Here is a 57,671-nt window from a genome sequence, read left to right on the forward strand (position 1 = left end):
CCGTGCCCGGCGCCCGTGCCCGTCGGCCCCGCGTCCGGCGTCCCGTGCCCGGGGCCGACGGCCGGTGCCGGCCCGGCCGGTGCCGCGGGCTCAGCCGTGCCAGGACCGCCACAGCGCCGCGTACGCCCCGTCCGCCGCGACCAGCTCGTCGTGCGAGCCGAGTTCGCTGATCCGGCCGCCCTCGACCACCGCGATCACGTCGGCGTCGTGGGCCGTGTGCAGCCGGTGGGCGATGGCGATGACCGTACGGCCGTCCAGCACCCGGGCCAGCGAGCGCTCCAGGTGCCGTGCCGCCCGCGGGTCCAGCAGCGACGTGGCCTCGTCCAGCACCAGGGTGTGCGGATCCGCCAGTACCAGCCGGGCCAGCGCCACCTGCTGGGCCTGCGCCGGGGTGAGCGCCGTACCGCCGGAACCCACCTCGGTGTCCAGGCCGTCCTTCAGGGCCCGCGCCCAGCCGTCCGCGTCCACCGCGCCCAGCGCCGCCCACAGCTCGGCGTCCTCGGCACCCGTCCGCGCGAGACGCAGGTTGTCGCGCAGCGATCCCACGAAGACGTGGTGCTCCTGGTTGACCAGGGCCACGTGCTCGCGGACCCGCTCCGCGGGCATCCGCGACAGCCGGGCCCCGCCGAGGGTGACCGCGCCGGCGCGGGGCTCGTAGATGCCTGCGAGCAGCCGTCCCAGGGTGGACTTGCCCGCGCCCGAGGGGCCGACCAGCGCCATCCGGGTGCCCGGCGGCACCGCCATCGACACCTGGTGCAGGACGTCCACACCCTCCCGGTAGCCGAAGCGGACGTCCTGGGCCCGCACGTCCCGGCCGTCGGGCGCCACCTTTGCGTCCCCCGCGTCCGGTTCGATCTCCCGCACGCCCACCAGACGGCCCAGCGACACCTGGGCGATCTGCAGCTCGTCGTACCAGCGCAGGATCAGGCCGATCGGATCGACCAGCATCTGCGCCAGCAGCGCGCCCGTGGTCAGCTGCCCCACCGACATCCAGCCCTGCATCACGCAGTAGCCGCCGATCAGCAGCACCGAGCCGAGGATCGTCACGAAGGTGACGTTGATGACGGGGAACAGGACGGTCCGCAGGAACAGCGTGTACCGCTCCCACGCCGTCCACTCCTTGATCCGGCGCTCCGACCGGGCGATCCGCTCCGGCCCCAGCCGGTGCGCCTCGACCGTGCGGCCGGCGTCGACCGTCTCGGTGAGCACGGCCGCGACCGCGGCGTAGCCCGCCGCCTCCGAGCGGTACGCCGACGGCGCGCGCCGGAAGTACCAGCGGCAGCCGATCACCAGCACCGGCAGCGCGACGAGCGCGGCCAGCGCCAGCGGCGGTGCCGTCACCGCCAGGGCGCCGAACAGCAGTCCCGCCCACACCACGCCGATGGCCAGTTGCGGCACGGCCTCCCGCATCGCGTTCGCCAGCCGGTCGATGTCGGTGGTGATCCGCGCCAGCAGATCGCCGGTACCGGCCCGCTCCAGCACGCCCGGCGGCAGCCCCACCGACCGCACCAGGAAGTCCTCGCGCAGGTCGGCGAGCATCTCCTCGCCCAGCATCGCCCCGCGCAGCCGTACCAGCCGCACGAAGCAGGTCTGTACGGCGAGCGCCAGCGCGAACAGCACCACCATCCGCTCCAGATGCAGCTCGCGCGCCCCCGCCGCGAGATCGTCCACGACCCGGCCCAGCAGGTACGGGCCGACCATGGAGGCGATCACCGCGACCGCGTTGACGCCGACCAGCAGCAGGAAGGCCCGCCGGTGGCGCCGGAACAGGTCGCGCACATAGCCCCGTACGGTCGCCGGCGTGCCCACGGGCAGGGTGGCGGCCGTCTCGGGGGCCGCCGGGTCGTACTCCGGCGGCGCCACGCCGATCATGCGGATTCCTCGATCTCTGTGAGTGCTTCTTCCAGCCCTGTCATTCCTGTCATGCCGAGCCCGGCGAGCCGCTGCTCCTCGTCCGTCTCGCGGGTGACGACCGCCCGGTAGCGCGGTTCGCGGTGCAGCAGCTCGCGGTGGGTCCCGACGGCCGAGACCGCGCCGTCGTCGATGAGCACGACCCGGTCCGCGCGGTCCAGCAGCAGCGGGGAGGACGCCAGGACGACCGTGGTCCGCCCCGTCCGCAGGGCCGCGATCCCGTCCGCGATCCGTGCCTCGGTGTGCGAGTCGACCGCGGAGGTCGGCTCGTCGAGCACGAGTACCTCCGGGTCGGTGACCAGGGACCGGGCCAGCGCCAGGCGCTGGCGCTGGCCCCCGGACAGCGACCGTCCGCGCTCGGTGATCCGGGCGTCCATCGGGTCGTCCACCCCGTCCGGCGCGGACTGCAGCAGCGCGTCCAGTACATCGGTGCACTGGGCGGCGGCCAGGGCGGCGTCCGGGCCGACCGACCCGGACGCCGGTACGTCGAACAGATCGCGCAGCGTTCCCGACAGCAGCACCGGATCCTTGTCCTGTACGAGGACCAGCCTGCGGGCGGTGTCCAGTTCGAGTTCGTCCAGCGCGACCCCGCCGAGAAGCACCGAAGGAGCGTCCTTCGCCTCCCGGCCCGCTCCGTCGTCGCCGTCCCGGTCCCCGGCCCGCTCGTCCACGGGGTGGCCGCCGAGGCGTTCCGCCAGCCGGCCCGCCAGATCCGGGTCCCCGCAGACGACGGCGGTGAACCGGCCGGAGGGCGCCAGCAGTCCGGTCCTCGGGTCGTAGAGGTCCCCGCCCGCGGCGGGCTCTCCGACCGGCTCGGCCGGTGCGGAGCGCTCCGCCGGATCCGTCCGGGTCAACGACAGCACCCGGGCGGCCCGTTGCGCGGAGGGACGCGAGAAGGAGTACGCCATCGCGATCTCCTCGAAGTGCCGCAACGGGTAGAGCAGGGTGGCCACCGCGCTGAAGGCCGCGACGAGTTCGCCCACCGCGATGCGCCCCTCCAGGGCCAGCGAAGCGCCGTACCAGACGACCGTGATCAGCAGCAGGCCCGGCAGCACCACCTGGATCGCGGAGATCAGCGCCCACATCCGGGCGCTGCGCACCGCGGCCTTGCGGACCTCCTGCGAAGCCTCGCGGTACCGGCCGAGGAACAGCTCCTCGCCGCCGATGCCGCGCAGCACACGCAGGCCGGCGACGGTGTCCGAGGCCAGCTCGGTCGCCCTGCCCGCCTTCTCCCGCTGGACGTCGGCGCGTCGGGTGGCACGTGGCAGCAGCGGCAGCGCCGCCAGGGCGATCAGCGGCACCCCGACGGCCACGACCACGCCGAGCTCGGGGGCGTAGAAGACCAGGCCGACGCAGACGAGGACGACGGCGAAGACGGCGGCGAGGAAGCGGGAGACCGCCTCGACGAACCATCCGATCTTCTCTACGTCGCCGGTGGACACCGCGACCACCTCGCCCGCGGCGACCCGGCGGGTCAGGGCGGAGCCCAGCTCGGCGGTCTTGCGGGCGAGGAGTTGCTGCACACGGGCGGCGGCGGTGATCCAGTTGGTGACGGCGGTGCGGTGGAGCATGGCGTCGCCGACCGAGATGGCGACGCCGATCAGGACGAGCAGGCCGCCGACGAGCAGAAGCCGCTTCGGCTCGCGGTCGACGACCGCGTCGACCCCCAGGCCCACGGCGTACGGCAGTCCGGCGACGCCGCCGAAGTGCAGCATGCCCCAGCACAGGCTCTTGAGCTGTCCGCCGAGCTGGCCACGCCCCAGCCACAGGAGGAAACGGGGGCCCGAACGAGCGTCTGGTACTCCCGGATCCGGATACGGAAGATCGCTGATCTGCATGACGCCCCATGACTGGTCGAGTGGTCCAAACCGTGCAAGGTTCGCCTTACGGACCGGGGGCGGGCAATTGATTTTCCGTCCGCCGGGGGCCGGGGGGAAGGGGTTTGCGCACGCCGACGCCCGCCCGCCCAGTGACGGCGTACGTCGACCAGGATGTCCTCGCCCTGTGCCTGCCCGTTGAGCGAGGTCCCGGCGGCGCGGAAGACCACCTCCCGCCGGCGGCCGCGGGCGTAGGAGAGGACCGCGGAGATGTCGTCGATGTCCTCGGCGATCACCACGACCTGGGGCACGAAGCGGTAGGGGGAGGCGTAGCGGACCAGGTCGGAGACCTTCCACAGCACCTTCTCGGCGCCCACCAGCTCCGTCAGCTCGCTCCGGAGTGGTTCCGGCGTCCCGGCCGCCCGGTGCGGGGGGACCCGGTCGGGGGAAGGGTCGCCGATGTCGCGCGGGCGCAGGGCCCCCGGCTCCGGTTCCAGCAGCGGCATGTGCGACCCCTCGCCTCGGTGCGGCCCCCGAGTGGCCCCATCAGCAGGTGCGCTCCGACGGGGCGTCCGACAGGGCGTTCAGCAGACCGCCGAGCACCTCACGCTGGTCGGCGGTCAACGGAGCCAGGATCTCCTCTGCGGCGTCGGTCCGCGCGTTGCGCAGACGGCGCAGCGTGGCGCGGCCGGTGTCGGTGAGCTCGATCCTGATGACGCGGCGGTTCGCCGGGTCGGGCACGCGCCGTACGCACTCGGCCGCCTCCAGGCCGTCGACGAGGGTGGTCACCGCGCGGGGGACGACCTCCAGCCGGGCGGCGAGGTCCGCCATCCGTGGCGGCTGCTCCCCCTCGTAATGCGAGACGAGGCGCAGCAGCCGACTCTGGGCGGGAGTGATCCCGAGCGGCACCATGTGGCGTTTCTGGATCCGGTGGAGCCTGCGCGTCAGGCGCAGGAGCTGTTCGGCGAGGAGGCGATCGGTGTCGGAGGCGGAGCTCATGCGGGAACGATATCAGGACACCGTTCATTGTGAGTATAGGTAACAATGACCTATGCTCTCATGGTGCCGGCTCGTCCGGGCCGGCACCGCGAGGAGCCCCACCGCTCCGCCGAAGCCCCGACCACCGCCCCCGACCCCCGAGAGGGTGCCCATGCCACACGACGAACCGAAGTGGACCCCATCGAAAGACCCCCTTGATCCGACCCGGCCCGCCCCGGCGGAGCAGCCCCGGGAGCTGCGCCGGATCGTCGCGCTGTTCCGGCCCTACCGCGGCCGGCTCGCCGTGGTCGGCCTGCTCGTCTGCGCCTCCTCGCTGGTCGGCGTCGCCTCGCCGTTCCTGCTCAAGGAGATCCTCGACGTCGCGATCCCCCAGGGCCGCACCGGGCTGCTCAGCCTGCTCGCGCTCGGCATGATCCTCACCGCCGTCGTCACCAGCGTCTTCGGCGTGCTGCAGACCCTGATATCCACCACCGTGGGCCAGCGCGTCATGCACGACCTGCGCACCGCCGTCTACGCGCAGCTCCAGCGGATGCCGCTGGCCTTCTTCACCCGGACCCGTACCGGAGAAGTGCAGTCCCGCATCGCCAACGACATCGGCGGCATGCAGGCCACCGTCACCTCGACCGCGACCTCGCTCGTCTCCAACCTGACGGCCGTCATCGCCACCGTGGTCGCCATGCTCGCGCTCGACTGGCGGCTCACCCTGGTCTCCCTGCTCCTGCTGCCCGTCTTCGTGTGGATCAGCCGGCGGGTCGGGCACGAGCGCAAGAGGATCACGACGAAGCGCCAGAAGCAGATGGCCGCCATGGCCGCGACGGTCACCGAGTCGCTCTCGGTCAGCGGCATCCTCCTCGGCCGCACCATGGGCCGTTCCGAGTCCCTCACCGCCGCGTTCTCCGCCGAGTCCGAGAAGCTCGTCGACCTCGAAGTGCGCTCCAGCATGGCGGGGCGCTGGCGGATGTCCACCATCGGCATCGTCATGGCCGCCATGCCCGCACTGATCTACTGGGCCGCCGGCATCGCCCTCCAGACCGGTGCCCCCTCCCTCTCCGTCGGTACCCTCGTCGCCTTCGTCACCCTCCAGCAGGGACTCTTCCGGCCCGCCGTGAGCCTGCTGTCGACCGGTGTGCAGATACAGACCTCGCTCGCGCTGTTCGCCCGCATCTTCGAGTACCTCGACCTGCCGGTGGACATCACCGAGCGCGCGGACCCGGTCCGTCTGGACCGCGCCAAGGGTGAGGTCGCCCTGGAGGACGTGTACTTCACCTACGACTCCGAGAACGGCCCGACCCTCACGGGGATCGACATCACCGTCCCGGCCGGCGGCTCGCTCGCCGTGGTCGGCCCCACGGGCTCCGGGAAGAGCACCCTGAGCTACCTCGTGCCCCGGCTCTACGACGTCACCGGTGGACGGGTCGCCATCGACGGGGTGGACGTGCGCGACCTCGACTTCGACTCGCTGGCCCGCTCCGTCGGAGTGGTGTCCCAGGAGACCTACCTCTTCCACGCCTCCGTCGCGGACAACCTGCGCTTCGCCAAGCCGGACGCCACCGACGAGGAGATCGCCGAGGCGGCCCGCGCCGCCCAGATCCACGACCACATCGCGTCCCTGCCCGACGGCTACGACACCCTGGTCGGTGAGCGCGGCTACCGCTTCTCCGGGGGCGAGAAGCAGCGGCTCGCCATCGCCCGCACCATCCTCAGGGACCCTCCGGTGCTCATCCTCGACGAGGCCACCAGCGCCCTCGACACCCGTACCGAGCACGCCGTTCAGCAGGCCATCGACCACCTGTCCGCGGGCCGCACCACCATCACCATCGCGCACCGGCTGTCCACCGTGCGCGACGCCGACCAGATCGTGGTCCTCGACGGCGGGCGCATAGCCGAGCGCGGCACCCACGAGGAGCTCCTGAAGGCGGACGGCCGGTATGCGGCCCTCGTCCGGCGGGACCGGGATGCCGCGCTCGCCCCCGAGCCGCCGGAGGATGCGCAGCTGGCACCGGTGAAGGTGTGACCGTATGACCGTATGACCGGCGCGCGAGCTGAATGTCGGGAAAGATGCGGTCTGCGGGTTAGCGTTCCGGCATGAGTCCTGCGTACCGGCCGCCCCGGCGCCGATCCCGGCTCACCCGCCGGGGCCGACTGGCGCTCTTCCTCGGCGTGCTGCTCACTCTCGGTGCAGTCGTTCTGATCCCGGTCCTGCGAGGTGGGGCGGGGCCTGAGGAGCCGCGCCGGCTGACGATCCCCGAGGGCTGGCGCGCGTCGCAGGTGTACGCAGCGGTGGACCGCGAACTGAAGCTTCCGCCGGGATCCGCGAAGTCGGCCGCGCTCGCCGTGGCCCCGGCGCTGCCCGCGGAGGCCAAGGGGAACCCGGAGGGGTACCTCTTCCCGGCGACGTACCCGGTGACCTCGAAGACCACCCCGGCCACGCTGCTCGCCCACATGGTGCGCACGGCCAACGAGAAGCTCGCCACCAAGGCGGTGGCCGACGGCGGCAAAGCGCACGGAATGACCCCGTACCAGACGGCGACGATGGCCAGCGTCATCGAGGCGGAGGCCGAGAGCCGCGCCGACATGGGCAAGGTCGCCCGGGTGGTGCACAACAGACTGGCGAAGTCGATGCCGCTCCAGATGGACTCCACCATCAACTACGCGCTGAACCGCAACACCGTCGACACCACGCTGAGCGACACACGGATCGACAGCCCCTTCAACACCTACGAACGCCAGGGCCTCCCGCCCACCCCGATCGACAACCCGGGCCTGGAGGCCATGGCGGCGGCCGTCGCCCCCACACCGGGCGACTGGCTGTACTTCGTCACCGTCAAGCCGGGGGACACCCGCTTCTCGGCGACGTACGAGGAGCACAAGAAGCACGTGGCGGAGTTCAACAGGCACCGCGCCCGCGCGGGTACGCACGGCGGGTGACGCCGGCCGCCGCGGGGGGCCGCCCGAGCGTCAGGGCGCCGGCACGGCGGCCCGTTCGCGGGACAGCAGGCGGCGGATCTCGCGGACGGCCGCCCCTCCCGCGCGGTTGGCGCCGATGGTCGATGCCGACGGGCCGTAGCCGACCAGGTGGATCCGCTCGTCCCGTACCGCCCGGGTCCCCTCGACGCGGATGCCGCCGCCCGGCTCGCGCAGGCGCATCGGCGCCAGGTGGTCGACGGCCGCGCGGAACCCGGTGGCCCACAGGATGACGTCCGCGTCCACCCGGCTGCCGTCGGCCCAGGCGGCGCCGGTGGGGGTGATCCGGTCGAACACGGGCAGGCGGTTCAGGACGCCCGAGGCCAGACCGGCCCGGACGGCCTCGTTCAGTGGGAGGCCCGTCACGCTGACCACGCTCTGCGGCGGGAGCCCCCGGCGTACCCGCTCGTCCACCAGGGCCACGGCGGCCCGCCCCTCGGCCTCGCCGAAGCCTCCGTCGCGGAAGACCGGGGGCCGCCGCGTCACCCAGACGGTCCCCGCCGCCACCTCGGAGATCTCCAGCAGGTGCTGGACCGCAGACGTGCCCCCGCCCACGACGATCACCCGCAGGCCGGAGAACTCCTGCGGCCCCGGGTAGTCCGCGGTGTGCAGTTGCCGGCCGCGAAACGTCTCCTGCCCCGGGTAGCGCGGCCAGAAGGGGCGGTCCCAGGTCCCGGTGGCATTGATCAGGGCCCGCGTCGACCACACGCCGGCCGATGTCTCCACGCGCAGCCGCCCGCCGTCCCCCTCGCGTACGGACGACACGTCCACCGGGCGCCGCACCCGCAGGCCGAAGCGGTCCTCGTAGGCGGCGAAGTACTCCGCGATCACCTCCGACGAGGGCCGCGACGGGTCGGCGCCGGTCAGCTCCATGCCGGGCAGGGCGTGCATGCCGTGGACCCTGCCGTAGGTGAGCGAGGGCCAGCGGAACTGCCAGGCCCCGCCCGGGCGGGGCGCGTGGTCGAGGACCACGTGGTCAAGCCCCGCCCGCGTCAGGTGGTACGCGCTCGACAGGCCCGCCTGCCCGGCGCCGACGACCACCACGTCCACGTCCGCCACTGTGCCCGCGTACCCGCCGCCCGTGCTCCGCATCAGATCGTTCACGGTTCTACCAACTCGCGGAGGTCGCGGGATCTTCCCGCCGCTACGCCCCCGGGGCTCCGGCGGGCCCGCGCAACGTGGCCAGGACCGGCCGGTCGGGCTGGAGTGTGAGGCCCCGGGCAGGCCCCCGGCCCGCCGGCTCCCGCCGTCCAGGTGGAACCGCTGCCCCAGGACAGCCGGCACGAGCGCGACCTCCACCAGCGTGAACCGCGCCCCGGCAGGCCCGCGGCCCGCCGCCGAAGGGGAACCAGGCGTGTCCGGGCACCCGGTGCGGGGCGTCGTCGTCCCACCGCCCGGGGCGGAAGGTCGCCGGGGCGGGGAACCACCACCGGTCGCGGTGCACCGACCAGGGGCCGGTCCACACCGAGGTCCCCGTGGGCACCGGGCGCACGCCGAGGGCCCGAAGGTCTTGTTCGATCATGCGGTGGGCCGGCTGCGCCGGCAGCCGCAGTGGGTGGCCTGGTGGCGGCGGCTCGTACACGAGACGGCAGCGACCAGGGCGTCTCCGGGACTCCGGGGGGCCGAGGACACCATCAGCGAGGCAGCGTGACGAGCCCCATCTCATAGGCGGTGATGACGAGCTGGACGCGGTCGCGGGCGCCCAGTTTGGTGAGCAGCCGTGACACGTGCGACTTGGCGGTGGCCACGGTGATGAAGAGATCCTCTGCGATCTCGGTGTTCGACCGGCCGCGTCCGACCAGGGTCAGCACTTCCCGTTCCCGTTCGGTGATGCCTGCGACCGGCTGTGGGGAGCGCTCCGGGACGGCCGCGGGGCGCCCGATGAAGTCGGCGATCAGACGGCGCGTCACACCCGGGGCGATCAGTGCCTCGCCGGCCGCGACCACGCGGACCGCCGCGAGGATGTCGTCCAGCGCCATGTCCTTGACCACGAAGCCGCTCGCGCCGGCCCGGAGCGCGCCGTAGACGTGGTCGTCCTCGTCGAAGGTGGTCAGGACGAGGACGCGTGTGGCCTCCGGGCCGGCTGTGATCAGGCGGGTGGCCTCGATGCCGTCCATGCCGGGCATCCGGATGTCCATCACCACGACATCGGGACTCACGTCCCTGACCAGTCGGACGGCCTCGGCACCGTTGGCGGCTTCACCGACGACCTCCAGGTCGGGGTGGTCGGCCATGAGTACGCGCAGCCCGGACCGAACCAGCGGCTGGTCGTCGACGAGCAGGATCCGGACGGTCATCGGGCCTCCACCGGGACTCCGGCGGGTGCGGGCAGCGGCAGCCGGGCCGCCACCCGGAAGCCGCCCTCGGGGCGCGGTCCGGCGCTGAGGCGGCCGTGCAGCAGGCCGACCCGCTCCCGCATCCCGATGATGCCGAAGCCGTGGGTCGAGCCGTTCCCGGTGGCGCCGCGCCCGTCGTCGACGACCTCCACGCACAGTTCTTCGTCTCCGTAGTCGATGGCCACTCGGCAACGCCCGCTGCCTGCATGGCGCACCACGTTGGTCAGCGCCTCCTGCACGATGCGGTAGGCGGACAGGTCGATGTCGGCCGGCAGAGGCCGCTGCTCTCCGCTGCGGCGCACGTCGACGCGTACCCCCGCGTCCGCGGTCGCTGCCGCCAGCTGTTCGACGTCCGCCAGCCCCGGCGAGGGCGCAAGCGGCGGTGACTGCTCCGAGGCGGTCGCGCCCCGGTCGGCCTGACGGAGCGAGACCAGCGTGCGCCGAAGGCCCGACAGGGTCTCTCTGCTGGTGGCCTCGATGGCGCGCAGGGCTTCGCACGCCTCCGCCGGCTGGGTCTGGATGACGCGGCTGCCCACACCGGCCTGGATGGCGATGATGCCGATGCTGTGCGCGACCATGTCGTGGAGCTCTCGTGCGATGCGCAGCCGTTCGGCGGTCACGGCCTCGGCCACCTCCTGTGCGCGTAGCGCCACGGCGTGCTCGCGGCGCTCGCGGCTGAGCAGACCGGCCATGCAGGACGCGGCCATCGCCAGGAGGGCGATCACCCCGTTGACGGTCAGGTTGTCCCCGTGCGCGAAGCCGCCGATCACCAGGAGTTGCACGACGAAGGACACGGCCACGGCCATGATCGAAACGCGCCGCGTGCAGGTGGCGACGATGAAGCCCAGTACGAGGTCCACCGCCAGGTACGACAGGAACTGGCCCTGGTACGACGCCGCCAGGCCCTCATGAACGGAGCCGGGTGTGCCCACCACCACGGCGGTGGATCCGAAGAGTGCCATGGCCAGAGCCAGCTGCGGCTTCCGTCGCACCACGCCGACGAGCAGGCTCACGGCCAGCAGTGAACCGACAGCGTGGACCGTGCCCGACGCCCGCGTCGCGACCCCCACCAGCAGACCCACCATGAGGAGGTAGGAGGCACCCCCCGCCCAGGCCACGCCCTTCATTCTCGTCATCGGTGGTGTGCCCTCTCGGGGGCGGGGCCTCGGTGTGCAACGCACGCGGGCACCGGAGTGATCGTTACGGGGTTCACGCCGCGAGACTAACCCGCCACCGTCCGCTTGGCATCGGCCTGGGGACGTACGCCCACGGGCTCATGCGCCCGCACGATTGCCACCCACGGCCCCGTGCCCGGGCGGAGTCCTCCCGGCAGTGTGGGTGTCGTGATCGAAGTCAACGAACTCACCAAGCGCTACGGCGGCAAGACGGCCGTCGACCATCTGTCCTTCACCGTGCGGCCGGGCCAGGTCACCGGGTTCCTCGGCCCCAACGGAGCCGGCAAGTCCACCACCCTGCGGATGATCCTCGGCCTGGACGCGCCCACCACCGGCAGCGCCACCGTCAGCGGCGTCCCATTCCACCACCACCCGCGCGGACTGCGGCGCGTCGGCGCCCTCCTCGACGCCGGACAGGTCCACGGCGGACGCAGCGCCGCTGCCCACCTGTCCGCCCTGGCCCGCAGCAACGGCATCCCGCGGCGCCGGGTGGACGAGGTGCTCCAGGAAGTGGGGCTGACCGAGGCGGCGACCCGCCGCATCGGCGGCTTCTCCCTCGGCATGAAACAGCGCCTCGGCATCGCCACCGCCCTGCTGGGCGACCCGCCCGTGCTCATGTTCGACGAGCCGATCAACGGCATGGACCCGGAGGGCGTGCTCTGGGTACGTCGGCTCTTCCGTCGCCTGGCCGCCGAGGGGCGCACGGTCTTTCTCTCCAGCCACCTGATGTCGGAGATGGAGAACACGGCCGACCAGCTGGTCGTCATCGGCCGGGGCCGCCTCATCGCCGCCGAGCCGCTACGGGACTTCGCGGCCCGTAGCACCCGTAGCAGCGTCGTGGTCGGGACACCGCAGGCTGCCGAGCTGACAGCCGTGCTGACCGCGGCGGGCGCCTCGGTCGAACAGGAGGGCTCGGCGGGCGCCGAGAAGCTCGCCGTGACGGGGCTCCCGGCGGACCGGATCGGAGCGCTCGCCTTCGAGAACCGCATCCGGGTGGACGAGCTGACCACGCGTACCGCCTCACTGGAGGCGGCCTTCATGGAACTCACCGCCGACAGCGTCGAATACCTGGCAGGACAGCCCCGATGACCACACTCGCCCCCGTCCCCCCGACCACCCCCGTCGCCGCGCCGACCGCCCGCTTCCGCGACCTCGTCGCCTCCGAGTGGATCAAGATGAGGTCCCTGCGCTCCACCCCGTGGACGATCGCACTCACCGTCCTGTTCGTCATCGGGTCCACCGCCGTGGCCACGCTGACGGACAAGGCCGCGCGCTCCGGCCCCACCGGTTTCCGGCCCTACGACGCCTTCCCGGCGGCCGGCTACTGGACGCTGATGCTCGTCGCCGCCAGCATGGGCGCCCTCACCGTAGTGAGCGAATACAGCAGCGGACTGATCCGCACCACCACCGTGGCCGTCCCTGCCCGCGGCTCGGTCGTGCTGGCGAAGGCAGCCGTCACCGCCGCACTGTGGACCGCGGTCGGCACGGTCGTCTCCACCGGTTCCTTCCTGGTCTCCCAGGCCATCCTGGACGGGCACCATGCCGGTGTTCCGATCACCCATCCCGGGGTGTTCCGGGCGGTGGTGGCATCCGCGTTGCTGGCTCCGGTCTGCGCCCTGGTCGGTCTGGGCCTCGGCGTTCTGCTGCGGCATGCCGCCGGGACCATGGTCACCAGCGTCTTCACCCTGCTGATGCTGCCCACCATGTTCTCGGAGAGCAACCGCTGGTCGGCGGAGATCAAACACGCCCTGGTGTCGGCCGCCTGGAATCGCCTGGTCCAAACCTGGGAGCCGGACCCCGGATCCCTGGGCTACTCCGCCACGGTCCCCGGCTCCTGGATCGTGTACACGCTCTGGCCGCTGACCACGGTCGCACTCGCGGTGCTCGTCGTGAGGCGCCGCGACGTGTGAGCGTGCCTGCAGAGAGCCCCGGAGTGATCACGTTTCCGCAGGTGGCCGTTTGCGAAAGTCCTCTCGAAGCCCGTGCGTTGTGCGCGGCGCTGTGGCGCCCGCCGGCAGCGCCTGTCGCACCAGGACGAGGGCGTTCCCGTTCCCGAGATCGCGAAGAAGCTCTCCATCGAGGTCGGGAAGAACGCGGGCAACTCACCCTCGGTCGCCTCGCCGTACCGGGCGCTCGCGGAAGCCGAGGCCGCCGCGACGGACGATGGCCTGCCGCTGCGGCCCAAGCCCGCCCGTATCCGCCGGCCCGGGGAACCTCTCACCCCCGAGGAGAACGACCTGCGCGAACGGCTTGGCGCCGGTCGCGCGCCGCGAGCAGTCCGCATACGGCGGCGGCCCGCAGGGGCCACCGGCACGGGCCGCCGCCGAGGGTGCCCGGGTGCAGGGGCGCGGGCACGCGGCAGGGTGACAGCCGCGCCCGCAGGGCGCCAGAGCCCGGGCCCGCCCGTCCGGGGCGGGCCCGCTGCGGTGCTCCGTCAGCCGGTCGCGCGCGCGGCCCGCGACGCCGCGCGTGCGCTCAGCCACGCGTACGCGGCGTCCGCGCTGAACTCCGGCTGCCCGCCCCGGAAGAGGAGCCCGGCGGAGGCGAAGGCCGGGTCGTCGGCGATGTCCGCCGCGTACGGCACCACCACGCAGCTCATGCCCGCGGCCCGGGCCGCCCGCGCCCCCGGAGCCGCGTCCTCCACGACCACGCAGTCGGCCGGCTCGGCGCCCAGCCGGCGGGCCGCCTCCAGGAACACGTCCGGGGCGGGCTTGCCCCGTGCGACCTCCTCGGCGGACACCACCGTGGTCAGCGACGCGGCCAGCCCGGTGCCCGCCAGGACGGCGTCGATCGCCTCGCGCGAGGAACCGGAGGCCACGGCCATCGGCACCCCTTCGGCGTACAGCCGCTCGACGAGCCCCCGCATCTGCGGGAAGACCTCGGTCCGGGTGCGCGCGAGTTCGAGGTAGGCGGCGTTCTGCTCGGCGAGCAGCTGTTCGACGGGGGTCGGGATCCCGTAGCGGTCCTTGAGGATCTCCAGGGTCTCCAGCGTGCCGATGCCGATGAAGCGGGAGTGCTGTTCCCACGTGAAGTCGGGGACGCCGTGCCGCTCCAGCGTGCGACGCCCGGACTCGTAGTAGTTCGGCTCGCTGTCCACGAGGGTGCCGTCGAGATCGAATATGACGGAAATCATCCGCTGTGCCCGTCCTGCCTGTCGAGTCCTGTTCCGATGATCCTGTCAGGTTCTGCGGGCATTGCGCCCCACGGATTCGACCAGCGGCAGCAGCCGGTGCGGGACCCGCTCGCGCAGGGCCACCTCCGTGCGGGTGCGGACCACGCCCGGGAGCCGGATCAGCCGCTGGATCACGTCCTCCAGGTGCTCGTTGTCCCGGGCCGCCACGCGGGTCAGCAGGTCCCCGCCGCCCGTGATCGAGAAGGCCTCGATGATCTCCGGTACGGCGGCCAGGGCATCGCCCACGTCGTCCAGATGGCCCTGGGTGACCTCGATGTGCACGAAGGCCAGCACCGGATGGCCCAGCGCGGCGGGGGAGAGCACCGGCCCGGTCCCGGTGATCACGCCTGTGCGCTCCAGCCGGTCCAGCCGGGCCTGGAGGGTGCCGCGCGCCACACCGAGGATCCGGGCGTACTCACGGACGCTGGTGCGCGGCTGCTCGATCAGCAGGCGCAGGATTCTGGTGTCGAGCTCGTCCACCGCCATGCCCGGACTTTACCAACGGCATAGTTCACGGCGATCAATCCCGGCCGCCCGCCGACCCGGTGCGCAGCGGGGGCTGCCCCCGGTAGGCCAGACCCGTGACCAGTACCACGGCGGCGGTCGGCAGCAAGAGCCAGCCCACCGGGCACCCGGCCCGGATCAGCAGGGCCCCGGCGAACCCCCCGGCGAACATGGCGAGGACCGACAGGCCGCGCAGTCGCCAGCCGGCCGACCTGTATCCGTACACGGCGTCGCGCCCCATGGCGGAACCACCGAGGAAGGCGGTCATGGACCGGGTGACCAGGGTCGTCGGCACACCGGGCACGTTGGCCCGCATGATCGTGGTGTTGCGCAGGCCCATCGCCAGCGCCAGGACCGCGGTCACCGCCAGGTGCCGCGGGGTCGGCGACCCGTACTGCGGCGCCAGCCCCCACGCCGCCACCGCGGCGGCCAGGACCAGCCCGGCCTCAAGGAGGAGGCCCATGACGAACCAGCGTCGGCCCCGGGCCTCCACCACGGCCTCCAGATGGGAGCCGCAGACCACCCCGACGACGAACGCGGCCAGCGAGATCCCGGCGGGCAGCGCCGCCAGCCTGCCCGCCTGCGCGGCGCCGAAGGCCAGGAACAGCACGTTCCCGGTCTGCATCGCCGTGAAGGCGGGCCCGAGCGCGAGCAGGCTGACCGCTTCGATCACCCCGGTCACCGCGGTCAGGGCGACCATCAGCGCCGGCATGCGCGGCGGAAGCAGCGAACCGGCCGTTCGCGCGGCCCTCCGGTCCTCGTCCATGACGCCCGACAGTGACACGCCCGCCGCGTCCTCCCGCGTCGACATGCCGGAAGGCATAAGGTCCGGAGCGTGAGTGACCTGATGCTGGTGAGGCACGGCGAGACCGCGTGGAGTGCCGACGGGCGCCACACCGGGCGCACCGACATCCCGCTGACCGCGCGCGGCGTCGAGGAGGCCATCTGCCTGGCCCCCTTCTTCCAGGACCGGCGGCCCGCCCTGGTCCTGACCAGCCCGCTGCGCCGGGCCGTGGCCACCGCCGAGCTCGCCGGGCTCCCGGGTGCCGGCATCGACTCCGACCTGTACGAGTGGGACTACGGCGGCTACGAGGGCATCACCACCGTGGAGATCCACAAGGCCACGCCCGACTGGTCCCTGTGGACCCACGGAGTCCCGCCCGGCGACGCCGAGCACCCCGGCGAGAGGGCCGCCCAGGTGGGCGCACGCGCGGACCGGGTCCTGGCCCGGGTCGCCCCCGTGCTCCGCGCGGACGACGGCGACGTCGTGCTCGTCGCCCACGGCCACTTCCTGCGCGTCCTGACGGCCCGCTACCTGAGGCTGGAGCCCGAGCACGGCCGGCTCTTCCTGCTGCGCACGGGCACCGTCAGCACGCTCTCGACGGAACACGGCCTCCCGGTGGTCGCGGGCTGGAACACCCGCCCCTGACGCCGGCCCTCTCGCCTCGCGCACCGGGGCCGCCTGCGTGAACATGCGTACATGAGCCATGAAGGTGCGGCTGAAGGCCCCGGGACGCCCACCCGGGAAGCGGGGCTCAAGGCCAACGCGATCGGATTCCTCGACGCGCTCGTCATCGGCCTGAACTCGACCTCGCCGGCCTACTCCCTGGCCGCCGTCCTCGGGCCGATCGTGGCCCTGGTCGGGATCTACGCGCCCGGCGTCATCCTGGCCTCCTTCGTGCCGATGCTGATGATCGCCGCCGCCTTCTACTACCTGAACAAGGTCGACCAGGACTGCGGGACCACGTTCTCCTGGGTGACCCGGTCCATGGGCCCGTGGGCCGGGTGGCTCGGCGGCTGGGCGATCGCCATGACCGGCGTGCTCGTCATCGGCTCGCTCGCGGACGTCGCCGTCAACTTCGGACTGCTCGCCTTCGGACTGGACGACTGGGCCGCGAACGCCTGGATCCGGCAGGGCCTGACCGTCGCCGTGATCCTGGCCATGACCGCGATCTGCGTCATCGGCACCGAGCTGTCGGCCCACCTCCAGGACATCCTCATCCTCGCCCAGGTCTTCTTCCTCCTGACGTTCGCGGTGGTCGCCATCTACCGCGTCTACGCCGGCACCAGCAGCCTGGAGGAGATCGAGCCGAGCATCAGCTGGCTCAACCCCTTCGGCGCCGGCGGCGCCGCCCTCACCGGCGGACTGCTGCTCGGCGTGTTCATGTACTGGGGCTGGGAGTCCGCGGTCAACCTCACCGAGGAGGTCGAGAACTCCGCGACGGCGCCCGGCAAGGCCGGCATCTGGTCGACGATCATCCTCCTGGTCACCTACCTGTCCGTCTGCATCGCGGTCGTCGGTTACGCGGGCACCGTCTTCCTCGCCGAGAACGCCGCCGAGGAGGAGGCCATCTTCGCCGTGCTCGCCCACGAGGTCATGGGCGGCTGGGACTGGATGGTGCTCCTCGCCGTCTGCACCTCCGCACTCGCCTCGACGCAGACCACGATCATCCCCGCCTCGCGGACCGCCCTGTCCATGGCCCGCCGGCACGCCCTGCCCCCGCACCTCGCGCACATCCACCCGAGGTTCAGGACCCCGGACGTGAGCACCTGGTGGGTGGCCGGCATCGCCATCGGCTGGTACCTGATCGTCAACCAGATCAGCGAGAACGCCCTGCTGGACTCGCTCACCGCGCTGTCCCTGCTCATCGCCTTCTACTACGCCCTCACCGGCCTGGCCTGCGCCGTCTACTACCGCCGCCACCTGCTGGAGAGCCCCCACAACCTCCTGCTCATCGGGATCGGCCCGGTGGTCGGCGCCGGCCTGCTGTTCTGGCTCCTGGTGGAGTCGATCGGCGACATGTCCGACCCGGCGAACTCGGCCAGCGGCGTCTCCTGGTTCGGCCTCGGCCCGCCGCTCGTCATCGGGCTCGCGATCGCCGTCGTCGGCGTGCTCGTCATGCTCTTCTGGCGGGTACGGGACGGCCGGTTCTGGCAGGAGCGGCGAGGAGTCGTCGACCCCGCCCTCGTCCACCCCCGGAAGCGATAGGCGGCCGGCGATGTCCGTGGTCCTCGGATACGACGAATCACCCGGCGCCGAGCGGGCCCTCCAGGTCGCGCTGGAAGTGGCCACCGCCTTCGGCGAACCCCTCGTCCTCGTCTACGGGGCGGCCGCCCCGGGGCCCACCGGCGAGGAGTCCCGCGCCCACCGCGAAGCCGTCCGCCAGGCGGGCCGCAGCGCCCTCGCGCACGCCGTCGAGGCGGCGGACGCCGCCGGCGTGCCGTCGACGGTGGAGGTGGCGGACGAGAAGCCCGCCCAGGCCCTGCTGGACGCCGCCGCGCGTTATGGCGCGAGGGTCATCATCGTCGGCAGCTGGGGCGACAGCCCCATGCGCGGCGCCCTGCTCGGCTCCACCCCGCACAAGCTCCTGCACCTCTCGCCGGTCCCCGTGCTGTGCGTACCGACCGAGAGCACGCCGCGGCGGTGAACCGGGCGCTCCGGCCCGATCGGCACGGCACGGCACGGCACGGCACGCCCTAGGATGCCCCGATGACGGAACTCCAGCGGCTCCGAGCCGAACACGCCCCGGCCCTCCTCGCGTTCGAACAGGCCAACCGCGCCTACTTCGCCGCGTCGGTGCCCGACCGCGGAGACGCCTACTTCGCCGACTTCGACGCCCGGCACGGCGAACTCCTCGCGGGGCAGGCCGCCGGCCGTGACCACCTCCACCTGATCATCGGCGGCGACGGGGAGGTACTGGGGCGGGTCAACCTGATCGACGTCGAGGACGGCTCCGCCGAGCTGGGCTTCCGCGTGGCGCAGGCGGCGGCCGGCCGGGGCCTGGCCACCAGCGCGGTCCGGCAGGTCCTGGTGCTCGCCGCGGACACCTACGGGCTGCGGACCCTGCGCGCCGCGGCGGCCGTCGACAACACCGGATCGCGTACGGTCCTGCAGCGCACCGGGTTCCTGCCGGTGGGGGAGACCGTACGGGACGGCCGTCCCGCGATCAGCTACGCGCGCGACCTGCCGCCCGGACAGCAGCGGCCGGCAGGGGCCTGAACGGACGTCAGGCACCTGCCGGCCGGGGGCGGTCGTCAGGGGCGGGCGAGCGCGTTCTCGGGTGCGGCCGGCGCCTCGTCCGCAGAGCTCGCCTCCCCGGCGCGCAACCGGGTCAGCGCCGGGCTGGTGATCGCCGTCGTCACCAGTGCCATCAGCACCAGCATGGTGAACAGCTGCGGCCCGATGACACCGAGTTCCAGTCCGACGTTGAGCACCACCAGCTCCGTCAGCCCCCGGCAGTTCATCAGGGCACCGATCGACAGGGCCTCGCGCCAGGGTCTTCCGCAGGCGCGCGCCGCGCCCGTGGCGCCACCCCACTTGCCGAGGAAGGCCACCGCCAGGACGGCGGCCGTCCAGAGCCACAGCTCGGGTGAGGCCGTCAGCCCGCCCATGTCGGTGCGCAGGCCCGTGTGCACGAAGAACAGCGGCAGCAGCACGGGCACCGTGAAGGCGCGCAGCCGGGCCGCGGCCACCTCGATGCGCCCCCCGGTGCGCGGGGTGATCACACCGAACAGGAACGCCCCGAACAGCGCGTGCACGCCGATCCGGTCGGTGGCCAGCGCGGACACGCTCAGCCCGCTGAAGAGCGCCACCAGGACCACCGGGTCCCCGGCCCGGTCGGCACGGGCCGCCCAGCGGGCCAGCAGCGGCCGTACCGCGTACAGCATGAAGAGCGTGAACGCGACGGCGAGCGCGGCCGTGGTGGCGGCCTCCATCGGGGATCCGGCGGAGGCGAGGGCCACCACCAGCGCCAGCAGGCACCACGCGACCACGTCGTCGACGGCCGCGCAGGCCATGGCGAGCGCCCCGAGGGGCGTCCCGTACAGGCCCCGGTCGACGAGGATCCGGGCCAGGACGGGGAAGGCCGTGATGCTCATGGCCACCGCCATGAACAGGATGAACGGTGTCCGGCCCACGCCGTCCGGGGCGAAGTCGCCGTACATCGCGACCGCGAGGAGCGCTCCCAGGACCAGCGGCACGAGCATCCCGGCCTGGCTCACCGCGATCGCGGCCTTGGTGTGACCGCGCAGGTTTTTCAGGTCGAGTTCCAGCCCGACCAGGAACATGAAGGCGAGCAGGCCGAGTTGTCCGAGCGCCGAGGTGTACGGCAGGACGGACGCCGGGAACAGCGCGGCTTGCGCCTGTGGCCAGATCCATCCCAGCAGCGACGGGCCCAGCAGGATGCCGGTGGCGATCTCGCCGACCACCGGGGGCTGGCCGAAGCGGCGGCAGACGGCGGCCCCCGCCTGGCAGGCGAGGATCACCGCCGGGACGGCGACCAGCAGGGCGGGCAGCGGATCAGCGGACGACACGGGCGTCTCCTTCGGGAGCGCCGGGGCGCAGAGCGGCGGACGGGTCGAGGTGGGCGGCCGGCGGCGGAGCGGCGGCGGCCTGCGACCACTGGGCGTAGCGGCGCAGGCCGTACAGCAGGGGCTGCGGATCCTCCCGCAGCGTCACCCGGTGGACTTCGGCGAACACCGCCGTGTGGTCCCCGATGCCTATGGTCCTGACCACGGCGCAGTCCGCGACGGCATGCGCGTCCGCGGTCAGGTGCGGCCCGCCGGCCCCCAGCGGCAGCCGCCACTCGACGCGCTCGAAGCGGTCGGGCGCGCCGGAGGCGAACAGGTCGGATGCGCCGCGGGCGCGTTCGTGCAGCAGGTTGAGCGCGAAGGCACCCTGGTCGAGGACCACTGCGAGCGTCGGGCTCGCCGACCGTACGCACACCACGAGGGTGGGCGGGGCCAGAGCGACGCTCGCAACGGAACTGCAGGTCAGCCCATGGGGAACGGTGTCCGCATCCAGGGTGGTGACGATGGACACCCCGGTGGGGAAGGCGGCCATGAAGGGCCGGAGGTCCGCGCGGCGGTCTCTTGCCGAGTCGTCCGGCGCGGCGGGATGGGGCGCGGAGCGGTGGGGCATGTCTGACTCCTGAGGTGGCTGGAAGCCACTGCGGCCCGGCAGCCGGCAAAGTGCCGTGCTGCCGGGCCGCAGTGGCGGAGGGCCTTACGCGCCGTGCAGTTGGCGCAGGTAGTCGTACGCGCTGGGGAGGGTCTCCAGCAGGTTCTGCTGCTGGCGCTTGACGGTGTCGAAGAGGGGCTCGGCGCCGGCCACCGACTCGGGCCGGTGCGCGAGGGTGGGCAGCGGGGCGTCCGGCTCCAGACCGAGGCCGGCGAAGATGCAGTAGTAGCTGCCGTTGGTCCAGAAGTTGCGGAACTCCGCCTCGAAGTTGCCGTAGTACGTGGACTCGTCGGTGATCGGGGAGTTGATGGGCAGACCGGCCTTGTAGGCGGAGATCTTCTGCTTGATGTTGTCGGGGAGGACCAGCTTCTTGTTGGCCTGCCAGAACGGCGTGTCGTTGCGCGGCGCGTAGAAGAAGTGCGCCTGGATGAAGTCGCGGGTGTCGTCGAACATCACCTCGATCTCGTTGTTGAAGCTGTCGATCAGACCCTTGTTGAAGGTCTTGTCCGGGAAGTGCTTGGCCAGCTGGTAGATCGCGGCCGTGATGAAGTAGATGCCGGTCGACTCCAGCGGCTCCAGGAAGCAGGACGACAGGCCGATGCTGACGACGTTCTTCACCCACGCGCGGCGGTTGCGGCCGACCCGGAAGCGGATGTGGTTGAACTTCGTCGACTCGGCGTCCAGCCCCCACATGTCGGCGAACTCGCGGGTGGCGGTGTCCTGGTCGGTGAACTTGCTGGAGTAGACGTAGCCGGTGCCGAAGCGCCCCAGCATGGGGATCTTCCAGGCCCAGCCGGAGGACATGGCGATCGCCGAGGTGTACGGCTCGACCCCGCCCGCCTCGTCGTCGTGCGGGACGGCCGTGGCCACCGCGCTGTCGCACAGCAGGTGGTCGCTCATGTCGATGAACGGTTCCTGCATCGCCTGGTTGATGAGCAGCCCGCGGAAGCCCGAGCAGTCCACGAACAGGTCTGCGTCCAGGGCCAGTCCGCCCTTGGTGTGCAGCGTCGTCACGTAGCCGCGGGAGTCCTGCTCGACCCGGACCATCTCGTCCTGGACGTGGTTCACGCCCTGCTTCTCGGTGGCGAAGCGGCGCAGGAAGTCGGCCACCAGCTGGGCGTCGAAGTGCCAGGCGTACCGGGTGGCCGGACGGCCGTCGAGCCAGCGCGGGGCCTTCATCGCGTCCATCACGGGGGGCTCGCGGAAGCAGGCGTAGTCGAACGGCTCGGTGGTGCGGCCCTCGTACTTGCGCTTGAACCAGTAGTGCGACAGGGGCGTCTGGTCGTAGTCGGGAAGCAGCCCGAACGGGTGGTAGAAGTGGTCCGGCCCGCCACCCGGCAGCTCGCGGGCCGTCGACTCGCCCTGTCCGCCGGTCCGCCAGTTCACGAAGCGCACGGCCATCTTGAAGCTGGCGTTGCACTCGCGCATCCACTCGTCCTCGGCGATCCCCAGGTAGTCGAAGAAGGAGCGCTGCAGGTTGGGCACGGTGGCCTCGCCGACGCCGATGCGCGGGATCGTCGGCGCCTCAAGCACGGTGATGTCGACCGTTCCCTGGAGCGCCTTGCCGAGATACGCGGCCGTCATCCAGCCGGCCGTGCCGCCTCCCAGGATGACGACCTTCTGAAGCCGGGTGTCGGTGCTGGTCATGAAACAGCCCTCATTTCGGAGTCGGCGGTTCGGGTGGTCGTGCTCATCAGTGTCGAAAAACGCCCTATCACCGCCCTACACCGCAAAGATCCGGCCGTTGTAGGCCCGATATAGGCCCCCCGAACAGACTCTTCGCAGGCACAGCGGCAGGCGGACGACGACCGGGAGGACGCGATGACCACCGCAGCGACCGAGACAGCGGGGCCGGCGGTACGCGTCCGCTTCCTGGGCGACTTCGAGCTGACCGTGAACGGCACCCCCGTACGGCGCTGGCGGGCCGGCAAGGCCCGCGGCCTCTTCCAGTACCTCGTGGTCCACCGCGGCCAGATGCTGACCCGCGACCGGCTCTACGAGTCGCTGTGGCCCGATGCAGACAGCACCGCGGGCAGCTCCCTCAAGGTCGCCGCCCACGCCCTGCGCCGGGTGCTCGACGCCCACCCCGACCGCCCGGGCGACTCCGGGATCCAGCTGGTCTACCGCGACTTCGGCTACGTCCTGAACGTCACCGGTCTGTGGTCCGACCTGGACCGCTTCCAGGAGCTCGTGCACGCCGGCCTGCGGGCCGCCGCCGCGGGCGACACCGCCCTGGCCAGGACCCGCCTGCGGGCGGCGATCGCCCTCTACGGGGGCGAGTTCCTGCGCGGCGAGAGCGCCGACTGGGTCGTCGAACAGCGCGAGTACCTCAGGGCGCTGGTCCTGCGGGCCCTGGGCGTGCTGCGCACCGACGCCGAGGACCGCGAGGACTTCGTCGAGCTCATCGAGCTCTGCAAGCGCACGCTGGAGATCGACCGCCACCACGAGGAGACCTACCGGGCGCTGATGGCCGCGCACGGCCGGCGCGGCGAACTGGCCTGCGTACGCCGCTGGTACGAGCTGTGCGCCCGCCGGATGCGCGACGAACTGGCCGTGGCTCCCGGCCAGGAGACCCAGCGGCTGCTGCGGGCCCTGATCCCGGCCGCCCGTTCCGCCGCGCCCGCGCCCGCCCCCGCGTCCGTCGGCGGCGCACCCGCCACGGTCCGCGCGCTGCGGCCCGCCGGGCGCCAGCCCGGAACACCCCCGTGGAGCGCGGAGGTCCGCACCCCCGCCCTGGCCCGCCCCGTGCGCAGAGCCAGGCCGGACACCCGGGCCCCGGGCCTGCTGGCCCGCACCGCCGACCCCGCGACCGCGACGGTGACCGCGACCGCGTGACCGCGACCCCATGACGAGCAGGCGCGCGACCGTGACCGTGCGCCCCGTGACCTGTGACCGACACAGCTGTTCAGCGAGCCCGTGAAATCCGTGACCGAGTGAGGACCCCACCGTGACCGTGCTGACCGTGCCGCCCGTGCCGCAGGACTCCAGACCGCCCGGCGGCGAATCCGACGCGGCCCTGCCGCCCCGCTACACCGACCAGTGGATCGGCGGCGCCTGGGTCGCCTCCGAGGCCGACGGCCGCCTCGTCGTGACCGACCCCGCCACCGAGCGCCCCCTGGCCACCGTCCCCGCCGGCACCGCCCGGGACGCCGACCTCGCGGCCCGCGCCGCCGCCGCGGCCTTCGAGGGCTGGGCGGCCACCCCGCTGCGCGAGCGGACCGCCCTGCTGCGCAGGGTCGTCGAGGCCATGGAGGTACGGGCCGACCGCTTCGCCGAGGTCATCACCGCCGAGGTCGGCGCGCCCGCCAGGATGGCCCGCCACACCCACGTCGGGCTCTCCCTCGGCATGGCCGCGCACTGCGTCGAGACCGCCGCCTCCTACGCCTTCGAGGAGCGGGTCGGCCACTCGCTCGTCGTGCGCGAGGCCGCCGGCGTGGCCGCCTGCATCACCCCCTGGAACACCCCGCTGCTGCTCACCGTGCAGAAGATCCTCCCGGCGCTGGCCGCCGGCTGCACCGTCGTGCACAAGCCGAGCGAGATCACCCCGCTGCACGCCCGGCTGCTCGCCGAGGCCGTCGCCGAGGCCGACCTGCCGCCCGGCGTCTTCAACATGGTCGTCGGCACCGGCGACACCGTCGGGACGGCACTGGTCACCCACCCGCTGGTCGACGTGGTCTCCCTGACCGGCTCCACCCGGGCCGGGCGCGAGGTCTGCGCACTCGGCGCCGACCGGATCAAGCGCGTCCACCTCGAACTCGGCGGCAAGAACGCCAGCCTCGTCCTCGACGACGCCGACCTCGCCCCGGCCGTCGCCGCCACCGTCGACCAGATGCTCTTCAACACCGGCCAGACCTGCCTGCAGTGGAGCCGGCTGCTGGTGCCGCGCGAGCGCCAGGACGAAGCCGTGGAGCTCGCCGTCCGGGCCATGGACGGCTATGTCACCGGCGATCCGCGCGATCCCGCGACCGACCTCGGCCCGCTGGTGTCCGCCGCCGCACACGCCCGCGTCACCGGATACATCCGGCGCGGCGCCGAGGAGGGCGGAGCCCGCCTGGTCCACGGCGGCCCCGACCGGCCCGCCGGGCTGGACACCGGCTACTACGTCCGCCCGACGGTCTTCGCCGACGTCGACCCGCTCACCACCATCGCCCAGGAGGAGATCTTCGGACCGGTGCTGTCCGTCATCCCCTACGACCACGAGGAGCAGGCCGTGCGGATCGTCAACGGCACCCGCTACGGCCTGCACGGCGCGGTCTGGTCCGGCGACGAGACCCGCGCCGAGCGGGTCGCACGCCGCTTCCGCTCCGGCCTGGTCGACGTCAACGGTGGCCAGTTCAACCCGGCCGCGCCGTTCGGCGGGTTCAAGCAGTCCGGGATCGGGCGCGAGTGCGGCACGGCCGGACTGGAGTCCTTCCTGGAGACCAAGTCGATGCAGCTCCCGCAGGGCGGGGCGGGCCAGGTGGTCGGCCCGCGACTGCGGGCCACCGAGGCCGCCCGCCCCGCGGACACCGAGAGGAACGACGGATGACCGAGCCCCATGCCGGGCCGGCCGGGGCGAGCGCCCCGGGCGGGCTCCCGCCGCTGTTCGCCCGACTGGAACGGTGGACCCGCGAACAGCCGAACGAGACCGCGGTCAAGGCCGTGGACGGCAACCTCACCTACGCCGCACTCACCGCCCGCACCGCCCGGTACGCCTCCGCCCTCGCCCGCGCCGGAGTCGGCCCGGAGACCGCGGTCGGGCTCCTGCTGGGCCGCTCCCGCGAGAGCGTGCCCGCCCTCCTCGCCGTCTGGAGCCTGGGCGGGACCGCCGTACCGCTGGACCCCGGCCACCCGGTGGAGCGGATCGGCGGCGTCCTGCGCGACGCCGGGGCCGCCGTCCTGGTCGCCACCGGAGTGCCCGCGGGCCTCGAGGCCCGCGGGACCGTCCTGCTGACCCCCCGCGAGGTCCGCCGCGGCGCCCCCGGGGCGCTCGCCGTGACCCTGCCCGCCGCCGACACCTGCGCCTACCTCATCTACACCTCCGGAACCACCGGCCGCCCCAAGGGCGTCGAGGTCACCTACCGCGGCCTGGACACCTTCGTCGAGGCCCTCGCCGGGCTCGGCCTGCCCCCCGGCGGACTCGGACTCAACGCCGTCTCGCCCGCTTTCGACGGCTGGCTCTGGTGCACCCTGCTCTACCTCGTCCACGGCCAGGGGGTGGCCCTCACCGACCTCTCCCTCGACGGACTGCGGCAGGCGGCCGCGGAAGGCCGCGAACCACTGCCCGCCGGACTGCGCACCGTCTCCCTCACGCCGTCGCTGCTCGCGGCCCACGGCGCGGGACTCGGCTCAGCCGAGGTCGTGGTCGTCGCCGGGGAGGCCTGCCCGGCCGCACTCGCCGAGCGGTTCGCGCACGGCCGCAGACTGCTCAACGTGTACGGGCCGACGGAGGTGACCATCGCCGCCACCTGGGCCGACAGCCGACGAGGGGACGACGTGACCGCCATCGGACGACCGCTGCCCGGCTACCGGGCCTACGTGCTGGACGAGGAACTGCGGCCGGTGCCCGCAGGCACCGAGGGCGAGCTCTACCTCGGCGGGCCCGCCGTGGCCCGCGGCTACCGCGGCCGCCCCGGACTCACCGCGAGCCGCTTCCTGCCCGACCCGTTCCAGGGCGGCGGCACCCGCATGTACCGCACCGGCGACGTGGTGATCCGCCGCGACGGGGGCGAACTGGAGTACCGGGGACGCCGGGACGACCAGGTCAAGATCCGCGGCCACCGCATCGAACTGGGCGAGGTGGAGCGCATCGCCGCCGAACTCCCCGAGGTCGTCGCCGCCGCCTGCTGCCCGCTGTCCCCGGGCCAGAGCCTCGGCCTCGCCGTCGTCGCGGCACCCGGCGTCGACGACCCCGCCGGACTCGCCACCCGGGTCGTGGAACGCTGCCGCAAGCAGCTGCCCGCGGCCGCGGTACCGGGCACGGTGCGCGTACTGGACCGGATCCCGACCCTGACCACCGGAAAGGCCGACCGCGCGGCACTCGCCCGGGCCCTGGCCGAACAGGAGGGCGGCGCCGCCCCCGGCACGGCCGAGGGCGGCGCCGTGAGCCCCAGCGAGCGCACCGTGATGACCGTGTGGGCCGAGGTGCTCGCCACCGAGGTCCCCGGCCCCGACGCGGACTTCTTCGAGCTGGGCGGCCACTCCCTGGCCGCCGCCCGCGTGGTGTCGGAACTGCGCCGCACCACCGGTCTGCGCGTCGGCCTCGGCGCGCTGCTGGCCCGGCCGACGGTCGCCGACGTCGCCGCCGAGATCGACCGGCTCGCCGCCGAGCAGGACGCGCCCGCCTCCGCACCGGCCGACGCCGCCGAGGGGGCGTAGGCCATGGGCACCTGGATCTCCACCTGGACGGCGGACCCCGCCGACCCGGCCCTGCCCGTGCTGCTGTGCCTGCCCCCCGCCGGGGCCGGCTGCCAGCAGTTCCGCGCCTGGCAACCCGCGCTGGAGGGCACCGCGCAGGTGTACGGCGTACAGCTGCCGGGCCGGGAGAACCGCTGGCGGGAGCCCATGCCGGACACCTTCGACGAGGCCGTCGACGCCATCGCGGCCGAACTGGTCTCCACCGTCGGGGACCGGCCGCTGATCGTCTTCGGCCACAGCTTCGGCGGCCTCCTCGGCTACGAGGTCTCCCGCCGCGTCACCCCGCGCGCCCTGGTGGTCAGCGGCTGCCGGGCCCCCGGCCACTGGACCGGCGCCGGCCGCGGCATCGTCGACGACGGGGAGGAGCTGGACAAGCTCTTCGACACCGCCGACCTCGATCCCGGGCTGCTCGACGAGGACACCCGGGCGCTGATGGTCGCCATGCTCCGCAAGGACGCCCAGCTGTCCCTGAGCTACGTCCACCGGCCCGGCGCCCGCCTCCGCGTACCCGTGCACGCCTGGGGCGCCGACGGCGACGAGACCGTCAGCGCGGCCGACCTGGACGGCTGGGCCGCGGTCACCACCGGCGGCTTCGCCCGGCACACCACCACCGGCGGCCACCACGCCGTACTGCGCCGCCCCCAGCCCGTACTGGACCACCTGAGCGCCCTGCTGCGGGGCGAGGGAGCCTCCCTCGCCCCGACCGCCTGACAGCCCGCCCGCACCCATCGGCCCGAGCCCGGAGGACACCGTGCCCACCACCCACCAGGTCCTCGTGAACCACGAGGGGCAGTACGCGCTGTACCCCGCCACGCGCGAGACGCCCGACGGCTGGACACCGGCCGGCTTCGACGGCACCGAGGACGAATGCGCCGCCTTCGTCGACGCCCACTGGCCCGACATCCGCCCGCTCAGCCTGCGAGGAGCCTGAGATGGAGATCGACCTGCTCGACCCGGGCCCCTTCGGCCGCAACGACTTCTGGCCGACGTTCACCTGGCTGCGCGCCAACTCACCGGTCCACTGGCACCCCGAGCCGGGCAGCGACGACGGCGGCTTCTGGGCGCTGAGCCGGCACCGCGACATCATGAAGGTGTACGCCGACAGCGACACCTTCGTGTCGGGCCGCGGGATGCGGCTGGGCAGCGACCCGGCGGCCGTCGCCGCCGTCGCCCAGCGCATGCTCATCGTCTCCGACGTCCCGCACCACACCCGTCTCAAGCGGGCCCTGGGCCAGGCCTTCGGCCCCCAGCAGATGCCCCGCCTGGAAGCCCTCGTAGAGCAGGTCGTCGCCGACCTGGTCACCGAGGCCGCCGAAGCCGACGAACTGGACTTCATCGACCTGGCCAAACAACTGCCCAACCGGGTGGTGTGCGCCGTCCTCGGCATCCCGCGCGCCGACTGGGCCTGGATCGGCGCCCTGACCACCGACGCCTTCGACTCCCCGGACGAGGCGGTGCGCAGCAACGCCCACTCGGAGATCTTCCTCTACTTCATCGAGCTGCTCGCCGAGCGCCGGGTCCGCCCCGGCGAGGACCTGGTCAGCCAGATCGCCCACGACACCCTCGTGGACGAGGGCGACGGCACCGAACGGCCGCTCAGCGACCACGAGATCGTCTTCAACCTCAACGGGGTCCTGTCCGGCGCCAACGAGACCACCCGCTACTCGGCGGCCGGCGCGGTCCACATGTTCGCCGAACACCCCGACCAGTGGCGGCTGCTGCGCGGCCTCGGCCCCGACGGCATCGCCCCCGCGGTCGAGGAGATCCTGCGGTGGACCACACCCGGGGTGCACGCCCTGCGCACCGCCGCCCACGACACCGAGATCGCCGGGACGCCCATCGCCGCCGGCGCCCGCGTCACCCTGTGGAACGTCTCGGCCAACCGGGACGAGGAGGTCTTCGCCGACCCGCACTCCTTCCGGGTCGACCGCCGCCCCAACCGGCACGTCGCCTTCGGCCACGGCCGCCACCTCTGCCTCGGCGCCCGCCTCGCCCGCTTCGAACTCGGCGCCCTGCTCACCGAGATGCTCGCCGTACTGGACGGGTTCGAACTGACCGGCCCCGCCACCTTCAACTCGTCCAACTTCACCTGGGGGATCAACAGTCTCCCCGTGCGGCTGCTGCGCAGCCGAGCCTTCGCGAAGTAAGAAAGGGCCCGTACTGTGACCACCGCACTCGTCGACTTCAACCGTTCGGACGCCGCGTTCCCCGCGAGCGGGTACCCCGAGCTCCTCGCCGGACAGGCCGCCCGCACCCCGACGGCCACCGCCCTCGCACAGGGCGACCGCACCTGGACCTATGCCGAACTGGAGGCCGCCACCAACCGCCTGGCGCACGCGCTGATCGCCCGCGGCGCCGCGCCCGGCACCCGGATCGGGCTCTGCTACCCGCGCAGCGCCGAGTACGTCCTCGGCTCCCTGGCGATCCTCAAGACGGGCGCGGCGATCGTCGCCCTCGACCCGGTCAACCCCGACGACCGGCTCGCCGCGATGATCGGCGACGCGGACCCGCTGCTGGTGCTCACCCCGGCCGAACTCGCCCGCCGGATACCCGAGGACGTCCCGCGGGCCGAGGTCGCCACCGCCGGACAGGGCCTGCCGGACACCGCCCCCGCGTCCGTGACCGGCCCCGACACCGTCAGCCACCTCATCTACACCTCCGGCTCCACCGGCACCCCGAAGGCCGTCCTGGAGCGGCACGGCGCGCTCACCAACCTGGTCCACTGGACCACGCGCGCCTACGGGGTCCGGCCCGGCGACCGCGCCTCCTGGATGTCCACCCCCGGGTTCGCCGTCCAGATCATGGAGTGGCTCGCCTACCTGCCGGCCGGCGCCGCGATCCACATCCCCGAGGCGGGGCAGGCGCAGACCCCCGAGCAGATCCGCGACTGGCTGGTCGGCGAGGGGATCACCCACACCATGCTGGTGGCCGCGCTGGCCGAGCCCGCATGGGGGCTCCGGTGGCCGGCGGACACGGCGCTGCGGATCCTGGTGACCACGGCCGAGCGCGTGCACAGCTGGCCGCCCGTCGACACCCCCTTCCGCGTGGTGATGACGTACGGCACCACCGAGACCACCAACGTACTGTCCTGCCTCGACCTCGGCGCCGGCACCGACTTCACCAGCCAGGCCACCTCCGACGAGGTCCGGGCCACCCGCCAGGTCCCGGTCGGCGTGCCCATCGCCAACCTGCGCGTCCACCTCCTGGACGAGGACGGCCGCCCGGTCCCCGAGGGCGAGGTCGGCCGGCTGCACGTCTCCGGGGCCGGCGTCGCGGCCGGCTACCACGGCCGTCCCGAGCTGACCGCCGCCAGGTTCCTCCCCAACTTCCTGCCCGACGACCCGCACCCGGTGCTCTACGACACCGGCGACCTCGCCCGCCGCCGCGAGGACGGCGCCGTCGAGCTCCTCGGCCGTTCCGACTCCCAGGTCAAGATCCGCGGCTTCCGCGTCGAGCTCGGCGAGGTCGAGACGCACATCGCGCGCCTCGACGGCGTCGCCGAGGCCGTCGTCGTCACCCAGGAGCGCGGCCCCGGCGACAAGCGCCTCATCGCCTACGTGTCCCCGGCCGACGGGGCCGAACCCGACTCGGCCACGGTCCGCGCCGAGGTCGCCCGTACCCTGCCCTACTACATGGTCCCCGCCTCCGTCGTCGTGCTGCCCGCCCTCCCGCGGCTGCCCAACGGCAAGGTCGACCGCCGCAGCCTGCCCGAGCCCCCCGAGGGCCGCGACGGCGTCGGCGCCGGCTACGAGGCGCCGCGCAACGAGGTCGAGGACGGCCTGAGCCGGCTGTGGGCCGACGCCTTCCGCACCGACGGCGTCGGCATCCACGACAACTTCTTCGAACTGGGCGGGCATTCGCTGCTGGCCTTCCAGCTCATCGACGAGATCCGCCGCCGCTACGGCGTCGAGCTGAGCCTCTCCGACCTGTCCACCTGCCCCACCGTCGCCGAGCTCGCCACCCTGGTCACCACCGAACGCGCCGGCGGCCGCGGCTCCTTCGGCGGCCTCCCGGCGATCGTCCCCGACCCGGCCGCGCGCTTCGAGCCCTTCCCGCTGACCGAGAGCCAGCAGGCGCTGTGGATCGGCCGCGGCGGCCTCGTCGAACTCGGCAACGTCGGCTGCCACGGCTACTTCGAGTGGGAGAGCGAGAAGCTCGACGTCCCGCGCTTCGAGGGCGCCTGGCGCCGGCTCGTCGAACGCCACGACGCCCTGCGCACCCGCGTCCTGCCCGACGGCACCCAGCAGGTCTTCGAGGAGATCCCGGACTACGAGATCCCCGTCACCGACTTCGGCGGCCTCGACGAGGAGACCCGCGCGGCCGAACTGGCCGCCCTGCGTGAACGGCTGTCCCACCAGGTGCTCGACGCCGACGCCTGGCCGCTGTTCGACGTGCGGATCAGCCTCCTCGGCGGCGGCCGGGCCCGGATCCACCTCTCGCTGGACTTCCTCGTCGCCGACGCCTGGAGCTACTTCCAGGTCCTCATCCCCGACCTGGTCACCTACTACGTGGAACCGGACGCCGAACTCGCCCCGCTGGAGCTGACCTTCCGCGACTACGTGCTCGCCGTCGGCAACTCGCTGCGCGACAGCGAGATCTACCGGCGCTCCGAGTGGTACTGGCGCGACCGCCTCGCCACCCTTCCGCCCGCCCCCGCGCTGCCCGAGCGCCCGGCCGACGCCCCCGAGCTGCCGGTCCGGTTCGAACGGCGCAGCCACGTCGTCTCCCCGCAGCAGTGGGCCCGGATCCAGGAGCGGGCGCACGCCCGCGAGGTGACCCCCTCCGGGGTGCTGGCCGCCGCCTACGCCGAGATCCTCGGCAAGGCCTCCGGACAGGCCCGCTTCACCATCAACTTCCCGCTCTTCAACCGGCTCCCGCTGCACCCGCAGGTCAACGCCCTGCTCGCGGACACCACCACGACCCTGCTGCTCGCCGTCGAACAGCAGGACTCCACCTTCGCCGGACGTGCGCAGGCCGTCCAGCGCCGCCTGTGGGCGGACCTGGAGCACCGCTATTTCAGCGGGGTGCAGGTCCTGCGCGAGCTGACCAAGCTGCGCGGCTCCCTCGCCCCGGCCATGCCCGTGGTGATGACCAGCCTCGCCGGCCACCCGCCGCAGTACGAGGAGACCGAACTGGGCGCCCCGGTCTACGGGATCTCCCAGACCCCCCAGGTCTCCCTCGACTTCCAGGTCTTCGAGAAGCCGGAAGGACTCACCTTCAACTGGGACTTCCTGCCCGCCGTCTACCCCGACGGGCTCATCGACGCCATGTTCGACGAGTTCACCGCCCTGCTGGAGGCCCTCGGCGAGGACGAGGTCTGGGAGCGGTACTCCCCGCCGCCCGGCGAGGCGGGCGCGGACGCCGCCAGGGCCGGGGAGCGCGATACCGGCGACGCCTGGGAGCGTTACTGGGCGGGCATCCGGCGCACCGGCCGCGGCGGTGACGTCATCTGGGACGCCGACAGCGGCGAGGAGTTCCAGTGGCTCCTCGACCAGGCGCGGCGCCACTTCCGCGCCGACCTGCCACTCATCGACCTCGGCTGCGGCAACGGCCGCTACAGCCGCGAACTCGCCCCGCACTACCCGTCGGTCATCGGCGTCGACGTGTCCGTCAGCGCCATCGACCACGCCAAGCGCGAGGCGGAGGGCGTGGCGAACGTCGACTACCTGGCGATCGATATGACCGACGCCGAGCAGGCCGCGGTTCTGGGGGAGGGGCCCTACAACATCTTCGTCCGCGGCGTCTTCCACGTCCTGGACACCGAGGCCCGGGCCCGGCTCGCCGCGGTCGCCGACCGGCTGCTGGGGGACGAGGGCACGCTGATCGTGCACGAGCCCGACTACTCCAGCAACTCCTTCGGCTACCTCGGCTTCGTCGGCGGCAAGCGGGGCCGCGCCGAGGACCTGGTCGGCCCGCTGGAGGCGGCCGGCGTCCGGCACTCACACCGCTTCACCCGGCCCGAGCTGGCCGAGGCGTTCGGCGCGGACGGCTGGGAGATCGTCGAGGACGAGGCGATAGAACTGCACGCCATCGACCCCCAGTCGGACTCCGGCGCCCTGCTGCTGCCCGGCTACTACGCGGTGCTGCGCCGCAGGCGCTGATGGCCGGTCTCGCACTGGCCGGGCCGACCGGAGCGGTGCTGGCCGCGGCAGGGGACGTACGGGAGCTGCTGACCCGTACCGAACTGGACCGCGCCGGCGCCCTCCGGTCGGCCGGCGACCGGGAGGACTTCCTGGCCGCGCACGCACTGGTCCGGCTCTGCGCCGGGCGGCTCCTGGGCCGCCCGGCGCAGAGCCTCACCGTGGTTCAGAGCTGCGGCTCCTGCGACCGGCCGCACGGCAGGCCGCGGCTGGCCGAGGCACCCGGCACCGGTGTCAGCCTCGCGCATACCCGGGGCTGGGTCGCGGCCGCCGCGGCCGACGGCCCGGTCGGCGTGGACGTGGAGGCCGCCGACGACGCCCCCCTGGACTGGCGGACGGCTTCGTCCGTCTGCACGGAGAAGGAACTGGCCGCCCTGCGGTCGGACACCCACCCCCGGCGCGCCTTCCTGCGCCAGTGGGTACGAAAGGAGTCCCTGGTCAAGGTCGGGGCGGGCACGCTCGACGAGCCGACCCGCCTCGACCTTCCCGTGTACGGGCAGGAGCCGCCGCGCTGGCACGGCTGGCGGCTGCTGGACTGGGGCGGCGCGGAGGCCGTCGGATGCGTGGCGGCCCGCGAGGAGATGCGGCTGCGGCTGCTCGGCTGAAAGACTGGATCACGTGGAACGACGTATGACCGAACGGCTGCTCAGGGCGCGCGCACAGGCGATCGGGGACGGGGTCCGGGAGGACTCCGTCGCCGCCGTCCTGGGCCGGGTGCTGGCCGTCCAGGCCCAGGACCTGCCCGCGGCGGAGCTCGGGCTGCGGGTGCGGGCCCGCGGGCTGACACAGGAGGCGGTGCGCCGGGCCACCGACACCGAACGCACCGCCGTTCGCGGCTGGTTCATGCGCGGTACCCTCCAGCTGGTGCCCGCCGCCGACGCCCGCTGGCTGCTCGCCCTCTTCGGCCCCCTCTACCTCGCGCTCGCCGCCCGGCGCCTGCGCGAACTGGGCCTGGACGAGGCCCTGTGCACGCGCTCGGAGCGGCTCATCGCCGACGCGATCGCCGCGGAGGGCCCGCTGACGCGCGCCCAGCTCACCGACCGGCTCACCACCCTCGGCGTGGAGCCGAAGGGGCAGTCCGCCTTCCACCTCATCCGCCGCGCGGCCCTGGCCGGCCGCATCTGCCACGGCCCGCAGCGGGACGGTGACGCCACCTTCGTCCTCCTCGACGACTGGCTGCCCGCCACCGGACCCCTGCCGTACACCGGGGAAGCCGCCGTACGGGAGCTCGCGCGACGCTACCGCGCGGCCCACGGACCCTCCGACGCCCTGGACTTCGTCCACTGGTCGGGGCTGAAGACCACGACGGGGAAGAACGCCTGGGCCGCCGTCCGGGAGACCCCTCCCGAGGGCCCGGCCGCCGCCGGGGAACCCGACGTACGACTGCTGCCGGCCTACGACAACTACCTGGTCGGCTACCGCAGCCGGGACCTGTCGGTGCCCGCCGAGCACGAACGGCGGGTGTGGCCGGGCGGCGGGCAGATCCGCGCCACCGTGGTGGTCGACGGCCTGGCCGTCGGCACCTGGTCGGGCGGCCGCCGCGGGGCGCCGGTCAAGGTCGAACCCTTCCCCGGGACCGGGCCCCTGAGCCCCGCCGTGACCGCCGGGATCGACCGCGAGAGCGCCGACATCGCACGCTTCTCCACCTGAGTTCATCGCATGTCTACAAGCGGTCTATAGTCCCGGAATTCATAACCGGGGCCCAACCCGGGGTCCATACCGTCAGTGCCGTCCGACAATTCCGTACCCAATCAGAAAAGGGCGTCGACATGGCACTCGGTCGGCATTCCGATTTCAATCGCCTGTGGTTCGGGCAGACCGTCAGCAACTTCGGCGACAAGATCTCCCTTCTGGCACTACCGACCCTCGCGGTCGTGGTGCTGGACGGTGGAGCCTTGGAGGTCGGCGTGCTGGGCGCGCTGCGCTTCCTCCCCTTCCTGCTGCTCGCCCCGATCGCCGGGCTGGTGGCCGACCGGGTCTCCAGGCGCACCGTCATGATCGTCGCCGACCTGGGCCGTTTCCTGGCCCTGGCCACGATTCCGCTGGCGTTCGCGCTCGACTCCGTCACCATGACGCACATCTTCATCGTGGCCGGTATCACCGGCTGCCTCACGACCTTCTTCGAGGTCTCGTACCAGTCCTGGCTGCCCCAGCTCATCGGCACCGAGAACCTCATCGAGGGCAATACCAAGCTCCAGATCAGCCGCAGTGTCGCCGAGGCGGTCGGCGCGGGCGCCGGTGGCGCGCTCATCCAGCTGCTCGGCGCCGCACGCGCCATCACCGCCGACGCGTTCACCTTCCTCATCTCGCTCATCGCCCTGCTGGTCATCCGCCACCGGGACGTGCGCGAGCGGACCGAGGAGCGGAAGGCCTCCGCGAAGGCGGAGATGAAGGAGGGCATGAAGACCCTCTTCGGCAACCCGGTCCTGCGCGGCCTGTTCACCGCCAACGTCGTGGTCAACCTCGGTGCCGCGATGGGCGACGCCATCCTCATCGTCTACGCCTACAAGGTGCTGAACCTCAGCCCCGGCCAGGTCGGTGCGGCCTTTGCCGTCATGTCGGTCTTCGTCATCGTCGGCGCGGTGCTCTCCGAGGTCGTCTCCAAGAGCCTCTCGGTCGGCCGTCTCCTCGTCATCACCGCGGTCGTGCTCGGCGCCGGCTACATCCTGGTGCCGACGGGCGGCGCGGTCGGCGGCTTCGTCGGACTGATCGTGGTCCAGGCGGTCATCGGCTTCGTCTCCCCGATGTTCGACATCCACGTCCTCAGCCTCGTGCAGGGTGTCACCCCGAACGAGCAGATGGGCCGCGTCAGCGGCACCGCGCTCTCCGCGGTGTACGGCGCCCTGTCCCTCGGCTACTTCGCCGGCGGCGCGCTCGGCGAGGCGATCGGCCTGACCGGCGGCCTCGCGGTGGCGGGTGCCGTCACCATCATCGGCGGTCTGACCCTCCTCACCGGACCGGTCGCCAAGATCAAGGAAATGCCGGGCGGCGACGACACCGCCGAGGAGGGATCTCCGGCCTCGGACGAGGCCAGGATCACCGCCTGACGGTCGAGTCCCACGGGAGCGGGTGCCCACCGAGCGGCACCCGCTCCCGACACCCGCACCCACTCCGGCACGGGCACACCCGCACCCGCACGGGCACACCCGCACCCGCACCTACGCCCGTACCCACGCCCCCACGGGCACGCTCGCACGGCACGCCCGCACCCGACACCCGCACCCACGCCCGCACCCACGCCGCACCCGCACCCGCACCCGCACGGGCACGCCCGTACCCCGCACCCACGCCGCACCCGCACCCGCACCCGCACGCCCGTACCCCGCACGCCCGCGCCGCGCTCCCGCGGCGCGCCCTGCCGTACTCCCTCTCCCGAAGACGCACGGAGGCTCAAGGTGAGCGAGTCCCTCGCCGAACGCATAGCCGCACTGCCGAAGTCCCGCAGGGCACTGTTCCAGGCCCTGACGGGCCGCGCCGGCGGGCGCGCCGCCGTACGGGAGGACCCCGAGCCGGCACCCCGTGACCCCGCGGACCCGCCGGTGCTCTCCTTCGCACAGCGCCGGCTGTGGTTCATCGACCAGCTCCAGCCCGGCAGCCCCGCCTACAACGTGCCGGTGGCCACCCGCATCCGCGGCCCGCTCGACGTCCCCGCCCTGCACGCGGCACTCCAGGACATCGTGGACCGCCACGAGGTCCTGCGCACCGTCTACACCTACCAGGAGGGCGCCTCCGAGGCCCTGCCCCGGGTGGTGGACGGCTTCCGGCTGCCCCTGCCGGTGACCGAACTGCCCGACGAGGAAGCCGTCCGGCCGTTCTACGACGCGGACGCGGGCGCCCCCTTCGACCTGGCCGGCGCCGTCCCGCTGCGGGCCCGGCTCGGCCGCCTCGGGGCCGAGGACCATGTCCTCGTCCTCAACCTCCACCACATCGTCACCGACGGCTGGTCGATGCGGATCCTCTACACCGAACTGGAGCGCGCCTACGCCGCCCGCACCGGGGCCCCCGCCGAGCCGAACGCCCCGCTCGCCCTGCAGTACGCCGACTTCGCGACCTGGCAGCGCCGCCGCGTCAGCGGCGACCGGCTGGACGGGCTCACCTCCTTCTGGCGGGAGGAGCTCGGCGGAGCGGCGCCCGTGGACCTGCCCACCGACCGGCCCCGGCCCCCCGTCTTCGGGCACGCCGGAGCCTCCCGCTACATCGACCTCCCGCCCCGGCTCATCACCCGGCTCAGGGAGTTCGGGAAGTCCGAGGGCGCCACCCTCTACATGACGATGCTGGCCGGCTTCGCCGCCACCCTGCGCCGCTGGACCGGCCAGGAGGACATCGTCGTCGGCACCTCCGTCTCCGGCCGCGACCACCCGGCCTTCAGCGAACTCATCGGCTTCTTCGTCAACACCCTGCCGCTGCGCATCAGAACCGGCGGCGACCCCGGCTTCGCCGAACTGGTCCGCGCCACCCGGCACACCACCCTCCAGGCGTACGCGCACCAGGAACTGCCCTTCGACCTCATCGTCGACACGCTCGGCCTGCCCCGGGACCCGAGCCGGCCGCCGCTCACCTCCGTGATGTTCCTCCTTGACGAGACCCCGGACACCGCACCCGGCCTCGCGGGCCTGGCCACCGAGCCCATCGACTTCTCCTCGCACGCCACGAAGTACGACCTCATGATCAGCGTCCACGACACCGGCACCGCGGTCCGCGCCCTCGTCGAGTACCCCACGGACCTGTTCGACGCCTCGACCGTGGACCGGCTCCTCGGCCACTTCCTCACCACCCTCGAAGGCGCCGTCGACCGCCCCGACACCCCGCTGTCCGCGCTGCCGCTGCTCACCGACGCCGAGCGCCGCACCGCCCTGGACGACTGGAACGCCACCCGCGCCCCCTTCCCCCAGGACGCCTGCCTGCACCACCTCTTCGAGCAGCACGCCGACCGCCGGCCCGACGCCCCCGCCGTGGTCCTCGGCGGACTCGGCGGCTGGAGCGTCACCTACCGGGAACTGGAGGAGCGCGCCAACCGGCTCGCCCACCGGCTCGTCGAGGCCGGGGCCGGCCCCGACCGGACCGTGGCCCTGTGCCTGCGCCGCGGCCCCGGACTGGTCACCGCCATCCTCGCCGTCCTCAAGGCGGGCGGGGCCTACGTACCCCTCGACCCGGACTACCCCGCCGAACGTCTCGCCCTGCTGCTGAAGGACGCCGCGCCGCCCATCGTCGTCTCCGACGCCGAACTCGTCGGCCGGCTGCCCGTGCCCGCCGGCACCGCCCGGGTGCTCCTGGACACCGACCGTGCCGCGCTCGCCGACCTGCCCGCGACCCGGCCCGACGTCCCCGTCACCGCCCGGGACCTCGCCTACGTCATCTTCACCTCGGGCTCCACCGGCACCCCCAAGGGCATCGCCCTGGAACACCGCGGCGTCGTCAACAACCTGCTCGATCTCAACCGCTCCTACGGCATCGGACCCGGGGACTCCGTCCTTGCGTTGTCCTCGCCCAGCTTCGACATGAGCGTCTACGAAACCCTCGGCATCCTCGCCGCGGGCGGCACGCTCGTCCTCCCCGACCCCGCCGCCGCCAAGGACCCCGCACACTGGGCCGACCTCGTCGAACGGCACGGCGTCACCGTCTGGAACTCCGCCCCCGCGCTCCTCGGCCTCCTCGTCGACCAGCTCGAACACGCCGGCGGCCCGCGACTGCCGAAGCTGCGCACCGCGTTCCTCGGCGGCGACTGGATCCCCGTCACCCAGCCCGACCGGATCCGCGCCTTCGCGCCGGAGCTGTCCTTCGCGGCCCTCGGCGGGGCCACCGAGGCGTCCATCCACTCGGTGGAGCACCGGGTCGGCCGGGTCGACCCGCAGTGGACGAAGCTCCCGTACGGGCGCCCCATGGCCAACCAGCGCACCTACATCCTCGACCCGCACGACCGCCTCGTACCCGTCGGCGTACCCGGCGAACTCCACCTCGGCGGCGTCGGACTGGCCCGCGGCTACCTGAACCGGCCCGAGCTCACCGAGGAGAAGTTCGTCCACGTCGAGCTGGAGCCCGGCCGCACCGAACGCCTCTACCGCACCGGCGACCTGGCCCGCTACGGCACGGACGGCACCATCGAACTCCTCGGCCGCACCGACTTCCGGATCAAGCTCAACGGGCTCCGCATCGAACCGGGCGAGGTGGAGAGCGCGCTGCAGGGCCGCCCCGGCGTCCGCGAGGCCGTCGTCGCCGCCCGCCGGACCGCCGCCGGCTCCGACCGCCTGGTCGGCTACGTCGTCGCCGAGGACGGCGCCGACCTCGACGCCGCCGCCCTGCGGACCGCGCTCGGCGCGGTCCTGCCCCCGCACTGCGTCCCCGCGGAACTGGTGCTGCTGGAGCGGCTGCCGCTCAGCCCCAACGGCAAGGTGGACCGGGGTGCCCTGCCCGACCCGCGCCCCGCCGTCCCGGCCCCGGACCGGCCCGCCGCCGTCGCACCGGCCGGCGGCGACCCCGTCGCCCTGCGGATCGCCGCCGTCTGGGCCGAGGTGCTCGGCGTGGCCGAAGTGGCCCCCGACGCCGACTTCTTCGCCCTCGGCGGGGACTCCTTCGCCGCCGTGCGCGCCGTCCGCGCCGTCGCCGCCGCCCTGCCGGAGGGCGGGGCCGCCGCCCTGCGCGTCGTCGACCTCTTCAGCAACCCGACCCCGGCCGGCCTCGCCGCCCGCAGCGCCGAACTCGGCGGCAGCGGGACACAGGCGCACCGCCTGCTGCACCGGCTCACCCCCGAACGCCCCGCCGGGACCACGGCCCTGACCCTGGTCTGCTTCCCGCACGGCGGCGGCGACGCCATCGCCTACCAGCCCCTCGCGGCCCAGCTCCCGCCGCACATCGAGCTCCTGGCAGTCTCCCCGCCCGGACACGACCCGCTGCGCCCCGGCCCGATGCTGCCGGTCCCGGACTTCGCGGAACTCGCCGCCCAGGAGATCGCCCGCACCGTGCGGGGCCCGTACGCGGTCTACGGCCACTGCGCCGGAGTCGTCACCGCCCTGGAGACCACCCACGTCCTCGAACGCATGGGACAGCGGCCGATCGCCCTGGACCTCGCCGCCGCCCTCCCCGAGGAGGACCCGGAGTACGCCCTGGAGATGGAGCGCGTCTCCGGTGACGACGACCTCGTCGCCTACCTGACCACCATGGACGGCTTCGACGGCGTCCTCGACGACCGCGACCTCACCGCCGTCCTGCGGATGGTCCGGCACGACATGACCGAGGCCGCCCGCTTCTTCGCCCGTACCCCCGGCGGCTACGAACAGCCCCTGACCACCCCGCTCACCTGCATCATCGGCGACGCCGACGACGCCACCGAGGGCTACGAGGAGGGCTACCGCGCCTGGGGCCGGTACGCCGCCGACGTGTCGCTCGCCGTGATCCCCGGTGGCCGCCACTACTTCGCCAAGCACCTGCCCGACCGGCTCGCCGCCCTGCTCGCAGACCTGCACCGCAACGGAGGAAACCATGTCTGATCTCGCCGAACGGCTCGGCCGCCTGCCCCAGGGACAGCGCTCCCGGCTGCTGGGCAGGATGCGCAACCAGATGACGGCCGGCGTGGGCCGCCGCATCGAGCTCAAGCGCGCCGACCACGGACCGCGCTCCCGCTCCTCCTTCCAGCAGGAGCAGATGTGGTTCGTCGACAAGCTCGGCGCCGGCAAGGCCCGCAACAACATAGCCCTTTCCATAGCCCTGGGCGGCCCCCTGGACCGGGCCGCACTGCACGAGGCCCTCAACGCCGTCGTCTCCCGCCACCAGGTGCTGCACAGCAAACTCGTCGAGATCGACGGGGTCCCCTGGCAGGAGCCCGTCCCCTCCTTCGTGCTCGGCGTCCAGAGCACCGACCTGTCGGGCAGCGAGGACGCCGACCGTGAACTCGCCGAGCTCACCGCGGCCACCGCCGCCGCCCCCTTCGACCTGGCCGCCGCCCCGCCCGTCCGCGCCCACCTCGTGCGCCTCGCCGAGAACCGGCACGTCCTGCTCTGGGTCGTCCACCACATCGCCTGGGACCCCGGCTCGACCCGGATCTTCACCGAGGAACTGACCAGCAGCTACGCCGCGGCCGCCGCGGGCAGGCGCCCCGAGGCGCCGAGACTCGCCGTCGAGTACGCCGACTTCGCGGCCTGGCAGCGGGCCAAGCTGGAGAACGACGAGCACGGCCGGGCCCTCGCCGCCAAATGGCGCCAGATCCTCGCGGGCGCCGTCGCCACCGAGGTCATGCCCGACCACCCGCGCGGTCCCGAGACCAAGGGCGACGGCCGCGGCCTGAAACTGACCCTCGACCAGAAGCTGCTGGACCGGCTCACCGAGCTGGCCGACGCCAGCAGCACCACCGTGTTCACCACCCTGCTGGCCGCCTTCAACGCACTGCTGCGCCACTGGACCCGCACCGAGGACGTCGTCGTCGGCACGGCCAGTGCCTCCCGCCCGCATCCCGACCTGGAACAGGTCATCGGTTGCTTCGTCCAGATGATCACCCTGCGGACCGAGGTCACCGACGGGCTGACCTTCCGCGAGCTCGTCACCCGCACCGCCGCCTCCGTGATGGACTCCTTCACCAGCAGCGAACTGCCCTTCGAGCAGGTCGTGGAGGCCGTCCGGCCGGTCCGCGACCCGCTGCGCCACCCGCTCTTCCAGATCGAGTTCACCTCCCTCGGCCGCTGGGGCACCCACCGCGCGCAGGCCGCGGACGTCGAGTTCACGATGGACCAGCTGCACGACGGAGCGGCCAAGTTCGACATGAGTTTCCTCGTCGGCGAGAACGACGGCCTGGAACTCTCCCTCGAATACAACACCTCCCTCTACCGGCACGGCACGGCCAGCGCGCTCCTCGGCGCCTTCCGGCAGGTCCTGGAGCAGGTCGCCGAGAACCCCGACCTCAAGGTCGCGGACATCAGCCTGGTCGAGGAGCCCGCCGCCTCCCGGCACGCCCGCGAGCTGTCCCGCGGCGGCCCCGTCGACGAGGCGGCCTGGACCACCACCCTCGACCGTGCCTTCCGTGAGCGCGCCACCATCCACCCCGACGCCGTCGCCGTCCGGTACGGCGCCACGCGGCTCGACTACGCGGCGCTCGACCGCTGGTCCGAGGCCATCGCCCACCGGCTGCGCGACCGCGGTGTCGGACACGGTGACCCGGTCGCCGTGTGCGTGGCCCGCGGCCCGGCCGCCGTCGCCGGCGTCCTCGGCGTCCTCAAAGCGGGCGCCCACTACATCCCGGTCGACCCGGCCGCCCCGGCCGAGCGCACCCGTACCGTCCTGGCCGACGCCGGGGTCCGCCACGCCCTCGTCGACGAGAGCGCGCACCTGCCCGTACCGCTGGAACTCGTGAACACCGGGACCGCGGCCCCCGTCCGCGAGGTCCCCTCCCTCGCCCTCAGCTCCACCCCCGCCGACCTGGCCTACGTGCTCTACACCTCCGGCAGCAGCGGAACCCCGAAGGGGGTCATGATCGAGCACCGCTCGGTCACCCACTTCTCCCGCACCATCGCCAAGGCCTACGAGATCAAGGCCGAGGACCGGGTCCTGCAGTTCGCGCCCCTCACCTTCGACGTCTCCGTCTTCGAGATCTTCACCACCCTGCTCGCGGGCGGCTCGCTCGTCATCGCCACCGACGACGAACGCCGCGACCCCGCCCTGCTCCAGGCCCGGATGCGCGAGGACGCGGTGACCGTCGCCGAACTCCCGCCCGCGCTCCTGCCGCTGCTCGACCAGGCGGCCCTGCCCGACCTGCGCCTGGTCTCGGTGGGCGGCGAGGCCTTCCCCGGCCGGCTCGTCGCCGAATGGACGGCGGGGGAGCGCCGCTTCGTCAACGGCTACGGTCCGACCGAGGCCACCGTCGCCGTGACCCTGATGGACTGCACCGGCAGCTACGACCGCAACCCGCCCATCGGCCGCCCCATGCCGGGCCACCAGGCCTTCGTGCTCGACGAGCGGCTGCGCCCGGTCCCGCCCGGCGTCCCCGGCGAACTGTGCGTGGCCGGCCCCGGTGTGGCCCGCGGCTACCTGGGCCGCCCCGACCTCACCACCGAACGCTTCGCGGACAACCCCTACGCCGACGGCCCCGAGACCGCACGCCTCTACCGCACCGGTGACCTCGTCCGCTGGCTGCCCGGCGGGAACCTCGACTTCCTCGGCCGCACCGACCGCCAGCTCAAGGTCCGCGGCCACCGCATCGAGCCCGGCGAGGTCGAGGCCGTGCTCACCGGGCACCCCTCCGTGCAGCAGGCCGTGGTGGTGGCCCAGCCCGCCGCGGGCGGCGAGCGGATGCTGGCCGCCTACGTCACGGTCGAGCAGGTCGGCTCCTACGCCTCCGAGGTCGCCGACGCCGAGGGCCTGCGCGCCTACACGGCCGTCCGGCTCCCCGGCTACATGGTCCCGGTCGTCGTCGTCCTGGACGAGCTGCCGCTGACCCCGCACGGCAAGGTCGACACCGCCGCCCTGCCCCTGCCCACCGAGCAGTCGGCCCAGGGCGGGACCCCGCCGCGCGACGCCGTCGAGGAGCAGATCTGCCGCGACATCCTCACCCCGCTCCTGGAATGGCAGAACCCGGACGTGGAGGGGGACTTCTTCGCCCTGGGCGGCAGCTCCCTGCAGGCCACCATCGTGGTCTCCCGGGTCCGGGCCCTGTTCGGCATCGACATCGCCCTCGCCGACTTCTTCGGCCGTCCGACCGTCGCGGGCCTCGCCGAACTGGTCCGTGCCGCGAAGGCCGAGGCCGCCGGCGAACAGGACCGGCTGCTCGCGGTCTTCGAACAGATCGAGAACATGAGCGACGAAGAGGCCGCCGCCCTCCTCGGCTCCCTCCAGCAGCCGGAGGGACCCTGATGGCCGGTCCGGCCGGGCTGGAGGGGGTGCTCGCCGCGCTCCCCGAGGGAAAGCGCGAGCTCGCCCGCCTGATGCTGGCCGCCCGCCGGCCCGTACCCGCACACCCGGCCCCGCGCTCCGGCGCGGGGCCGGTCCCCCCGACCGCCCTGCAGACCCGGCTGTGGCGCCGGGAACGCACCCACCCGGCCGTCGCCACCGGCTCGCACGCGCTCCGGCTGACCGGCCCCCTCGACCCGCGGCGGCTCGACCGGGCCCTCACCGGGGTGCTGCGCCGGCACGAGGCCCTGCGCACCCGGCTGGTCCGCTCCACCGCGGACCAGCCCCGGCTGCACGTGGACGAGGAACCGGTCCTGCGGCTCACCCGGGCCGACCTGACCGGCTTCACCCCGCAGGCCGCGGCCGAGCGGACCGCCCTGCAGGTCAAGGAGAGCGCCTCCACCGTCCTGGACCTGGACAGCGGCCGCACCAGCGCGTTCCGGCTGCTGCGGACCGCCCCCGACGAGCACGTCCTGATCCTCGCCTCCCATCTCGCGGTCTTCGACGGCTGGTCCTCCGGGGTCTTCCTCGCGGACCTCGCCGCCGGCTACCGCGAGGGCCCCGGGGCCCTCCCCCCGCCCGAACTCCAGTTCCCCGACTACGCCGACTGGCAGCACCGCTGGCTCGCCGGACCGGACGGCACCGCCGAACTCGCCCGCCGCCGGGCGGTGTTCGCGGCCGACCCGCCCGCACCCCGGGCTCCCGGCGGTTTCGAGCGCGGACACCTGCCCGTACGGCTCGCCCGCGGCCCCGTCGACGCCGGCCTGGAGCTGGGCGCGGCCGAGGGGGCCACCCCCTTCATGACCCTGCTCGCCGCGCTCGCCGTGGTCCTCGCCCGCAGGGACGGCCGTACCTCCGTGGTGATCGGCACCCCGGCCGCGGGCCGGTTCGCCGCACCGCTGGAAGGAGCCGTCGGGCAGTACACCACCGTCGTGCCGATCCGGCTCGACCTCGTCGGCGGGCCGGTCTTCCGCGAGCTCCTGCACCGCACCCGCACCGCGGTGGCCGACGCCCTGGCCCACCAGCGGCTGCCCGTGGACGTGCTGTTCGGCGACGGCACACCGCCGCCGTACAACGTCCTGTTCGCCCTCCACAACTACCCGGCCGTACCACTGGACCTGCCCGGCATCGAGGTCGGCCAGCTGCCCGGTCCGCCCGCCCGCCACCTGGAGCTCTACAGCCCCGACCCGGCCGCCGCCCTGGCCTGCGTGGGCCTGGTGGAGCGGGACGGCGAGATCGGCGGCACCGCCGAGTACAACCGGCACGCGGCCACGCCCGAGGACGTGCGGGGCCTGCTCACCGGGATCGAGGAGGTGCTGGACCGGGCCGTCGCCGCGCCCGGGTCCCCGCTCGTCACCGCCCGGCACTGAGCGGGGGCCGGGGCCGTGCGCGCCCCGGCCCCCGCCCCGATCCCCACCGGACCCACCCGGACCCACCAGACCCGCCTAGGGAGTTGCCCGTGCTCACCACCGAGTTCTACCGCGCGCCCGCGGACTGCGGGCTCGTACGGAGCGGGGCCGACGTGCCCCGCACCCCCATGCGGGCCCTGCGCGAGGACATCCACGACATCCTGGTGTCCGCCCCCGTCGCCGAGGCCCGGCGCACCCGCGACCCCCGGCCGATCCACCGGGCCCTGGGCGAGCGGGGCCTGCTCGCGCCCCAGTGGCCCGAGGAGTACGGAGGCCGCGGCGTCAGCCAGGTCGCGGCCGCCGTGCTGGTCGAGGAACTCGCCATGCACGACGTCCCCGACCTGCTGCACACCCTCACCGTGCAGATCGTCGGCTCCACCCTGCTCAACGTCGCGAGCCCGCAGATGAAGGCACGCCACCTGCCCGGCTTCGCCGCCGGCACCTCCTTCGGCTGTGTGCTCTTCAGCGAACCGCAGGCCGGCTCCGACCTGAACATCCTCTCCACCCGCGCCGTCTCCGACGGCAAGGGCGGCTACAAGCTCTACGGCACCAAGGTCCACTCGCTCTTCGCCCGCTTCGCGGACTACGGCCTGTGCCTGGCCCGCGGCGAGGACGACGCCTTCAGCCTCTTCCTCGTGCCCCTGGCACAGCCCGGCGTCACGATCCGGCAGATCCCCGGCATCGGCGACGACGCCTTCCACGAGGTCGCCCTCGACGGCGCGGCGGTCACCGCCGACGACGTCGTCGGCACGATCGGACAGGGCTGGGCGATCGTCGTCAAGACCCTGGCCTTCGAACGCACCGGCCTCGACTACTACGTCAAGGCACTGCGCTGGTACCGGGCCGCCGTCGAACGGCTGGAGGCCCACACCGACCGGCTGGAGGCCGGCCAGCACGACCAGATCGGCCTGGCCAAGCTGAACGCCCGGCTGCTCGCGGCAGGCACCCTGGTCCGCCGCGTCCTCACCCGCCTCGACCGGGGCGAGCTCAACGAGGACGAGGCCGCCGCCGCGAAGTGGTACACCACCGAACTCGCCGCGGAGGTGGCCTGGTGGGCCGCCGAACTCGACGGCGACACGAGCATGACCCTCGACGACCCGGAGGTCGACGGGGTGGCACACCCACTGGATTCGGCGATGCGTGAAGCCCCGGGGATGCGGATATCCGGCGGCACCGCCGAAATGATGCTGGAGACGCTGGCCCGGCTGCGTCTCGACTCAGGGGCGGAGGTACGGCCATGACGACCCAGGCGGTCAACGGGAGCGGTACGCGGGGAGCGGCCGGCGAGGCGCCCGAACGGTGGCGGGAGAGGGAGGACGAGGACTCGCTCTTCCGGCAGCTCCGGCTCACCGTCCGGCAGGGGCTGGAGGTCGACGGGGACACCCCCGCCGGCGTCTGGGAGGCGCTGACCCAGGTCGGCGCCTGGGAGTTCGCCCTGCCCATCGAGAAGGAGGGCCTCGACCTCGGCCAGGCCGTCCTGGCCATGGTCTGCGAGGAGGCCGGCAACGCGATGCGGCCCGTCCCGCTGGCCGACACCCTCCTCGCGCTCGACGTGCTCTCCGCCCTCGGCCCCCTCGCTCCCGAGGGCACCGACGACCTGCTGGACCGGGTGCGCGCGGGGGAGCTCCGGCTCGCCGTCCCGGGCCGGCTGCCCGATCCGCGCGGCGCCGTACCGCCCGGCATCGCCTGGAAACCGGACGGCGACGGCACCGGCGTCGTCCTCACCGGCACCGGCGGCCCGTTCGCCGCCGGTGTCGGGCCGGACGCCCTGCTGGTCCTGGCGAACGGTCCCGACGGCCCCTGCGTCGCCCTCGTCGACCTGCCCGCGCAGGGCGTCACCGTACGCCCGCTGCGCGACCACGGCGGGGGAGCGGTCGCCGGAGCCGTCTTCGACGAGGCACCGATCCCGGCCGGTTCGGTGCTGCTGCAGGGGCTCGCCGCCGAGCAGGCCCTCGCCCGCGTCGGCCTGCGTGCCGCCGTCCACCAGGCGTCCCTGCTGGCCGGTATCACCGCGGCCGCCCTGACCGCCGTCGTCTCCCGGATCCGCGGCCGGCAGCAGTTCGGCCAGGCCCTGGTCAAGCACCAGGGCCCCCGGCTCCGGGTGGCCGGACTCCTGGCCCGGCTCGACGCCGTGCGCTGGGCCGTCGGCGACGCCGCCCGCGACCTCGACGAGGGCCGGCTCACTGCGGGGGAGGCCGCCGGGCTCATCGCCCTCACAGCGGAGACCACCCTCGACGTCACACGTGACGCGGTGCACCTGCACGGCGCCTCCGGCCTGGTACGGGACGGCCTGGTGGCCGGCTGCTACCGGCGTGCGGCGTGGGAGGCCCTGCGCTGCGGACGCCCAACCCAGCTGTGGGACATCGCGGCGCACACCCCCTGACCCGACCCCACGAGGAACCCGCCCGCACGAGGAAGGGGCCCCCGCACTGCGGGAGCCCCTTCCCCGGGTACCGGCGGCCCGGCCGTCAGACCAGGTCGCGGCGCATGATCCAACGGTGCCGCTTGTCGCTCTTCGCCTCGGTCCGCCGGATCCGGCGGAAGCCGGCCCGTTCGAACATGTCCATCGTGCCGACATAGGCGAGGGTCGGGTTCACCCGGCCGCCCTCGGGGTCCACCGGGTAACCCTCCACGGCGGGCGCGCCGTTCGCCCGCGCGTGCTCGACGGCCCCCTCCAGCAGACCCGAGGCGACCCCCTTGCCGCGGAACTCCCTGCGCACGACGAAACAGGTCACCGACCACACGGGCACGTCGTCCACCGGGGTGATCGTCTTCGAGGACGTGAGCCGGTCGAGCTGGCGGCGCGGAGCCACGTTGCACCAGCCGGCCACGTCGCCGTCCAGGAACCCGAGCACCCCGGGGGGCGGATCGGCCTTCTCGGTGAGGTTGCGCAGGTGCTCGCCCCGCTCCTCCGCGGTCATCCGCCCGTAGTCACCGGTGCTCAGCCGCCACGCCATGCACCAGCACGTGTGCGCGCTCTTCTTCGGCTGGAGCACCTTCCGGACGTCGTCCCACAGATCCGCCGTGGCGGGCCGGACTTCTAAACTCATGTTGCTACTTCGCTCTCTTCCGCTTCTTACAGGCGTCCCGCGGGCGCGCTCCTGCGCGCCCCGGCGACGACATCGGTCATCACGGCGGTCAGCACCTCCAGGGCGCGCCGACACGCCTTGTGTCCTGCGTCCAGATGGGTGACCAGCCGGACGGTGTCCGGGTCCGGCGCGGTCACCAGCACTCCTTCCTGCGCTGCCCGTGAAACGACCTCGTCGGCGCCCGGCACCTCGACGAGGACGATATTGGTCTCGGGCGGGCGCACGGGGAAACCCGCGTCCCGCAGTCCCGCCGCCAGCAGCCCGGCGTGGTCGTGGTCCTCGGCGATCCGCTCCACATGATGGTCCAGGGCGTACAGCCCCGCAGCGGCCAGGATGCCCGACTGCCGCATGCCGCCGCCCAGGCCGTGCCGAAGCTTCCGCGCCCTGGGCAGGTGTTCGGACCGCAGCAGGAGCACGGAACCGACCGGCGCGCCCAGCCCCTTCGACAGGCACACGGACAGCGAATCCGCCGTCTCCCCGTACTGGGCCGCCGACGTCCCCGTAGCGGCCATCGCGTTCCAGATCCGGGCGCCGTCCATGTGGACGGCCACGCCCGCGCCGGACGTCAGCTCGCGCACCGCGCGCAGCGTCCCCAGCGGGTGCACGGTACCGCCGGCCCGGGTGTGGGTCTGCTCCACCTCCACCGCGCGCGTGCCCAGCGTGTACGCGTTCCCCCGCCGGACCACCCCGGCCAGCAGCTCCGGGGTGAGCACCCCGCGCTCCGCCGCCACCGTACGCGTCTGGATCCCGCCGTAGCGGGCCGGGGAGGCCTCCTCGTGGGCCAGGACGTGCGCCTCGGCGTCGCACACCAGCTCCTCGCCCGGCGCGAGGAGGAGCTGCAGCGCGATCTGGTTGGCCATCACCCCGGACGGCGTGAACAGGGCCCCGGTGAAACCGAAGAGCCCGGCGAGGCGCTCCTCCAGGGCGCGTACGGTCGGATCCTCCCCGAAGAGGTCGTCGCCGACCTCCGCGCCGGCCATCGCGGCCCGCATCCCGGGACCCGGCCGGGTCACCGTGTCGCTGCGCAGATCGGCGATGCCGGAACCACCTGTGGTCATGACGGGTCGTCAACTCCTTCGCGGGGCTTAGGGGTCAGTTCGCGCGCCGCCATCCAGTCCAGCAGCGGCCGTACCAGCAGCCACGTCTGACGGACGAACTCACCGGCGCGCGCCGTGTGCAGGCCCGCGGCCGGACCCTGGCGGCGCCCCGCGTCGATCTTGCGGTGGCGCAGCAGATCCAGCCGCGGATGGTCCGCGGGCACCCCCCGGGGCCGGGACTTGAGCCGGTCCCCGCCGAGGACGAAGCCCTGCTCCGCCAGCCGGCCGGTGATCGCCGCCAGCTCCGTGCCGCCGTCCTCCTCCTCGACGGCGGCACGGTAGCGGGTGACCTCGGCCCCGGCGTACGGGTACCAGCGGCCCGAGGCGTACAGCCCGTCCCGGTCCAGGTGCACCCACAGGCCCAGGCAGGGCAGCAGGTCGAGGTAGGCGCCCTGATAGGTCTTGTACGGGGACTTGTCGTGGGACATCCGGGTGTCCCGGACCGGGCCGAGCACCTGCACTACGCCCGGCCCGGACCAGTCCTCGAAGAACGTGCCCAGTTCAGCGGCCAGCTCGTCCATCGGCGCACGCACGTCGCGCTCGTACCGCTCGCGGTGGCGCAGCCGCCACGCCTCCTTGCTGTTGTCGGCCGCGAGGTCCTCGTACAGGCGCAGTGCCGAGGGCGGGAAGCCGCTGAAGGTCACGTCAGGTACCCCGGCAGGGGGTGGGCGGCGCACAGCTCGCAGACCCGGGTGCGGACCCGGTCGCGCAGCGCGTCCGGCAGCACGCCGCCGGGTGCGGCGAGCGCCGTCAGGACGTCCGCGACCAGGTCGGCGCACTCGGCGGCGACATTGCGGTCCATCCCGCGCGCGGCCAGCGTGTTGGTGCCCAGCCGCAGGCCGCCCGTCACCCGTACCCCGGTGGTGTCCCCGGGGACGCGGTTGCGGTTGACGACGATCCCGCAGGACTCCAGTGCCTCCTCCGCCACGTCCCCGGTCACGCCGGTGCCGCGCAGGTCGAGCAGCACCATGTGGGTGTCCGTACCGCCCGTGACCAGCCGGAAGCCCCGGTCCAGGAGCCGTTCCGCGATCGCCTGCGCGCCGTCGGCCAGCCGCTTGGCGACCTCCGCGAAGTCCGGGCTCGCCACGAAGTCCAGGGCGCGGGCCTTGGCCGCCACCGACGCCAGGTCGGGGGTGCCCTGGGTGAACGGGAACACGGCGCGGCGCAGGGTCGCGGCGAGGGTGCCGCGCTCCGGCCCGGCCCTGCGGGCCTCGCGGCCCAGCAGGATCAGCCCGCCGCGCGGACCGTAGAGCTGCTTGTAGGTGCTGGTGGTGGTCACGTGGGCGTGGTCGACGGGGCTCTGGTGGAGGCCGGCCGCGACCAGTCCCGCGATGTGTGAGATGTCGGCCAGCAGGTAGGCGTTGGCCTCGTCGGCGATCTCCCGGAACCGGGCGAAGTCGATGCTGCGGGGGTACGCGCTCGCCCCGCACACGATCAGCTTCGGCCGGTGTTCCAGCGCCAGTTCGCGGATCTGGTCGTAGTCGAGCAGCCCCTCGGGCGTCACCCGGTAGCCGTGGGCGCGGTAGTACCGGCCGGTCACCGAGGCGGGGGAGCCGTGGGTGAGGTGGCCGCCGCAGTCCAGGTCGAGACCGAGCAGGGAGTCGCCGGGGCTCAGCAGCGCCGTGATCACGGCGAGGTTCGCGGAGGACCCGGAGTGCGGCTGCACGATCGCGTCCTGCGCCCCGAAGGCCGTGCACGCCCGCTCGATCGCGAGCCGCTCGATCTCGTCGGCGATGCCGCAGCCCGCGTGGTAGCGGTTGCCCGGATACCCCTCGGCGGTCAGGTTCCCGAGCGCGCTGCCCTCGCAGGCCAGCACGGACGGGTCCGCGACGCTCGACGCCGCGACCATCATCAGGGTGTCGCGCTGGCGCGCCGACTCCCGGGACAGCAGGTCGTACAGGACGGAATCGCGTTCTCTCAGCCGGGTGTTGGCATGCGCGGCGAAATCGACCAGGTCCGGGGCGGGCGCCGCGGGCGCGCCGCCCGCGCGCCCGTCCTCGTCCAGCGGATCGGTGACGGGCGCGGGCAGGGTGAGACTCATGACTGTCCCCTCTCGGAATCGTCCGTGATGGCCGTGCGGAACCCGGTCGCGTCCTCAGTCGTCCGCATCGGCGGTGTCCGTCTCGTCGGTCTCCAGCTCACCGAAGGCCTCGGCGGCCCGGACCGCTTCCGCGCCGTGCTGCTCGTCGGCGGCGATCTTCCCGGCCAGCTCGGAGACCACCGGGTTCTGGAACACGGTCTTGACGGGCACCGGCACCCCGAGGAGTTCCCCCAGCAGTCCCGCGAGCCGGGTCCCGCTGAGCGAATCGCCGCCCAGGGTGAAGAAGTTGTCGCCGGGCGCCACCCCGTCCAGGCCGAGGATGTCGGCGACCGCCGCGCACAGCACGAGCTCCAGCGCGCTGCCCGGGCCGTCCCCGCTCTCCCGCACGGCCGCGTCGTCGGCGGACTGCTGACGTCCGGCCGAGGAGGCCAGCAGCAGCCGGTCGACCTTGCCGTTGCGGGTCAGCGGCAGCTCGTCCAGCACGGTGATCGCGGCCGGCACCATGTAGCCGGGGAGCTGCGCGGCGAGCCGCTCCAGCACCCGCTCTCCCGGGCCGGCCCCGGAGCCGGCGGCGGCCACCACGAAGGCGTGCAGCCGCCGCACCCCGTGGGCGCTGGCGGGTGCCACCACCACGGCCGCCCCGACCTCGTCGTCCTGGCGCAGGACGGCCTCGATCTCGCCCAGCTCGATCCGGTGCCCCTGGATCTTCACCTGGAAGTCGTCCCGGCCCAGGATCTCGATGCTGCCGTCCGGCAGGTAGCGGCCGAGGTCACCGGTCAGATAGGCGCGTTCACCGGTCTCCGGGAGGCGGACGAAGCGGCTCGCGGTGCGCCCGGCGTCGTTCCAGTAGCCGAGCGCGAGACCGACGTCGCTCGCCACGGCCATCTCGCCGACGACACCGAGCGGCCGCTCGTGGGCCGTCCCGTCGACGATGTAGTAGCGCTGGTTGGTGATCGGCTTGCCGTACGGGATGCTCGTCCAGGCCGGGTCGACCTCGCCGATCGGCTGGAACAGCGACCAGCAGATCGTCTCGGTGGGACCGCCCGACCCCACCACCTGGATCCGCGGGCTCTGCGCCCGCAGCCGGTCCGGCAGCGTCAGCGGGATCCAGTCGCCGGAGAGCACCGACAGGCGCAGCGATTCCAGCGGCCGGCCGCTGCCGCGCCGCTCGCGCACCTCGGCCTCGCCGATGAGCAGCTCCATCAGGACGGGTACCGAGTTCCACAGCGTGACCTGCTCGGCCTGCACCAGATCCGCCCAGACATCGGGCTCGGCGTGCTCGAACGGCGGCGGCACCACCACGGTCCCGCCCTGGGTCAGCACCCCGAAGACGTCGTAGATCGAGGCGTCGAAGTGCAGCCCCGAGATTGCCAGCAGCCGGTCCCGGGCCCCCACCTCGAAGCGCGTCGCGACGTCGCGGATCAGGTTGACCACACCGATGTGGTCGACCATCACACCCTTCGGCTCGCCCGTGGACCCCGAGGTGAAGATCGTGTACGCGAGGTCCGCCGGGGTCTGCGCGGTGTCCGGCATGGTGGCGGTACCGGACTCGAAGTCCTTGTCCACCCGGTAGCGGCGGGCCGTGGGCGGCCAGCTGATCCGGGAGTCCAGCGAGGACTGCGTGAGGATCCGGTCGACCTTGGCCTCGGCCAGCAGCCGGCGCAGCCGCTCCGGCGGCACGGACGCGTCCAGCGGCAGGTAGGCGGCGCCGGAGGCGAGGATGCCGTACACCGCGGCGTACTGCTCCCAGCCCTTCTCCATCACGACCGCGACCAGTTCACCGGGCGCCGCCCCGTGCTCGCGCAGGGTGTGCCCGATCCGCCAGGCGTACGCGGCGAGTTCGGCGTAGCTGAGCCGCCGCCCGGAGGCGTCCACCACGGCCTCGGCGTCGGGGGTGAGCCCGGCCTGCCGGGCGAACAGCTCGTGCAGGGTGGTGTACGGGATCTGCCCTGCGGTGTCGTTGACCCGGCGGCGCAGCTCGCGCTCGGCCGGCGGGATCAGGTCGAAGCGCGCGGTGTGCAGGCTCTCCGGGTCCTCGGTGAGACGCCGCAGGAGGTCCACGTACACGCCGAAGGCGGCGTCGACGAACCCGGGTGCGAAGGCCCCGTCGACGAAGTCCCAGATGACGCGCAGCTCGCCGGCCAGCTCCCGCAGCTGCACGTCGAGGGTCACCTGCGGGGTCTGCGAGATGGAGTACACCTCGTGGCCCAGGTCCGTGACGGGCCGGCGCACCGGGTAGTCGAGCAGGCTGGTGACGACCACGGGCATCCCGGCCTGCGCGCCCACGCCGTGGTGCCGCGTCAGCTCCCGCAGCACGCGCACGCCGTTGAAGGAGCCGTGCTCCACGTCGCGGGCGAGCTGGTCGCGCAGGGCGTGCGCACGGTCCAGGAAGGTCGCGCCCGAACCGTCGGCGGCGAGCATCACCGCGTTGGTGAAGTCGCCGAGTACACCCGTGATGTCCGGATGCACCGCCGGACGCTGGAACACCGGGTAGTTGATCGTGAAGTCGGACTCCTCGGCCCAGGCCCGGACCACCTCGGCGAAGGCCGCGGTGAGCAGCACCGACGGGGTCAGGCCCGCCCCGTGCGCCCGCTCCCGGAACCGCTGCCAGTCGGCGGGGGCGAGGCGGTGCTCGCGGCGGTCGAAGCGGACCTCGCCGGTGTCCCCGCCGGAGCCGCCCGTGGGCAGCGACGGGGCCGGCGGCAGGGTGGGCACGCGCTGCACCCAGTAGTCGCGGGCGGCGCGGAAGGCCTCGGTGTGCGGCAGGGCGTCGGCGCGCCAGCGGGCGTACTCGGCGAAGGAGATGCCGGGCTCCGGGAGGTCCGCTTCGGGGTCCTCGTACAGGTCGACCAGCTCGGGGAAGAGGACCTGGAAGGCGCTGGAGGCGTCCAGGACCTGCAGGTCGATCCCCAGGTGGACCCGGCCCAGGTTCTCCGGACCGCCCAGCCGGAAGATCCGCAGGTCGAACAGCGGCCAGCTGCCGACCGGGAACACCACGTGGCTCATCTCCTCGCGCAGCACGGCGAGGTGCTCCCGGGCCGCGTCGGGGGACAGGTGGCGCAGGTCGACGACCGGTATGTCGAAGGGCAGCGGGTCGGACGGCACCCACTGGGTGCCGTCCGTGCCGCCGATCGCGCGGAGCATGTCGTGGCGGGCGACCACCGTGCGCCAGGCGGCGGCGAAGCGCTCCGGGTCGAGGTCGGGGCGCTCCCACTCGAAGTATCCGTAGCAGCCGATGCCGCCCATCTCGACGGCTTCGCCTCGCCCGATCATCAGTGCCTGCTGCGTCTCGGTCATCGGGAAGGACGCGGCACTGTCCGCGCGAGCGGGCAGGAGCTCGGTCATGGTCCAACTCCATTCGGTGTTACGGGCCGTTGGCTTGTGCGTGCCTGGGTGGATACGGGCCGGGACGCCCTGCTGCGGGGCAGGGCGAGGCTAGGGGCGGTGAGTTAGCCGCCGGTTATGCCCCGCGCGGCCGGCGGGCCCGCCGGGCACCGGCGCCCGCCCCTCCGCCAGGGAGAGCGCGAAGAGCCGTACGAGCGGATGGAACAGGTAGCAGGGCTGGCCCCACTCGTCCGCGCCGCTGACCTCCAGCAGGGCCGCGTCGGCGAGCGCCTCCAGCAGCCGTTCGGCCTCGGCCTCGGGCAGGTCCAGCGCCGTCGCCGCCTCGGCGGCGGGGAACGGCCGGGGCCCCGGGCCGTGGCCCAGCGCGGCCAGCGCCGGGAACACCGCCCGCACCTCGGGGTCCAGCGCACGCCAGGACGGCAGCAGGGAGGTGTGCACGTCCAGGTCGCCCGAGTGCAGCTCCCGCAGCCGGGTGACGGGATCCGCCAGCCGGTGGGCGAGCCGGTCGGGGGTGCAGTGCGGTCGGGCCGCGATCCGGGTGCCGACGATCCGCAGCGCCAGCGGCAGACCGGCGCAGTGCTCGACGATCGCGGACGCCGCGCACGGCGCAGCCGCCACCCGGGCGGGACCGGCCGCCGCGGCGAGCAGTTCCAGCGAGTCCCGGGGCTCCAGGGGCGCGAGGGCCACGGTGTGCGCCCCGGCCACGGTGGGCAGGGCCGTACGCCCGGTCACCAGGACGGCGGGCTCCGGGGTGTTGGGCAGCAGCGGACCCAACTGGGCCGCGCCCGAGGCGTTGTCCAGCACGATGAGCAACTGCCGGCCCCGGGTCCGCTCCCGGTAGAGGCGGACCAGCTGGTCCTGGTCGTCGGCGGCCGGTACGTCGTCCATCGGCCCCAGCGCCCGCAGCAGACGGCGCAGCACCCGGGCCGGGTGCCGGGGCGTGCCGTCCGCGGCCCGCAGGTCGGCGTACAACTGCCCGTCGGGGAAGTGCCGCTGGCAGCGGTGGGCGGCGTGGACGGCCAGTGCGGTCTTGCCCAGCCCCGCCATGCCGGTGACCAGGACCCGGCGGGGCCGGCCGGAGCCCTGCCCGTCGGGTGCCAGGGCGCGGCACACCAGGTCCAGCTCCGGCCCCCGGCCCGTGAAGTCGACGGTGTCCGGGGGCAGCATCGCCGGTGTCCCGGCCGACGGGCCGGACACCCGCGGCCGGGCGCCGGCCCGTACGGCCGGGACGGCAGCGGGCCGCCGGTCGAGCGTACCGTCCAGCAGCGCCCGGTAGGTGGCCTGCAGCTCCTCCCCGGGGTTGATCCCGAGCTCGTCCGCGAGCACCGCCCGGCCGTGGTGATAGAGGTGGATGGCGTCCGCCTGCCGCCCGGACCGGCACAGGGCGGTCATCAGCTGGCACCGGATGCGCTCGCGCAACGGGAACTCGGAGACGAGCCCGGTGAGCTCACCGGTGATCTGCTCGTGCCGGCCGAGGGCGAGATCCGCGGCGATACGGTGCTCCAGGGTCACGGCGCGCGCCTCACTCAGCCGCGGGGCCTCGGCGTCGGCGAGGTATTCCGTGGCGTTCGCGAACGGCTGGCCGTTCCACCGGGCCAGGGCGTCGCGCAGCAGCTCACCGGCACTCTCGAAGTCCTCTTTGATCAGTGCCTCGCGGCCGCCGAGCGCCAGCTTCTCGAATTCGTCCAGGTCGACGCTCGCATTACCGATGCTCATGGCATATCCCGGCGGTCTGCGATCGATCACGACATCGTCGCCGAGAATCTTGCGCAGGCGTGAAATATAGGTGTAGAGCTGTGCGCTGACGGTGGCCGGGGGCGCCCAGCCCCACAGCAGCCGGCACAGCCGGTCGTCCGACACCACCTCTTCGCGGGCCAGGAGGAGCGCCGCGAGCACGGTGTGCAGCTTCGCCCCGGAGAACGCGACCCGGTGGCCGTCCCGCCGTACCTCTACTGGCCCGAGCACTCGGAATTCCATGTACCGCCCCATCCGTGATTCCTGAGAAGAATCTTCGAACGACGCTAGAGGAATGCGTTGTCCTCTCGATATCGTGGCGATTTCGCGGGGGGCTCGGGTCATGAAATCGATGGAACACGGACGAGAAAGGAGCCGTCCCTACTGTTCCATTCGTGCCGCAGCGAGCGGCAGTGATGATCCACCGAGAGGGGAATCCGAGATGCGCAGCACCCGGACGGCGAAGACGACGGCCGCTTGCCTGGCTGTACTTGCGGGGATGTTCGTGGGCACGGGGGCCGCCGCGGCCGTCACGGCGCAGACGAGCACCGGCGTGCAGGCGGACGACATGCCGTGGGGGATCGTCAAGCCGCTGCACCCCTCGCAGTCGGGCTCCGCCGGCACCAACGGTGACATGCCCTGGGGCTGACCGCCCCGAGGACGGCGTCCCGCGCCACAGCCGTCCCGTACGACCGCAGTGCCCCACGACCGCAG

Annotated in this window: 43 protein-coding genes and 1 pseudogene; 24 read left to right on the forward strand and 20 right to left on the reverse strand. The window is 73.4% G+C overall.

Annotated elements, in window-relative coordinates; translation table 11 throughout:
• Positions 1–90: 90 nt before the first annotated feature.
• The 4 genes and pseudogenes from ACIPXC_RS03645 to ACIPXC_RS03660 all read right to left on the reverse strand — a co-directional run bounded on the left by ACIPXC_RS03645 (position 91) and on the right by ACIPXC_RS03660 (position 4,727).
• Complete coding sequence (locus ACIPXC_RS03645) at positions 91–1,872, reverse strand: ABC transporter ATP-binding protein (protein ID WP_401613142.1); 1,782 nt, start codon at positions 1,870–1,872, stop codon at positions 91–93.
• Positions 1,869–3,749, reverse strand: coding sequence for an ABC transporter transmembrane domain-containing protein (locus ACIPXC_RS03650; RefSeq protein WP_401613144.1), 1,881 nt, complete (start codon positions 3,747–3,749; stop codon positions 1,869–1,871). Before ACIPXC_RS03650 ends, ACIPXC_RS03645 begins: the two co-directional genes overlap by 4 nt.
• Positions 3,750–3,871: 122 nt before the next feature.
• Positions 3,872–4,234 (reverse strand): annotated as a pseudogene (locus ACIPXC_RS03655) (FAD-binding protein); the annotation flags it as partial.
• A 40-nt stretch (positions 4,235–4,274) separates the two neighbouring features.
• The gene (locus tag ACIPXC_RS03660) at positions 4,275–4,727 is read right to left on the reverse strand and encodes a MarR family winged helix-turn-helix transcriptional regulator (protein WP_401613146.1); all 453 of its coding nucleotides are present in this window, start codon (positions 4,725–4,727) and stop codon (positions 4,275–4,277) included.
• Between the two features lie 151 nt (positions 4,728–4,878).
• On the opposite strand from ACIPXC_RS03660, the gene ACIPXC_RS03665 reads away from it, so the two are divergent.
• Positions 4,879–6,741, forward strand: coding sequence for an ABC transporter ATP-binding protein (locus tag ACIPXC_RS03665; protein WP_401613148.1), 1,863 nt, complete (start codon positions 4,879–4,881; stop codon positions 6,739–6,741).
• A gap of 71 nt (positions 6,742–6,812) precedes the next feature.
• Positions 6,813–7,655, forward strand: coding sequence for an endolytic transglycosylase MltG (mltG, locus tag ACIPXC_RS03670; RefSeq protein WP_401613150.1), 843 nt, complete (start codon positions 6,813–6,815; stop codon positions 7,653–7,655).
• A gap of 30 nt (positions 7,656–7,685) precedes the next feature.
• Here mltG and ACIPXC_RS03675 read toward each other — a convergent pair whose 3' ends face one another.
• From ACIPXC_RS03675 to ACIPXC_RS03690, 4 genes are read right to left on the reverse strand one after another with little or no spacing between them, the layout of a single operon-like run.
• Complete coding sequence (locus tag ACIPXC_RS03675) at positions 7,686–8,783, reverse strand: FAD-dependent oxidoreductase (protein WP_401613519.1); 1,098 nt, start codon at positions 8,781–8,783, stop codon at positions 7,686–7,688.
• A gap of 52 nt (positions 8,784–8,835) precedes the next feature.
• Positions 8,836–9,357, reverse strand: coding sequence for a cytochrome P450 (locus ACIPXC_RS03680; protein WP_401613152.1), 522 nt, complete (start codon positions 9,355–9,357; stop codon positions 8,836–8,838).
• Positions 9,326–9,988, reverse strand: a complete 663-nt coding sequence (locus tag ACIPXC_RS03685; protein WP_401613154.1) for a response regulator — start codon at positions 9,986–9,988, stop codon at positions 9,326–9,328. The genes ACIPXC_RS03680 and ACIPXC_RS03685 overlap by 32 nt, the downstream gene beginning before the upstream one ends.
• Positions 9,985–11,163: a sensor histidine kinase gene (locus ACIPXC_RS03690; protein ID WP_401613156.1), complete on the reverse strand. Its 1,179-nt coding sequence runs from the start codon at positions 11,161–11,163 to the stop codon at positions 9,985–9,987. The genes ACIPXC_RS03685 and ACIPXC_RS03690 overlap by 4 nt, the downstream gene beginning before the upstream one ends.
• 207 nt (positions 11,164–11,370) lie before the next feature.
• On the opposite strand from ACIPXC_RS03690, the gene ACIPXC_RS03695 reads away from it, so the two are divergent.
• Positions 11,371–12,291, forward strand: a complete 921-nt coding sequence (locus tag ACIPXC_RS03695) for an ATP-binding cassette domain-containing protein (protein ID WP_401613158.1) — start codon at positions 11,371–11,373, stop codon at positions 12,289–12,291.
• Positions 12,288–13,112, forward strand: a complete 825-nt coding sequence (locus ACIPXC_RS03700; protein ID WP_401613160.1) for an ABC transporter permease — start codon at positions 12,288–12,290, stop codon at positions 13,110–13,112. The genes ACIPXC_RS03695 and ACIPXC_RS03700 overlap by 4 nt, the downstream gene beginning before the upstream one ends.
• Positions 13,113–13,636: 524 nt before the next feature.
• On the opposite strand, the gene ACIPXC_RS03705 is transcribed toward ACIPXC_RS03700, so the two are convergent.
• The 3 genes from ACIPXC_RS03705 to ACIPXC_RS03715 are packed head-to-tail and all read right to left on the reverse strand — an operon-like array spanning position 13,637 to position 15,689.
• Positions 13,637–14,335 (reverse strand): HAD family hydrolase, encoded by a 699-nt coding sequence (locus tag ACIPXC_RS03705; RefSeq protein ID WP_401613162.1) that lies wholly within the window; start codon positions 14,333–14,335, stop codon positions 13,637–13,639.
• Between the two features lie 45 nt (positions 14,336–14,380).
• Positions 14,381–14,860 (reverse strand): Lrp/AsnC family transcriptional regulator, encoded by a 480-nt coding sequence (locus tag ACIPXC_RS03710; protein ID WP_401613164.1) that lies wholly within the window; start codon positions 14,858–14,860, stop codon positions 14,381–14,383.
• Positions 14,861–14,894: 34 nt separating this feature from the next.
• Entirely contained in the window at positions 14,895–15,689 is a 795-nt protein-coding gene (locus tag ACIPXC_RS03715; RefSeq protein WP_401613166.1) for a YoaK family protein, read from the reverse strand.
• A gap of 24 nt (positions 15,690–15,713) precedes the next feature.
• On the opposite strand from ACIPXC_RS03715, the gene ACIPXC_RS03720 reads away from it, so the two are divergent.
• The 4 genes from ACIPXC_RS03720 to ACIPXC_RS03735 all read left to right on the forward strand — a co-directional run bounded on the left by ACIPXC_RS03720 (position 15,714) and on the right by ACIPXC_RS03735 (position 18,878).
• Positions 15,714–16,307, forward strand: a complete 594-nt coding sequence (locus tag ACIPXC_RS03720) for a histidine phosphatase family protein (protein ID WP_401613168.1) — start codon at positions 15,714–15,716, stop codon at positions 16,305–16,307.
• Between the two features lie 51 nt (positions 16,308–16,358).
• Positions 16,359–17,867, forward strand: a complete 1,509-nt coding sequence (locus ACIPXC_RS03725) for an APC family permease (protein WP_401613170.1) — start codon at positions 16,359–16,361, stop codon at positions 17,865–17,867.
• Positions 17,868–17,877: 10 nt separating this feature from the next.
• Positions 17,878–18,306: a universal stress protein gene (locus tag ACIPXC_RS03730; protein WP_401613172.1), complete on the forward strand. Its 429-nt coding sequence runs from the start codon at positions 17,878–17,880 to the stop codon at positions 18,304–18,306.
• A 62-nt stretch (positions 18,307–18,368) separates the two neighbouring features.
• Positions 18,369–18,878, forward strand: coding sequence for a GNAT family N-acetyltransferase (locus ACIPXC_RS03735; RefSeq protein WP_401613174.1), 510 nt, complete (start codon positions 18,369–18,371; stop codon positions 18,876–18,878).
• 35 nt (positions 18,879–18,913) lie between these two features.
• On the opposite strand, the gene ACIPXC_RS03740 is transcribed toward ACIPXC_RS03735, so the two are convergent.
• From ACIPXC_RS03740 to ACIPXC_RS03750, 3 genes are all read right to left on the reverse strand, one after another.
• Positions 18,914–20,191, reverse strand: a complete 1,278-nt coding sequence (locus ACIPXC_RS03740; protein ID WP_401613176.1) for a cation:proton antiporter — start codon at positions 20,189–20,191, stop codon at positions 18,914–18,916.
• A complete protein-coding gene (locus ACIPXC_RS03745) occupies positions 20,178–20,798 on the reverse strand; it encodes a flavin reductase family protein (RefSeq protein ID WP_401613178.1) in 621 nt (206 codons plus the stop codon). The genes ACIPXC_RS03740 and ACIPXC_RS03745 overlap by 14 nt, the downstream gene beginning before the upstream one ends.
• 84 nt (positions 20,799–20,882) lie before the next feature.
• A complete protein-coding gene (locus ACIPXC_RS03750; RefSeq protein WP_401613180.1) occupies positions 20,883–22,484 on the reverse strand; it encodes a tryptophan halogenase family protein in 1,602 nt (533 codons plus the stop codon).
• Between the two features lie 174 nt (positions 22,485–22,658).
• On the opposite strand from ACIPXC_RS03750, the gene ACIPXC_RS03755 reads away from it, so the two are divergent.
• The 15 genes from ACIPXC_RS03755 to ACIPXC_RS03825 all read left to right on the forward strand — a co-directional run bounded on the left by ACIPXC_RS03755 (position 22,659) and on the right by ACIPXC_RS03825 (position 48,034).
• Positions 22,659–23,672 carry a BTAD domain-containing putative transcriptional regulator gene (locus ACIPXC_RS03755; protein ID WP_401613182.1) on the forward strand — a complete coding sequence of 338 codons (1,014 nt, stop codon included), beginning with the start codon at positions 22,659–22,661 and terminating at the stop codon, positions 23,670–23,672.
• A gap of 181 nt (positions 23,673–23,853) precedes the next feature.
• Positions 23,854–25,365 (forward strand): aldehyde dehydrogenase family protein, encoded by a 1,512-nt coding sequence (locus ACIPXC_RS03760; protein ID WP_401613521.1) that lies wholly within the window; start codon positions 23,854–23,856, stop codon positions 25,363–25,365.
• A complete protein-coding gene (locus ACIPXC_RS03765) occupies positions 25,362–27,194 on the forward strand; it encodes a non-ribosomal peptide synthetase (protein ID WP_401613184.1) in 1,833 nt (610 codons plus the stop codon). Before ACIPXC_RS03760 ends, ACIPXC_RS03765 begins: the two co-directional genes overlap by 4 nt.
• Positions 27,195–27,197: 3 nt before the next feature.
• On the forward strand, positions 27,198–27,944 hold the full coding sequence (locus ACIPXC_RS03770; protein ID WP_401613186.1) for a thioesterase II family protein: 747 nt from the start codon (positions 27,198–27,200) through the stop codon (positions 27,942–27,944).
• A 16-nt stretch (positions 27,945–27,960) separates the two neighbouring features.
• Complete coding sequence (locus tag ACIPXC_RS03775) at positions 27,961–28,164, forward strand: MbtH family NRPS accessory protein (RefSeq protein ID WP_076043097.1); 204 nt, start codon at positions 27,961–27,963, stop codon at positions 28,162–28,164.
• Between the two features lies 1 nt (position 28,165).
• Positions 28,166–29,380 (forward strand): cytochrome P450, encoded by a 1,215-nt coding sequence (locus tag ACIPXC_RS03780; protein WP_401613187.1) that lies wholly within the window; start codon positions 28,166–28,168, stop codon positions 29,378–29,380.
• A gap of 15 nt (positions 29,381–29,395) precedes the next feature.
• On the forward strand, positions 29,396–33,334 hold the full coding sequence (locus ACIPXC_RS03785; RefSeq protein WP_401613189.1) for an amino acid adenylation domain-containing protein: 3,939 nt from the start codon (positions 29,396–29,398) through the stop codon (positions 33,332–33,334).
• The gene (locus tag ACIPXC_RS03790; RefSeq protein WP_401613191.1) at positions 33,334–33,978 is read left to right on the forward strand and encodes a 4'-phosphopantetheinyl transferase family protein; all 645 of its coding nucleotides are present in this window, start codon (positions 33,334–33,336) and stop codon (positions 33,976–33,978) included. Before ACIPXC_RS03785 ends, ACIPXC_RS03790 begins: the two co-directional genes overlap by 1 nt.
• A gap of 13 nt (positions 33,979–33,991) precedes the next feature.
• A complete protein-coding gene (locus ACIPXC_RS03795; protein WP_401613193.1) occupies positions 33,992–35,023 on the forward strand; it encodes a winged helix DNA-binding domain-containing protein in 1,032 nt (343 codons plus the stop codon).
• 119 nt (positions 35,024–35,142) lie between these two features.
• Positions 35,143–36,420, forward strand: coding sequence for an MFS transporter (locus ACIPXC_RS03800; RefSeq protein ID WP_401613195.1), 1,278 nt, complete (start codon positions 35,143–35,145; stop codon positions 36,418–36,420).
• Positions 36,421–36,768: 348 nt separating this feature from the next.
• A complete protein-coding gene (locus ACIPXC_RS03805) occupies positions 36,769–40,857 on the forward strand; it encodes an amino acid adenylation domain-containing protein (protein ID WP_401613197.1) in 4,089 nt (1,362 codons plus the stop codon).
• On the forward strand, positions 40,850–44,206 hold the full coding sequence (locus ACIPXC_RS03810) for an amino acid adenylation domain-containing protein (RefSeq protein ID WP_401613199.1): 3,357 nt from the start codon (positions 40,850–40,852) through the stop codon (positions 44,204–44,206). The genes ACIPXC_RS03805 and ACIPXC_RS03810 overlap by 8 nt, the downstream gene beginning before the upstream one ends.
• Positions 44,206–45,612, forward strand: a complete 1,407-nt coding sequence (locus ACIPXC_RS03815; RefSeq protein ID WP_401613201.1) for a condensation domain-containing protein — start codon at positions 44,206–44,208, stop codon at positions 45,610–45,612. The genes ACIPXC_RS03810 and ACIPXC_RS03815 overlap by 1 nt, the downstream gene beginning before the upstream one ends.
• Before the next feature lie 89 nt (positions 45,613–45,701).
• Positions 45,702–46,892, forward strand: coding sequence for an acyl-CoA dehydrogenase family protein (locus ACIPXC_RS03820; RefSeq protein ID WP_401613203.1), 1,191 nt, complete (start codon positions 45,702–45,704; stop codon positions 46,890–46,892).
• Positions 46,889–48,034 (forward strand): acyl-CoA dehydrogenase family protein, encoded by a 1,146-nt coding sequence (locus ACIPXC_RS03825; protein WP_401613205.1) that lies wholly within the window; start codon positions 46,889–46,891, stop codon positions 48,032–48,034. The genes ACIPXC_RS03820 and ACIPXC_RS03825 overlap by 4 nt, the downstream gene beginning before the upstream one ends.
• Before the next feature lie 85 nt (positions 48,035–48,119).
• On the opposite strand, the gene ACIPXC_RS03830 is transcribed toward ACIPXC_RS03825, so the two are convergent.
• From ACIPXC_RS03830 to ACIPXC_RS03855, 6 genes are all read right to left on the reverse strand, one after another.
• The gene (locus tag ACIPXC_RS03830) at positions 48,120–48,701 is read right to left on the reverse strand and encodes a GNAT family N-acetyltransferase (protein ID WP_401613207.1); all 582 of its coding nucleotides are present in this window, start codon (positions 48,699–48,701) and stop codon (positions 48,120–48,122) included.
• Between the two features lie 26 nt (positions 48,702–48,727).
• A complete protein-coding gene (locus ACIPXC_RS03835) occupies positions 48,728–49,798 on the reverse strand; it encodes a threonine aldolase family protein (RefSeq protein WP_401613209.1) in 1,071 nt (356 codons plus the stop codon).
• Complete coding sequence (locus ACIPXC_RS03840) at positions 49,795–50,481, reverse strand: DUF2461 domain-containing protein (RefSeq protein WP_401613210.1); 687 nt, start codon at positions 50,479–50,481, stop codon at positions 49,795–49,797. The genes ACIPXC_RS03835 and ACIPXC_RS03840 overlap by 4 nt, the downstream gene beginning before the upstream one ends.
• Positions 50,478–51,878 carry a serine hydroxymethyltransferase gene (gene glyA / locus ACIPXC_RS03845; protein WP_401613212.1) on the reverse strand — a complete coding sequence of 467 codons (1,401 nt, stop codon included), beginning with the start codon at positions 51,876–51,878 and terminating at the stop codon, positions 50,478–50,480. Before glyA ends, ACIPXC_RS03840 begins: the two co-directional genes overlap by 4 nt.
• A gap of 54 nt (positions 51,879–51,932) precedes the next feature.
• Positions 51,933–55,223 (reverse strand): amino acid adenylation domain-containing protein, encoded by a 3,291-nt coding sequence (locus ACIPXC_RS03850; protein WP_401613214.1) that lies wholly within the window; start codon positions 55,221–55,223, stop codon positions 51,933–51,935.
• Positions 55,224–55,313: 90 nt separating this feature from the next.
• On the reverse strand, positions 55,314–57,188 hold the full coding sequence (locus ACIPXC_RS03855; RefSeq protein WP_401613216.1) for a BTAD domain-containing putative transcriptional regulator: 1,875 nt from the start codon (positions 57,186–57,188) through the stop codon (positions 55,314–55,316).
• A 211-nt stretch (positions 57,189–57,399) separates the two neighbouring features.
• Here ACIPXC_RS03855 and ACIPXC_RS03860 point away from each other — a divergent pair, with 211 nt between their 5' ends.
• Positions 57,400–57,606, forward strand: a complete 207-nt coding sequence (locus tag ACIPXC_RS03860; protein WP_401613218.1) for a hypothetical protein — start codon at positions 57,400–57,402, stop codon at positions 57,604–57,606.
• The last annotated feature ends 65 nt before the right edge of the window (positions 57,607–57,671 follow it).

The organism is Streptomyces sp. NPDC090021, from assembly GCF_044748225.1.
In the GTDB taxonomy this organism is placed as follows: Bacteria; Actinomycetota; Actinomycetes; order Streptomycetales; family Streptomycetaceae; genus Streptomyces.

What these genes read in the sequence shown, in the direction of transcription:
- ACIPXC_RS03645 (WP_401613142.1), bottom strand. Translation starts at nt 1,872, where the DNA reads ATGATCGGCGTGGCGCCGCCGGAGTACGACCCGGCGGCCCCCGAGACG.
- ACIPXC_RS03650 (WP_401613144.1), bottom strand. Translation starts at nt 3,749, where the DNA reads ATGCAGATCAGCGATCTTCCGTATCCGGATCCGGGAGTACCAGACGCT.
- ACIPXC_RS03660 (WP_401613146.1), bottom strand. Translation starts at nt 4,727, where the DNA reads ATGAGCTCCGCCTCCGACACCGATCGCCTCCTCGCCGAACAGCTCCTG.
- ACIPXC_RS03665 (WP_401613148.1), top strand. Translation starts at nt 4,879, where the DNA reads ATGCCACACGACGAACCGAAGTGGACCCCATCGAAAGACCCCCTTGAT.
- mltG (WP_401613150.1), top strand. Translation starts at nt 6,813, where the DNA reads ATGAGTCCTGCGTACCGGCCGCCCCGGCGCCGATCCCGGCTCACCCGC.
- ACIPXC_RS03675 (WP_401613519.1), bottom strand. Translation starts at nt 8,783, where the DNA reads ATGCGGAGCACGGGCGGCGGGTACGCGGGCACAGTGGCGGACGTGGAC.
- ACIPXC_RS03680 (WP_401613152.1), bottom strand. Translation starts at nt 9,357, where the DNA reads ATGAGATGGGGCTCGTCACGCTGCCTCGCTGATGGTGTCCTCGGCCCC.
- ACIPXC_RS03685 (WP_401613154.1), bottom strand. Translation starts at nt 9,988, where the DNA reads ATGACCGTCCGGATCCTGCTCGTCGACGACCAGCCGCTGGTTCGGTCC.
- ACIPXC_RS03690 (WP_401613156.1), bottom strand. Translation starts at nt 11,163, where the DNA reads ATGACGAGAATGAAGGGCGTGGCCTGGGCGGGGGGTGCCTCCTACCTC.
- ACIPXC_RS03700 (WP_401613160.1), top strand. Translation starts at nt 12,288, where the DNA reads ATGACCACACTCGCCCCCGTCCCCCCGACCACCCCCGTCGCCGCGCCG.
- ACIPXC_RS03705 (WP_401613162.1), bottom strand. Translation starts at nt 14,335, where the DNA reads ATGATTTCCGTCATATTCGATCTCGACGGCACCCTCGTGGACAGCGAG.
- ACIPXC_RS03710 (WP_401613164.1), bottom strand. Translation starts at nt 14,860, where the DNA reads ATGGCGGTGGACGAGCTCGACACCAGAATCCTGCGCCTGCTGATCGAG.
- ACIPXC_RS03715 (WP_401613166.1), bottom strand. Translation starts at nt 15,689, where the DNA reads ATGTCGACGCGGGAGGACGCGGCGGGCGTGTCACTGTCGGGCGTCATG.
- ACIPXC_RS03725 (WP_401613170.1), top strand. Translation starts at nt 16,359, where the DNA reads ATGAGCCATGAAGGTGCGGCTGAAGGCCCCGGGACGCCCACCCGGGAA.
- ACIPXC_RS03730 (WP_401613172.1), top strand. Translation starts at nt 17,878, where the DNA reads ATGTCCGTGGTCCTCGGATACGACGAATCACCCGGCGCCGAGCGGGCC.
- ACIPXC_RS03735 (WP_401613174.1), top strand. Translation starts at nt 18,369, where the DNA reads ATGACGGAACTCCAGCGGCTCCGAGCCGAACACGCCCCGGCCCTCCTC.
- ACIPXC_RS03745 (WP_401613178.1), bottom strand. Translation starts at nt 20,798, where the DNA reads ATGCCCCACCGCTCCGCGCCCCATCCCGCCGCGCCGGACGACTCGGCA.
- ACIPXC_RS03750 (WP_401613180.1), bottom strand. Translation starts at nt 22,484, where the DNA reads ATGACCAGCACCGACACCCGGCTTCAGAAGGTCGTCATCCTGGGAGGC.
- ACIPXC_RS03755 (WP_401613182.1), top strand. Translation starts at nt 22,659, where the DNA reads ATGACCACCGCAGCGACCGAGACAGCGGGGCCGGCGGTACGCGTCCGC.
- ACIPXC_RS03765 (WP_401613184.1), top strand. Translation starts at nt 25,362, where the DNA reads ATGACCGAGCCCCATGCCGGGCCGGCCGGGGCGAGCGCCCCGGGCGGG.
- ACIPXC_RS03770 (WP_401613186.1), top strand. Translation starts at nt 27,198, where the DNA reads ATGGGCACCTGGATCTCCACCTGGACGGCGGACCCCGCCGACCCGGCC.
- ACIPXC_RS03780 (WP_401613187.1), top strand. Translation starts at nt 28,166, where the DNA reads ATGGAGATCGACCTGCTCGACCCGGGCCCCTTCGGCCGCAACGACTTC.
- ACIPXC_RS03790 (WP_401613191.1), top strand. Translation starts at nt 33,334, where the DNA reads ATGGCCGGTCTCGCACTGGCCGGGCCGACCGGAGCGGTGCTGGCCGCG.
- ACIPXC_RS03800 (WP_401613195.1), top strand. Translation starts at nt 35,143, where the DNA reads ATGGCACTCGGTCGGCATTCCGATTTCAATCGCCTGTGGTTCGGGCAG.
- ACIPXC_RS03810 (WP_401613199.1), top strand. Translation starts at nt 40,850, where the DNA reads ATGTCTGATCTCGCCGAACGGCTCGGCCGCCTGCCCCAGGGACAGCGC.
- ACIPXC_RS03815 (WP_401613201.1), top strand. Translation starts at nt 44,206, where the DNA reads ATGGCCGGTCCGGCCGGGCTGGAGGGGGTGCTCGCCGCGCTCCCCGAG.
- ACIPXC_RS03825 (WP_401613205.1), top strand. Translation starts at nt 46,889, where the DNA reads ATGACGACCCAGGCGGTCAACGGGAGCGGTACGCGGGGAGCGGCCGGC.
- ACIPXC_RS03830 (WP_401613207.1), bottom strand. Translation starts at nt 48,701, where the DNA reads ATGAGTTTAGAAGTCCGGCCCGCCACGGCGGATCTGTGGGACGACGTC.
- ACIPXC_RS03835 (WP_401613209.1), bottom strand. Translation starts at nt 49,798, where the DNA reads ATGACCACAGGTGGTTCCGGCATCGCCGATCTGCGCAGCGACACGGTG.
- glyA (WP_401613212.1), bottom strand. Translation starts at nt 51,878, where the DNA reads ATGAGTCTCACCCTGCCCGCGCCCGTCACCGATCCGCTGGACGAGGAC.
- ACIPXC_RS03850 (WP_401613214.1), bottom strand. Translation starts at nt 55,223, where the DNA reads ATGACCGAGCTCCTGCCCGCTCGCGCGGACAGTGCCGCGTCCTTCCCG.
- ACIPXC_RS03860 (WP_401613218.1), top strand. Translation starts at nt 57,400, where the DNA reads ATGCGCAGCACCCGGACGGCGAAGACGACGGCCGCTTGCCTGGCTGTA.